Origin of the sequence: Microlunatus endophyticus (genome assembly GCF_014646195.1) — a bacterium.
Classification (GTDB): domain Bacteria; phylum Actinomycetota; class Actinomycetes; order Propionibacteriales; family Propionibacteriaceae; genus Microlunatus; species Microlunatus endophyticus.
In genome coordinates this window covers 460,953-518,623 of the sequence record NZ_BMMZ01000002.1, presented here as the reverse complement: position 1 = coordinate 518,623, position 57,671 = coordinate 460,953, and the positions used below count along the sequence as shown (strand labels likewise).

Genomic DNA, 57,671 nt, shown 5'->3' with positions numbered 1-57,671 from the left:
GCCGGCGCAGGTCCATCGCGCGGCCGCGGCGGGGGCGACGCTGTCCACCCACCTCGGCAACGGCGCCCATCCGCAGCTGCCCCGGCACCCCAACTACCTGTGGGCCCAACTCGCCGACGACCGGCTGACCGCCGGATTGATCACCGACGGGCATCACCTGGATGCCGACACGGTGACCGCCATGATCCGGGCCAAGGGTCCGGGCCGGACGCTGCTGGTCAGCGATGCGGCGGCACTGGCGCACTGCCCGCCCGGCGACTACGCCACTCCTGTCGGCGGGTCGGTGACGGTCGATCCGGACGGCGCTCTGCGGCTCACCGGGACGGCATTGAATGCCGGATCCGGCAGCTCGCTGCTGGACTGCCTGTCGTGGGCAATGGCCCAAACGCCCTTCGAGCCCGCAGATCTCCTTGCGATGGCGACCTCGATCCCCGCCGGGATCCTCGGACTGTCCGACCGGGGCGGGCTCGAGCCGGGTGCGCGTGCGGACCTGCTGGTCACCGATGCGGACCTGCGTCCGCTCCAGGTTGTGATCGCGGGGCGCACGATGGGAAATCCGCCGGGCTGCGCCTAAGGTTCTCAAGGAGGGCGCCAACGCGACAGGAGGATGTCATGACATCGGTGATCGTCGGCGGAGCTCGGACGCCGATCGGCAGGCTGCTTGGCGGGCTGCAGGGCTTGTCGGCCACCGATCTCGGCGGCATCGCGATCGCCGCCGCCCTGGAACGTTCTGGCGTCCGACCGGACCAGGTCGAGTACGTGATCATGGGCCAGGTGCTGCAGGCCGGAGCCGGCCAGCTGCCGGCCCGTCAGGCCGCAGTCAAGGGCGGCATCGGCATGTCGGTGCCGTCGCTGACCATCAACAAGGTGTGCCTGTCCGGGCTGAACGCGGTGGCCCTGGCTGACCAGCTGATCCGGGCCGGCGAGTGCGAGATCGTCGTCGCCGGTGGCATGGAGTCGATGACCAATGTCCCGCACCTGCTGCCCCGCTCGCGACGAGGTTTCAAGTACGGCGACGTCACGCTGCGTGACCACATGGACTATGACGGCCTGTGGGACGCCTTCACCGACCAGCCGATGGGCGCCCTGACCGAACAGCAGAACACCGGACCGGTCGCGGTGAGCCGCGAGGACCAGGACGCCTTCGCGGCCCGCTCGCACCAGCTGGCCGCCCGGGCGATCGCCGACGGGACGCTGGCCGAGGAGATCGTCGACGTCCCGGTTCCGCAGCGTCGCGGCGAGGACCTCGTCGTCAGCACCGACGAGGGCGTACGGCCGGATTCGACCGTTCAGACGTTGGCCCGGCTGCGGCCGGCCTTCGCGCCGGACGGGACGATCACCGCCGGATCGGCGAGCCCGATCTCCGACGGCGCGGCCGCCCTGGTGATCGCCGACAAGCAGGCGGCCGAACGGCTCGGGTTGCCGGTGCTGGCCGAGATCGGTGCCCACGGGATGGTGGCCGGACCGGACTCATCGCTGCAGCTTCAACCCGCCAACGCCATCGAGGCCGCCTGCAAGAAGGCGGGGATCGGCGTCGGCGACCTGGACCTGATCGAGATCAACGAGGCGTTCGCCGCCGTGGGTGTGGCCAGCGCCCGGGCGCTGGGACTGAGCCCGGAGGAGATCGAGCAGAAGCTCAACGTCGACGGCGGCGCGATCGCCGTCGGGCACCCGATCGGGATGTCCGGCGCGCGGCTGGTGCTGCATCTGGCCTATGCCCTCAAGCGTCGCGGCGGCGGGACGGCCGCGGCCGCCCTCTGTGGCGGTGGCGGGCAGGGTGACGCCTTGATCATCACCCGGCCCGGCGCATGAGCGCTGCGCACCCGGAATCCCACCCTGATTCCCATCCGGAGCCGTACGTCGAGGCGCTGCAGGCCCTGGTGGCGGCAGCTCGCACCGGACGCCCGCGAGCGGTGGCGCGGTTGATCAGCGCCGTGGAGAACGATTCGTACGCCCTCCGACCGCTGATGGCCGAACTGGCCTCCGACACCGGCAGGGCGCATGTGATCGGCCTGACCGGCCCGCCCGGTGTCGGCAAGTCGACGACGACGGCAGCGCTGATCGGCGCCTACCGGGCCCGCGGACTCCGGGTCGGCGTACTGGCATTCGACCCGTCCTCGCCGTTCACCGGGGGAGCCTTGCTCGGTGACCGGGTGCGGATGCAGCAGCACGCCCTCGATGACGGCGTCTTCATCCGGTCGATGGCCTCTCGCGGGCACCTCGGCGGCTTGTCGGTCGCGGCCCCCCAGGCCCTGCGGGTCTTCGATGCCGCCGGTTGTGATGTGGTCCTGCTGGAAACCGTCGGTGTCGGGCAGTCGGAGGTCGAGGTGGCCGACTCCGCGGATAGCACCGTCGTGCTGTTGTCACCGGGCATGGGCGACGGCATCCAGGCGGCGAAGGCGGGCGTGCTGGAGATCGGCGACCTGTTCGTGGTCAACAAGGCCGACCGGGACGGCACCCAGTCCCTGGTCCGGGAACTGCGCACAATGATCGCCATGACCGAGCGAGCGCCGCAGGACTGGAAGCCGCCGATCGTCCGGACCGTCGCGGCCCGCAACGAGGGCATCGACGACCTGGTCGCCACCCTCGACAAGCACCGCGCGCACACCGAGGCAGATGGCAGCTGGCAGCGGCGGCGACTCGAACGGGCCCGCTCGGAGGTCGAGTCGCTGGCGCTGGCGTTCCTGCAGCAGCGCATGCACAGCCGCCGCGGCGCAGTTCTGGACGAACTGGCGGCGGCGGTCCGCGACGGCCGGCTCGACGCGTTCAGCGCTGCCGATCAGGTGATCGGCGACATCGGCCAGAGCTGAGTCCTCGACCAGCGTTTAGCCCAGCGGTCCGGCAGTTTCTGCTCAAGGATCGGCAGATCCGCGTCGCGTCCGGCGTGGCCTGCGTGCCGCGGGTGTCCGCTGACGGTAGAACAGTGCTCAGCAGTTCGTCCCGCGAGAGGTGGGCAACCGGAGGAGTCGGGCATGAAGTGGATCAAGCGGCTTGTTGTCGCGGTCGTGGTGATCTTCGCCCTCTTCTACCTGTTCACCCGTCCGACGGACGCGGCGGACGCGGTCAAGAGCGCCTTCGGAGCGGTCGGCAACGGCCTCGACGCGGTGATGACCTTCTTCACCTCACTGACATCGTGATCCGGTCAGCCTGACCTGACGAGTTGATCCGCGAACCATGGCCGGCCTCCTGCGAACAGCGTTCGACCCGCGGGTCAGCGACCACCTGATCGCCGACGAGGGTGAGATCGTCGTCGACGAGGTGCGACGGCATCCGATGGCCTTCGTCGGCCCCGGCGTGCTCGGCCTACTCGGCGTCCTGATCATGATCTGTACGCTCTGGGTCCCGGTCGCCATCGCCTGGCTGCCCTTGGGTGTCGGGCTGGTCCTGCTGGCGATCGGCGGCTACCGGATGCTCGCCGCGCACATGGACCGCTTCGTGATCACCAATATGCGGGTCTTCCGGGTGCACGGCATCTTCTCCCAGCACACCGCGACCATGCCGATGTCGCGGATCCTTGACATCTCGGTGCACAAACCGCTGCTGGGACGGATCCTCAACTACGGCCACTTCGTCTTCGAGTCGGCCGCCGAGAACCAGGGGCTGCGCGACATCCGCTTCGTGGCTCGGCCCGACGAGCGGGATCTCACCATCCAGCGAGTCATCCAGCGTTCCGGCCTGCGGTCCAGCATGCGTCCGGTCGCCAATACTGCTGCTCCGCGCACGCCCCGGACGCCGTACGTTCCCGGTGACGATCCGGCTGCGGGTGACGGGATCGGCGACGACGACTCACTTGCCCGGACCGGTGAACAGCCCGGACAGCCGGGCGGTGACCAGGAATGGCTGGAGGGCGGCTGGTCGGCCCGAGACGCTGCCGACTATCGATCATCGGCACCACGCGGTGACCGGGACGACAGGAGCTGATCATCGACGCCGATCCGCCGAGGTCCACCGATCGACACCGGCTCGCGTTCGACCCGATCGCGGCCGCCGCGAGCAGCTGGGAGAAGCAGTGGCCCGAGCGGCACCGGATGGAGGCCGTGACCTCGTTGATGCGGGTCCACCAATTGCTGCTGACCGGGCTCGACGATCTGTTGCGGCCCCTCGACCTGACCTTCGCCCGCTTCGAGGTGCTGGTGCTGCTGTCCTTCTCCCGGCGAGGTGCGCTGCCGCTGGGCAAGATCGGTGAGCGGCTGCAGGTGCACGCCACTTCGGTCACCCCGTTGGTCAAGCGGCTCGAGGTCAGCGGCTATCTGGTACGCAACCGGCACCCGGAGGACGGCCGCGCGGTGCTGGCCGAGATCACTGCCGCCGGCCGCGCTGTCACCGAGCGGGCGAGCAGGGTGATCACCGACGCCAGGTTCGGTCTGGGATCCCTGGACGAGCGTCAGTGCCGGGAGCTGACCCGGCTGCTCGCCGGAGCCCGGGCGGCAGCTGGCGATTTCTGATCGCCCCTCGGCGGGGTGGGGAAATAGTAGGGGGTCCTAGTATTCAGGTGACTACGGAGTCAGGGCATTCACCTGGAGGTGGGATCGATGACGAACCAGCACCCGGAGCCGCCGGCCTACCCGAGCAACCCGGGCGGCCGTGAGCGGTGGCAGCAGGCCTACCAGCGTGCCGTCGCCGAGGGCAGGATCCGCGATGCGGATTTCGCGACGCTGTCCGGGCTCGAGGTCGATCCCGTCTACGGCCCGCCGGAGGACACCGATCCACCGATGGACCGGATCGGCTGGCCGGGGGAATTCCCGTTCACCCGGGGGCTGTATCCCACCGGCTATCGCGGGCGCCCGTGGACGATCCGCCAGTTCGCCGGATTCGGCAACGCCCGGCAGACCAACGAACGCTACAAGATGATCTTGGGTGCCGGTGGTGGCGGCCTGAGCGTCGCCTTCGACATGCCGACCCTGATGGGCCGGGACTCCGACGATCCGCGCAGCCTGGGTGAGGTCGGCCACTGCGGTGTCGCGATCGACTCGGTCGCCGACATGCAGGTGTTGTTCGACGGGCTCGACCTCGGCGAGGTGACCACGTCGATGACGATCTCAGGGCCGGCGGTCCCGATCTTCTGCATGTACGTCGTGGCGGCCGAGCGTCAGGGGGTTGACATCACCCGGCTGAACGGCACTCTACAAACCGATATCTACAAGGAATACATCGCGCAGAAGGAGTGGCTCTTCGCGCCCGAGCCGCATCTGCGGCTGATCGGCGACCTGATGGAGTACACCAGCGCGACCATGCCGGCGTACAAGCCACTGAGCGTCTCCGGCTACCACATCCGCGAGGCCGGATCGACTGCGGCGCAGGAACTTGCCTTCACCCTGGCCGACGGCTTCGGCTACGTCGAGCTCGGGCTGTCGCGGGGTCTTGAGGTCGACCGGTTCGCGCCGGGCCTGAGCTTCTTCTTCGATGCCCACATCGATTTCTTCGAGGAGATCGCGAAGTTCAGGGCGGCCCGGCGGATCTGGGCCCGGTGGATGCGGGACCGTTTCGGTGCCAAGACACCACGGGCGCAGTGGTTGCGGTTCCACACCCAGACCGCGGGTGTCTCACTGACCGCGCAACAGCCGTACAACAACGTCGTACGGACCGCGGTCGAGGCGATGGCGGCGGTGCTGGGTGGTACGAATTCCCTGCACACCAACGCATTGGACGAGACGCTGGCGCTGCCGACCGAGCGGGCAGCGGAGATCGCCCTGCGCACCCAGCAGGTGATCGGCGAGGAGACGGGGGTGGCCAACGTCGCCGATCCGCTCGGCGGATCCTGGTATCTGGAGGAGCTCACCGATCGGCTCGAGGCCGAGGCCGAGTCGATCTTCAGCCGGATCGAGGAGTTGGGACGGCTCGGACGGCGGTCGCCGCATCCGATCGGCCCGATCACCGCCGGGCTGCTGCGCGGGATCGAGGACGGCTGGTTCACCGGTGAGATCGCCGATGCCGCCTTCAGCTACCAGACGAAGCTGGAGAAGGGCGACAAGACGATCGTCGGAGTGAACAGCCACACCGAGAGCGTCACCGGTGATCTGGAGATCCTGCGGGTCAGTCACGAGGTCGAGACCGAACAACGGCGCGAACTCGCGGATCGCCGGAGCAGCCGCGACCAGGCGGCGGTCGACGCCGCGCTCGCGACGATGGTGCAGGTCGCCCGGACGACGGACAACTTGATCGAGCCGATGCTGGCGGCCGTACGGGCCGAGGCCACCCTGGGCGAGATCTGCGACGCGCTGCGGGCCGAGTGGGGCGAGTACTCCGAGCCGGCACGTTTCTAGCGCGCTGCTGGAACCACTCGTATCCGATCGGATCGCCAGTCGTGCGGCGCTCAGTCGTGCGGCATTCAGTCGTCCGGCGGCGCGGTCGGATCGGCCAGCGGCCAGCCGGCCGCCGCCAGCTTGGTCTGCACCCGGTCGACATCCTCCTGGCGAGGGAGTTCGTTGGTGATCTTGGTGATCTCCACGCCGATGTCGATCGGGTCGACTGCTCCGGCCTCGGAGTGGATGATCGAGCGGGCCACTTCACGTACCTCGTCGGAGGACAGCCGACGACTGAGCAGCGCGAAGAGCGGGACATAGTCGGATTCGGGAACCCCATCGGGATACCCGGCACGCAGCCAGCCCAGGATGGCCGTCAGGAACGCAGGAGCCACGTCAGGGCGCCCCGGATTCCTCGTTCTGCCCACCGGCCAGCGGCCAGCCTCCGGCGGCCAACCGTGCCGAGACCCTGCGGATCTCGTCGTGCGTCGGCTGTTCGCTCAGGATGCGCTGGATCAGCGCCTCGACTTCGTCGTGGGTGATCACGCCGTCGGCCAGGGCGGGGGAGTCCTTGTGGGTCAGCTCCTCGACGATCTCATGGACCTGCTCGTCGGTCAGTCGCCGCTTGAGAACGGCGATGACCGGGAACCGGTCAGCCGCGGGGATGCCCTCGGGATAGCCTGCGGTCAGCCAGCCGATCACTCGGCCGATGATCGACTGCTTCTTCTCCGCGCCGGTCGAATCGGCGGTCGGTTCGAGCTGTGGATCGGTCTCGGTGCTCATCCGCTGCCTCCTTTCAGGCTCCGAAGATCTGCTTACCCCAGACGATCACGACAATACCGAAGAGCGCGATCGCGATGACGACGGCGAGAATCACCAGTCCGACAGCTCTGCCGGCGGCCGAGGTCGAACCGGAGACCGTTCCGTCGGCATTGACCGTGCGTCCGGAGTTCATGGACCGCAGGCCCAGGGCGTACAGCGCCGGCAGCCCGGCACCCAGCAGGATGCCGACGGCCAGGACCTTCCACAGCGCGCTGAGGGTGTCGGTGACGATGTCCATGGTGCTCTGCCTCTCAGGCCTTGGCCGGCGTACCGGCAGCGGGTACGGGTTGGGTGGGCTCCGCCGCCGGTGCCAAGCCGCCCTCCCACTCGCTGTTGACGTTGTTGGCGCCGATGGCGTTCTTCCGCGAGCGGTGGAACATGAAGCCGGAGGCGGCGATCAGGATCGCCAGCACCACTGCCGTACCCGCGTTCGGGCCGAGGCCGTGAGCGATGCCCCAGGTGATCGCGCCGACCACGCCGGCCGCCGGCAGCGTGATCAGCCACGCCACCACCATCCGGCCGGCGACGCCCCAGCGGACCGTCGCGCCCTTCTTGCCCAGGCCGGTGCCGAGGATCGAGCCGGTTGCGACGTGCGTGGTGGACAGTGCCAGGCCGAGGTGTGAGGAAGTCAGGATGGCCGCTGCCGAGGCCGCCTCGGCCGCCATACCCTGCGGAGACTCGATCTCCACCAGGCCCTTGCCGAGCGTGCGGATGACCCGCCAGCCGCCGATGTAGGTGCCGAGAGCGATCGAGGCTGCGCACGCGATCTTGACCCACCACGGGATGGAGTCGGTGCTGGTCCAGCTGCCGTACGCGATCAGCGCAAGGGTGATCACTCCCATGGTCTTCTGGGCATCGCCGGTGCCGTGGGCCAGCGAGACCAGCGAGGCGCTGCCGATCTGGCCCCAGCGGAAGCCTCGCTCGCGGCTTTCCGGCGCGAGCCGGTCGGTGATCGCGTACACCAGTCGGGTGCCGATCGCAGACACGATGGCGGCCACCACCGGCGCGAAGATCGCCGGCAGCGCGATGGAGGTGATGACGCCCGACCACTTCACCCCGCCCCAGCCGAGTGCCGCGATCGCGGATCCCATCAGGCCGCCGAAGAGTGCGTGCGACGAGCTCGACGGCAGCCCGAAGAGCCAGGTCGCCAGATTCCACAGGATGCCGCCGCAGAGCCCCGCGAAGACGATGGTGAGGATGGGCACGCCCATCAACGACGGGATCGGAGCGCCGTTGTCGCCCTGGATGGCAATGATCTTGTTGGTGACGGTCAGCGCCACCTGGATGGACAGGAACGCGCCGACGAGGTTGAGGATCGCGGAGATGCCGACCGCGACGCGGGGCTTCAACGCACCGGTCGCGATGGACGTCGCCATCGCGTTGCCGGTGTCGTGAAACCCGTTGGTGAAGTCGAAGGCCAGTGCGACGACGACAACCACGATGAGAATGAACAAGGCTTCCACGACTGAGATTCAAGTCCCTGTCCAACGTCTGGTCGAGCGGGGAAAGACTCTCGGATGAAGTTGTCGCCAAGAGTTCAGTGCTGGTGGCCCAGAGTTTCCCGAATGTTCACTTACGGGGCAGGATTCTGTCGATCCCGCGACGGCCGGAGTTAGCCGTTGACAAGCCCAGAGCCGGACGGATCACAGCTGCGATCCGTCCGGCTCGGTGAACTCTGCGTCGTCGAGCTAGGCGATCGCCTCCGGCTCGTCGGCGGCGATGTCGGCCGACAGCGCGGCAGTCGCCTCGATCGTCTCCGCGTCAGCCGCGGAGTTCACTGCCCAGTAGTAGATCACCAGGCTGAAGATCGTGGTCGCCAGCATGTCGAAGCCGAGCGGCAACCACGGGTGCTTGAACGGCCCGAAGTCGCTGACCAGCACGATCAACCCGAGGACGACGAGATAGACCGGCAGCCAGATCGCATTGCGCCAGCCCCAGTTGACCGGGACGCTGTTGAGCTTCAGCACCCGGTTCAGGACCAGGATCGCGAAACCGATCAGGACGCAGACGCCGAGCTTCCAGTCGGTGTCCCAACCGGTCCACAGGATGATGAAGTTGGCGATCACGAAGGCGATCGGGGACAGGACGGACGCGGCCGGCAGTCGGTAGGGCCGCTCGACGTGCGGGATGCGCTTGCGGAAGGCTCCCAGTGCCAGCGGTGCACCGGCGAACATCAACACCGAGGCGCTGGTGATCAGTCCGACCAGCGACTGCCAGCTGGGGAACGGCAGGAAGGCGATCGAGCCGACGACCCAGGTGGTCAGCAGTCCGGCCCACGGAACACCGCGGCTGGTCAGCTTCTCGTAGATCGCCGGGAAGTAGCCGTTGCGGCTCATCCCGTACGCGACCCGGGAGTTCGCGGTGAAGTAGATCAGGCCGGTGCCACCAGGGGAGATGACGGCGTCGATGTAGAGGACTGTCGCCAGCCAGCCCAGGCTGGCCAGGGTGGCCACCAGTGCGAACGGGCCGGTGACGAACTGCGCCGAGGTGGCGGCCCAGCTGCTGAGCAGCTTGCTGCCCGGGATGGCGCCGATGAACACGATCTGCAGGGCGATGTAGATGATCAGCCCGATGATCACCGAGCCGATCACCGCACGCGGAATGTGCTTCTTGGGATTAGCGCTCTCACCGGCCAGCTGATCGGCCTGCTCGAAGCCCAGGAAGGCGAAGATGATGCCGCTGGTCGAGACCGCGGAGAGGATGCCTTTGACGCCACCGTTGAAGAAGGTCCGACCGCCGGCGCTGGCGAAGTTGCTGCCGTGGAAGGCGAAGATCGCCAGGATCAGGATCGTGAAGAGCGGGACGGCGACCTTCCACCAGGTGAGGGCGCTGTTGGTCCGGGCCAGGGCCCGCACGCTCAGGAAGTTGATACCGGTGAACACGCCCATCATCAGCACCGAGATCACGATGCCGACCGGAGTCAGGACCCCGGTGTCGGCGTGCATGAATCCCGAGGCGAACCGGTAGTGCTGGGCGTAGCTGATCATGGCCGTCACCTCGATGGGTGCCGTCGCGACCGATTGCAGCCAGGAGAACCAACCGAACGAGGCGCCGCCGATGCCGCCGAACGCCAGGTGCGGGAATCGGGCGGTGCCACCGCTGAAGGGGTACATGCCACCGAGTTCGGCATGCACCAGCGCCAGGATGGCCACCGCGACACCGCCGATCGCCCAGGAGATGATGGCGGCCGGACCCGCGGCGGCGAGTGCCTTCTGGGATCCGAACAGCCAGCCGGAGCCGATGATCGATCCCGTCGATACCCAGAGCAACCCGATGAACCCGACGTTCCGCCTCAGGCCTGCGCCGGACTGGCCCGACGTGCCTGATTGAGGGGATGGGTCGACGACAGTTGTCATAACTAGCTCCTAGTCGCGTTCGGCAACGCTGGTCGGAACGGCATATTGCCGAACAATCTGTCCCTTGGCAGCCGATCCACGCCGCAACGGCACGCGATCCTTACTGGACGGAGACCGTACAGAAACGCAAATCTCAGGCTGGTCCAAGAAAGCGGCTCAGAGCACCGCGTTGACCACCTCGCGAGCGGCGTCCTGGACGGCGGCAAGATGGTCCGGACCCTTGAAGGACTCGGCGTAGATCTTGTAAACGTCCTCGGTCCCGGACGGTCGCGCAGCGAACCAGGCGACCTCGGTGGTGACCTTCAGCCCGCCGATCGCAGCCCCGTTGCCGGGAGCCGTGGTCAGGACGGCAGTGATCGGGTCGCCGGCCAGCTCGGTGGCGGTGATCGCATCGGCGTCGAGGGCTCCGAGCTTGGCCTTCTGCTCGCGGTCGGCCGGTGCGTCCACCCGTGCGTACGCAGGATTGCCGTGGCGGTCGACGAGGTCGGCATAGTGCTGGCTCGGTGTCTTGCCGGTGGTCGCAAGGATCTCGCTGGCCAGCAGCGCGAGCAGGATGCCGTCCTTGTCGGTGGTCCAGGTGCTGCCGTCCCGGGACAAGAAGGAGGCGCCGGCGGATTCCTCGCCGCCGAAGCCGATCTCACCGGTCTGCAGCCCCTCGACGAACCATTTGAAGCCGACCGGGACCTCCACGAGCGTGCGTCCCAACTCCTCGGCCACCTTGTCGATCATCGAGGAGCTGACCAGCGTCTTGCCGACGCCGGCGTCGGAGCGCCAGCCGTCACGATGGGCGTACAGATAGCCGATCGCGACCGCCAGGTAGTGGTTGGGGTTCATCAGTCCGGCATCCGGTGTGACGATCCCGTGCCGGTCGGAGTCGGCGTCGTTGCCGGTGGCGATGTCGTAGGAATCCTTGCTGCTGATCAAGGAGGCCATCGCATTCGGCGACGAGCAGTCCATCCTGATCTTGCCGTCGGTGTCCAATGTCATGAAGGCCCACTGCGGGTCGACCCGAGGATTGACCACGGTCAGGTCCAGGCCGTACGTCTCGGCGATCCGGCCCCAGTATTCGACACTGGCGCCACCGAGCGGATCGGCGCCGATCCGGATACCGGCATCCTTGATCGCCGCCAGGTCGAGAGCCAGCGCCAGATCGGCGACGTAGCTGCCCAGGTAGTCGTACCGGGTGACCTGGCCGATCGCTGTCGCGAACGGGACCCGCTTGATTCCGTCGAGATCGCCGAGCAACTCGTTGGCTCGGGACGCGATCGCCTTCGTCGCGTCGGTGTCTGCCGGGCCGCCGTGCGGTGGGTTGTACTTGAAGCCGCCGTCCCGGGGCGGGTTGTGCGAGGGAGTCACGACGATGCCGTCGGCGATGTCGGTACGGGCGGCGGTGCGGTTGTGGTTGATGATCGCCCGGGATACCGCCGGGGTCGGCGTGTACTGCTCGTCCCGCTCGCAGAGCACGGTGATGTCGTGGGCCCGCAGCACCTCGATCGCGGTCTTCCAGGCGGGCAGCGACAAGGCGTGGGTGTCCTTGCCGATGAACAACGGTCCGCGGATGCCCTGGCCGGCCCGATACTCGACGATCGCCTGGGTGGTGGCGGCGATATGTGCCTCGTTGAAGGCGGTGTCCAGGCTGGCGCCCCGGTGCCCGGAGGTCCCGAAGACCACCTGCTGGTCCGGATCGGACGGGTCGGGGCGGCGATCGTAATAGGCGTCGACCACCGCGTCGACGTCGATCAGATCTTCGGGCCGGGCGGGGGTACCTGCGCGAGGATGGGCCATAGGCACATTCTGCACGGTTGTGACCTTTGGCAGGATGGGGTCATGAGCTCTACACCGACCAATTCCCGGGGTGCCGTCGATCTGTCCGGTCTTGCGGACCGGGCCAAGCAACCCGATGCCGCCCCCGGCCGAACCGGGGGATCGTCCTACGTGCTGGAGGTCACCGAACAGACCTTCGACGCCGAGGTGGTCCGGAGGTCGCTGAACTACCCGGTCATCATCGAGTTCTACACGCTGCGGGCCCAGGGTGCCGAGCAGCTGTCCGCGTCGCTGGCCGAGTTGGCAACCGAGGCCGCCGGCAAATTCCTGGTGGCCCGGATGAATGTCGACGCGGCCCCGCAGTTCGCGCAGCAGATCGGCCTGCAGCAGGTGCCGACGGTGGTGGCGGCGTTGCAGGGGCAGCTGATCCCGCTGTTCCAGGGCGTGGTCAGCAAGGAGGAGATCCGCGGGGCTCTGGACCAGGTCACCAAGGCCGCCGTCGCCAACGGCATCGTCGGGCGGGCCGAGCCGGTCGGCCAGCCGGCGGGCGAGGAGGACGACGGCGAACCCGATCCGCGCTTCGCGGCCGCGTACGAGGCGATGGAGACCGGGGACTTCGCCACGGCCGTCGAGGAATTCGACAAGCTGCTCCAGGCCAATCCGAAGGACACTGAGGCAGAGGTCGGCAAGGCCCAGGCGTCGCTGCTGCTGCGGACCGCAGAACTCGATCCTGAGGCGGCTGTGGCGGCCGCCTCCGCCCCGGATGCGCCGATCGACGCGCAGCTGACCGCCGCCGACGCGGAGCTGGCATCGGGCGACGCGGATGCCGCCTTCGCCCGGCTGATCGGCGTGATCCGCAGGACCTCCGGCGACGACCGGAATGCCGTACGGGTCCGGTTGCTGGAGCTCTTCGAGACTCTCGGCAATTCCGATCCGCGGGTCCAGAAGGCGCGCCGGGACCTGATGACCGCCCTCTTCTGATCTCTCTGTAGCACGAAGGCAGAACCACCGGAAGTTGGCGGGTTTTCGGGCCGGAAACTATCCATCTACCGGTGTGTCGCGGGTGCCTCAAGTGCTTGCCGGAGTCGCTGGTTGAACCCGGCTATGGTCTCGTCCGGTTGCGGGACGAGCGGCTCGCCGATGGTCATGGTGACGGCTCTGCGGGGTCGGCGAGGCCGGGTCTGATGGGGTGGCCAGGCCTGCCAGGTCCCGGTGATCTGGATGGGCAAGCAGGTCAGGTTCCGTCTCACGGCAAGGCTGGCGGCACCGGGGTTGAAACTGCCCGTACGGCTCGACCCGCTGCGTGATCGGGTGCCCTCGGGAAAGATCAGCACGGAGGTGCCGGCGGAGAGCAGCTCTCCGGTCAGGCCGCGTGGCGCCTTGCTCGGCCGCCCCGGACGCTCGACCGGGAAGGCGTTGAAGAACAGTCGTGGCGCGACGGGCGGCCGGCTGCGGTGGAAGAAGTGGTCGGCGGCGGCAGCGGTGGCCAGCCTGCGCGTGATGGCCGTCGGGAGGTAGCCGTGCACCAGGACCGAATCCCAGTGCGAACTGTGATTGGCGACCACGATCACCGGCTGGTCGAGCCCCGTACAGTGGTCCAGGCCGCTGATCCGGATGCGGAGGAACCATCGGCTGACCGGCCGCAGCACGGTCCAGCGCATCAGGGTGCGCAGCCCGGCCAGCCGGGGACTGCGAATGCGTCGGATCCAGTCGTCGATCATGGGCCCTGGACGACCCGGCCGTCTTCCATGGTCAGCGTCCGCTCCATGCCCAGAGCGATGATCGCCGACAGCCGGCGGAAGGACAGTGCCGTCAGATGCGGTTCGGCATCTTCGATGGTGATCAACTGCACCGACCTGATCTCGGAGGCTTGTAGCACGTACGCCTCGATCTCGGCCTCGGTCACCGCCCCACCGTCGAAGATCAACTCCTCGGCGTCGTCCCAACCCAGGTAGGGCGGCATCCAGTCGACGGCCAGCAGCCGTCCGAGCTCGATGTCGATGCCCAGCTCTTCCTTGACCTCCCGGATCGCACCCTGCCGCGGCGACTCGAACGGCTCAACGACCCCTCCCGGCAACTCCCAGTCGGTCTTGAACGCGGTGTCGCACAACAGGATCCGGCCTGCCTCGTCGTGCATCAGCACATGCGCGATCAGTCTCTTGCGGGGGAGTGCGGAATTCATCACCCCGGAGAAGCCGTCCGGCCCGTCGACCCGGTCGTCGTCCAGCCGGGAGAAGATCAACTCGTCGACCGGCTCGCCGGACGCATCCAACACTGCGCGCCGGCGGGTTCCCTCCCAACGGAACCCCGACCGCAGCAACGCTCTGCGGCCGGCATGATCATCGGCCGGCACGTCGGCCTCGATCCGGTGCAGAGCAGAGCCGGCGAAGGCCTGCGATGTCGCGGTCCGAATGGCGACGATCAGCGATTCCGGGGCCGCCTCGCCGTGTCGCTGCCAGCGCAGCACCCCGGAGCCCGGGCCGGCAGGCTCGATGGTGATCTCGGGGTCCCTCACGCGGACAGGCTAGCGATTATCCTCGGGCCGGTCCTCGCTGGCCCGTCGCGGACGCACCCCGGCGGTCGGGATCGGCGCGGACCCGGTCGCAGCCGCCGACGACCAGGGATTGTCGCCGTCGCTGCCGCGACGGTCATTCCGCGCTTCCTCCTCCGGTGTGCCTTCCTCCGGCGCGCCCTCCTCCCGTGTGCCTTCCGCCGGCGTGCCTTCCTCCCGTGTGCCTTCCGCCGGCGTGCCTTCCTCCGGCGTGTCCTGGCCCGGTGTGCCGCGACGGGCGACGGAGCCGGCGATCTCGGTCAGCACCTCGTCGGGGTCATCGACAGGGTGCTCCGGCTCGAACCGCAGCCAGATCCCGCCCAGCGGAGGGACGGTCACCGTGGCGCTGTAGTCGAATCCGTGGCTCGGCACCTCGGTGGCGATCACCTGGCCGAGATTGCCGAATTGGCCGGTGCCGTCATAGATCGCGGCATCGGTGTTGAGGATCTCCGTCCAGCGGCCCTCGGCCGGCAGGCCGATGCGCAGGTCGTAACGCGGCTCGGAGCTGAAGTTGATCACGGCGGCGACCTGTTGGGCGTCCTCGTCGTCGCCGCCCGGATCGATCCGCAGGAACGAGAAGGTGTTACCACCATGATCATCGGCGTCGATCCACCGGAAACCGGTCGGGTCGTGATCATGACGCCACAAGGCTGAGTTGGCACGATAGACCCGGTTCAGGTCCTTGACAAGCAGCTGCACGCCGCGGTGCCCCCAGCCCTCGGTCTCGTGCCAGTCCAGGCTGCGCTGCTCGCTGAACTCCCGCTTCTGGCCGAATTCCGTGCCCATGAAGAGCAGCTTCTTGCCCGGATGGGCCCACATGAATGCGTAGAAGGCTCGCATGGTCGCGAACTTGCGCCACTCGTCCTGCGGCACCCGCTCATACATCGAGCCCTTGCCGTGGACGACCTCGTCGTGGCTGATCGGCAGGACGAAGTTCTCCGAATAGGCATACGAGGACGCAAAGGTCATCTCGTTGTGGTGGTACTGGCGATAGATCGGCTCGCGCCCGTAATAACGCAGCGAGTCGTTCATCCAGCCCATGTTCCACTTGAAGCCGAAGCCGAGTCCGCCATGATCGACACTGCGGGTCACGCCGGGCCACGAGGTGGACTCCTCGGCGATCGTCACGATCCCGGGCTTGCGGCGATAGAGATCGGCGTTGACCGAACGCAGCAGGGCGACCGATTCCAGGTTCTCGTTGCCGCCGTACTTGTTGGGGATCCATTCGCCGTCAGACCTCGAGTAGTCGAGGTAGAGCATCGAGGCGACGCCGTCGACCCGCAGCCCGTCGATGTGGAATTCCTCGAGCCAGTAGTAGGCGTTGGACATCAGGAAACTGCGGACCTCGTTGCGCCCGAGGTTGAAGATGTAGGAGCCCCAGTCTGGATGCCATCCCAACCGCGGATCCTCGTGCTCGTAGAGCGCCGTGCCGTCGAATCGCTGCAGGGCCCATGGATCGGTCGCGAAGTGCCCGGGCACCCAGTCCATGATCACGCCGATCCCGGCGGCGTGCAGTTGGTCGACGAGATAACGGAACTCATCGGGTGAACCGAATCGCGAGACCGGTGCGAAATAACCCGTCACGTGGTAGCCCCAGGAACCCTCGAACGGGTGTTCGGCCAGCGGCAGGAACTCGACGTGGGTGAAGCCCTGCCAGCTGACGTATTCGACCAGTTCGCGGGCCAGCTCGAGGTAGGTCAGACCGCGACGCCAGGAGCCCAGATGCACCTCGTAGATACTCATCGGACGTTCCCATGCCTGCCGTTCGCCGCGGTACCAGAGCCACTGGTCGTCCTGCCAGGTGTACTGGCTGTTGTAGACGATCGAGGCGTTGTGCGGCGCTGCTTCGAAGAACCGGCCCATCGGATCGGTCTTCAGGCGCCAGACATCGTCGGCACCGAGGATCTCGAATTTGTAGAGCGCCCCCGTCCCCACACCCTCGACGAACAGCGCCCAGACGCCGGATCCCGGCACCAGCTCCAAGTGGTGGTCGTGACCGTCCCAGAAGTTGAAGTCGCCGACCAGTCGAACCGCCCGGGCATTGGGTGCCCACACCGAGAACCGGGTCCCGCCGGGCACTTCGACCGCCCCCAGCCGACGCCAGCACTCGGTGTCGTGGCCTTCGTGAAATCCCGACAGGTCCCAACCGGTCAGGCCCCCAGTCGAGTCAGTCAAGGCGGTCCGATCAGTCATGCTGGCTCCTCGGTATTGGCAATTGCGGCAACGGCGGTCAACGGGATCTCTACCCAGTCGGGCCGGTTCCTCGCCTCGTAGACGACCTCGTAGATCGCCTTGTCCGCGACGTAGGCCCGCAGCACGTCAACCGCTTCCGGGTCCGGATGCTCGTAGCCCGACAGAAACGCCTGCTGGCAGGCCGCGGCCCAGTCGGCCGCACGGCCGGCGGGGGAGTGCGCGGCGGCGTAGTCGAAGGACCGCAGCGCCCCGGCAAGGTCGCGCCAGACGCTGTCCGGCCGGCTCCGCTCGGCGAGCGTCTTCGCGGGCTCGCCCTCGAAGTCGATGATCTTCCAGCCCCGTGGCGTGTGCAGTGTCTGGCCGAGGTGGAAGTCTCCGTGCACGCGCTGGACCTCGAGTGTGCGGCCGGCCAAGGAGTCGAACGTCCTGCGCAGGCCCTCGGCGTACGGCGCCAGTTGCGGTGCTGCCCGGGCGGCGACGTCCAGCCGATCGTTCATGATCGCCGCGACCTCGCCGCCATCGATCGTGCTGGTCGGGAAGTTCTGTCTGAGCAGGTCGTGCACACCGGCCAGCGCGCGGCCGAGGCGGTGCGCCTCGGCGGTGAAATCCTGTCCCGCGCGCAACTCGGCCAGCGCGTACTCCCAACCGTCCCGCGCCTCGGGTAGCAACTCGGTGATCATGGCGAGGTCCGCGCCGAAGCTCACGTTCGGATCCGGGCCTGGCCAGCTGCCCTCGATCCAGCCGATCAGCCTGGCCACAGCGTCGCTCCCGGTCCGGGTCAGCACGTCGTGGGTCTCGACGTCGAGATTGCGGCCGAGCTCGATCCGCCGGAACATCTTCAGGATCGCCAGATGGGCGAACAGGATCGAGGTGTTGGACTGCTCACCGCCGAACACCCGGCTCGGCAGTCCCGGTGTCAGGTGATCGCCACCGAGCCGATGGCCGACCAGGCTCGTCGCGTCCGCCGGAGTCTTCGAGCCCGTCGGAGACGACGCGTCGAGGACCAGGCCGAGCAGCGCGTCATGGGCGGCCGGATCGTCGGTGCCGTCGACGCCGGCCAGCACGCCGTGCTCGGCGTCGGTGGTCTCGGTGATCACCGCTCCGGACTGCTGGTCGTGCGGGCGATAGCTGATCAACAACTGGTAGAAGTCATGATCAGTACTGCCCGGATAGCCGATCGCGGCGATCTCCTGACGGACCGCCGGCCATTGTCCGGGCGGGCGCAGCCAACCGAGTGGGGTGAGGCCGATCAGTTCGGCCGAGCGCCCCTTGCCGCCGAACCAGCGCGCGGCGGTGATGTGGTCCAGCAGCGGCTCCCCGCTCACGATGCGGCACCGGGGGCCGGGTCCGACGGGTCCGCCGGCTCCGGCGGCTCTGATGACAGAGTCAGGATGTGGGCCGGGTCCTCCAGGGTCAGCCGTACGAAGCTGCGTTGACCCCAGCGCCACCGCCGTCCGGTCAGCTCGTCGTGCACCCAGAACACTTCGTGATCATCGAGTCCGAGCGCCGCCATGTCCAGATACACCTCGGTCTCGACCGTCCGGTGCGGATCAAGACTGGTGACGACGATGATCACGTCGTCACCGATCTTCTTGGAATAGGCCAGCACCTGATCATGGTGCGTGGTGTGGAAGTGCAGCTTGCGCAACTGCTGCAGGGCCGGATGGTCACGGCGGATCTGGTTGAGCCGTCCTAGCAGCAGCGACAGCGACTCGCCGCCGGCATCGGCCGCGGCGAAGTCGCGAGGCCGGTACTGGTACTTCTCCGAGTCCAGATACTCCTCAGATCCCTGCCGTAGCGGCTTGCTCTCGAAGAGCTCGAAGCCCGAATAGACGCCCCAGTCGGGCGACAGTGTCGCGCCGAGCACTGCCCGGATGGTGAAGGCGGTCGCGGTACCGGTCTGCAGAAAACCCGAGAGAATGTCAGGGGTGTTGACGAAGAAGTTGGGACGCAGGAAGTGATCGGTCTCGGTGGTCAGCTCGGTGAGGTATTCGATGAGCTCCCACTTCTCGTTGCGCCAGGTGAAGTAGCTGTAGGACTGGTGGTAGCCGATCTTGCCCAGGGTGTGCATCATCGCCGGCCGGGTGAAGGCCTCGGCGAGGAAGATCACCTCCGGATGATCCCTGCGGACCTCGGCCAGCAGCCACGCCCAGAAGTTGACGGGTTTTGTGTGCGGGTTGTCGACCCGGAACACCGTGACGCCGTGACCGATCCAGAAGTTGATCAAGCGCAGGCACTCGGCGTAGATCCCCTCGGGATCGTTGTCGAAATTGATCGGGTAGATGTCCTGGTACTTCTTCGGCGGATTCTCGGCATAGGCGATCGTGCCGTCAGCGCGAGTGCTGAACCACTGCGGGTGCTCCCTGACCCAGGGATGATCAGGGGAGGCCTGCAGAGCGAAATCCAATGCGACCTCCAGCCCGAGCGATCTGGCCTTGGCGACGAAGCGGTCGAAATCGTCGAAGGTCCCCAGGTCGGGGTGGATCGCGTCGTGGCCGCCTTCGGGACCGCCGATCGCCCAGGGCGAGCCGGGATCGTACGGACCTGGCTCGAGGGTGTTGTTCGGGCCCTTCCGGAACGAGCGGCCGATCGGGTGGATCGGCGGCAGGTAGACGATGTCGAAGCCCATCCTTGCAGCGGCCTCGAGGCGTTCGTGGGAGGACTCGAAGGTGCCCGACTGCCAGGCGCCGGTCCGCGGGTCCTGGGTCGCGCCCACCGACCGTGGGAAGAATTCGTACCAGGACGAGAACAGCGTCCTCGTGCGGTCGCAGAAGATCGGAAACTCCCGCGTTGCCGACAGCAGCCGGCGGGGCTTGTGCCGGTCCATCGCCTCGGTGACGTCGGCGGCCAGAGCCAGCGTCAGTCGGTCCTCGACCTGCAACGACGATTTCATCGCCTCAGCAGCCGCCGACAGCACCGCAGCGGCGGACGGGTCGCCGGCTTCGGCAGCCGCCAGGGCGGACTCGGTGAAGAGCAGGTGGCCCTCGGTGCACACCAGTTGGACGTCGATCCCGGCCGGGATCTTGATCTTGGCGTTGTGCAGCCAGGTCTCCCACGGGTCGTCAAAGCCCTCGATCCGGAAGGTCCAGTTGCCGGCCCGGTCGAGGCGTACGTCGGCGCCCCACCGGTCGAAACCCTCGGGTGGGATCGGCTGCAAGGCCACCGTCCGTGTGCGGCCGTCGGGCCCGGTCAGGACGGCCTGCGCGCCGACTGAGTCGTGCCCTTCCCGGAAGACGGTCGCCGCCACGGTGAATACCTCACCCACCGCGGCCTTGGCCGGTAGCTCACCGTCACCGATCACCGGCGACGGCTTCAGCACCGGGATCCTCGTGATCGGCGCGACTGGGGTGGAGCCTTTCGTTCGCAAGGTCACGCGTTTACATTAGCCGCGGGACGACTCGCCAAACCCATGGCGCTTTCCCCTAGTGTTGGCGTCGTGCGCGCCATTCGACGATTCACTGTCCGCCCCGTCCTGCCTGAGCCGCTGGACGGCCTTGCGGACCTGGTGCTCAATCTCCGCTGGGTTTGGCATGCCGAGACGCGCGAGATCTTCGACAGTATCGACCCAGAGCTGTGGGCACAGACCCGCCACGATCCGGTCCGGTTGCTCGCCGAGGTGGCACCACAGCGACTGGCGGAACTCGCCGCCGACCGGAAATTCACCCGGCGCGTCGAGCTGGCCGTGGCTGAGCTGTCGGACTACCTGACCGAGGACCGGTGGTATCAGGAATACGCGGCCGGCAACGCTGACGCACCCAAGTCGATCGGCTATTTCTCCCCGGAGTTCGGGGTCACCGAGGTGCTGCCGCAGTATTCCGGCGGTCTCGGAATCCTGGCAGGTGATCATCTGAAGGCCGCCAGCGATCTCGGTGTCCCGATCATCGGCGTCGGCCTGCTCTACCGCCACGGCTATTTCGAGCAGTCGCTCAACAACTCGGGTTGGCAGCAGGAGCGGTATCCGCTGCTGGATCCCAACAGCCTGCCGCTGAGACTCCTTCATGATCACGCCGACCAGGACAAGCCGGTGGTGATCGAGCTGCCTCTTGACGGCCGGACCTTGTACGCCCAGGTCTGGGTGGCTCAGGTCGGGCGGGTCCCGCTGCTGATGTTGGACTCCGACATCGAATTCAACTCCGGCACCGATCGCGACGTCACCGACCGGCTCTACGGCGGTGGTTCCGATCACCGGCTGGCCCAGGAGATCCTGCTGGGGGTCGGTGGCGTACGGGCGATCCGGGAATTCTGCCGGGTCACCGGAACGCCGTTGCCGGAGGTCTTCCACACCAACGAGGGCCACGCCGGCTTCCTCGGCCTGGAACGGATCCGGGAATACATGACCGGAGTCGACGGCCGACCTGCACTGGACTTCGACGCGGCGCTGGAGGAGGCTCGGGCGGGGACCGTCTTCACCACGCACACCCCGGTCCCGGCCGGTATCGACCGTTTCGACCGGGAACTGATCCGGCGATACTTCGCTCACTACGAGCCGTTGCCCGTAGACCGGGTGCTGGCCTTGGGGGCGGAGGACTACCAGGACGGGGATCCGACCAAATTCAATATGGCGGTGATGGGCTTCCGTCTGGCCCAACGGGCCAACGGGGTGTCCGAACTGCACGGCGAGGTGTCCCGGGAGATGTTCCACGGTCTGTGGAAGCTCTTCGACACCGCCGAGGTCCCGATCACCTCGATCACCAACGGCGTGCATCACGAGACCTGGGTCCATCCGGCGCTACTGGAGGTGCTCGAATCGGCCCGCGGCAACGGCGACACCATTCTTGACGGCTACGACTGGGCCGGGCTCGAGCGCGTCGACCGGGCGACGATCTGGACGATGAAGCGCCGGATGCGGATCGACCTGGTCGAGATGGCACGGGAGCGGCTGACGGCCAGCGCGGTCACCCGCGGCCTGCCCAGCGACTGGACCGCCGATGTCCTCGACCCGGACATCGTGACCTTCGGCTTCGCTCGCCGGGTGCCGTCGTACAAACGGCTGACCCTGATGCTGCGGGATCCGGAGCGGCTCAAGCGGCTGCTGACCGACCCTGAGCGTCCGATCCAGATCGTCATCGCCGGCAAGTCGCATCCCGACGACGAGGGCGGCAAGCGGCTGATCCAGCAGATGGTGCAGTTCGCCGATCAGGAGGACGTACGCCATCGCATCGTCTTCCTTCCCGACTACGACATCGCGATGGCCCGGCCGCTGTATCCGGGCTGCGACGTCTGGATGAACAATCCGCTGCGTCCCTACGAGGCCTGCGGTACGTCGGGGATGAAGGCAGCACTGAACGGCGCTGCCAACCTCTCGATCCGGGACGGCTGGTGGGACGAGTGGTACGACCCGGCCTTCGGCTGGGCGATCCCGTCGGCCGAAGGGGTGGAGGATCCCAACCAGCGCGACGATCTCGAGGCGCGGGCGCTGTACGAGATCATCGAGAACGAGATCGTGGAGCGCTTCTACGACACCGACAGCCACGGCCTGCCCCAGCGCTGGATCCAGGCGATGATCGAGACCGTCGCCGGGCTTGGCCCGAAGGTGCTCGCGTCGCGGATGGTCCGCGATTACGTCCAGAAGCTCTACACTCCGGCGACCGCGTCGTCACGGCGCGTGTCGGCGACCCCGACGTCGGCCGAGGAACTCGCCGCCTGGAAGCGACGGGTCCGCGAACTCTGGCCGCAGGTCAGTGTTGATCATGTCGAGAGCCTCGGCGGTGAGACCGTCGAGGTCGGCGCCACTATCGATGTCAGCGCGCTTGTCCGGCTGGGGGAGCTCCGGCCGGAGGAGATCGAGGTGCAGATGGTAGCCGGACGGGTCGGTCCCGACGACGAGTTGCTGGACATCCAGAGCTATCCGTTCCCGGCCGGAGTCGACCAGCCCGACGGCGTCCGTCGATACCAGGGCACGGTCTCCACGCACCGGGCCGGATCGATCGGCTACACCGTACGGGTGGTGCCGCACCATCCCGATCTGGCCAGCGATGCCGAGCTGGGGCTGGCGGCACTGCCGAAGATCAGCGAGCCGTAGACCGCTGCTTCTCCACAGCCTCGGAAGTGGTTTGAAGGGTTATCCACAGATTCGAACATAGGGATGGATCGTGTCGGTGGTGCCGGATACCGTTCCTGGCATGGATTCGGCATCGGGGGAGTTGGACGAGCGCAGCGTGCTGGCTGCCGCTCGAGCTTCGATGCTGGCCGAGAAGCGTGCCGGCTGCGACCTGTTGATCGCGGCCGCCCAGTGGGCCGACCTGCACCCGTCGGACAGCCTGCTCAGCCCGGCTGAGCGGTTGGACGTCTACGGGGAGGACGCGGTCCTGTTCGGCGGGGCCGGCACCCCGGATGTGGCCGAGACCGCCGCCGGTGCATTGGGGTGTGAGATCGGGATGAGTCCCGACCAGGGCCGCAACCTGATCGCCGACGCCCTGGATGCCCGGGACCGGATGCCGCAGTTGTGGACCCAGATCCGGTTCGGCCGGGTCCGCCGCGACACCGTCCACCGAGTCACCTTCCGGACCCGGCACCTGTCGAAGCCACAGGCCGGAGACATTGAGCGGCACCTGTCCGGATCGTTGCCGCGGTTGACGCTGGGGCAACGGTTGGACAACCTGCTCGACGCCCAGATCAAACGCGTCGACCAAGAACGCCTCGAACAAGAAGCCGCAGCCGCGGTCCGGGACCGGTACGTGCGTAAAGGCCGCCCGGATGCGAACGGGATGACCTACCTGTACTTCCACACCACCGAAGCCGACGCCCGCGCCTCCTGGACGGCGATCACCACCCTGGCCAAAATCCTCAAAGCCCGCAAAGACCAACTACCCCCAGGAGTCCCGGTCCGCGGCGCCGACGCCGCTGAAGGTCGTGCCGATGGGCGGGATGGGTTGGACGAATGGCGGGCAGTCGCCGCCCAGCTGTTGCAGACCAACCCCGGACTCGCCGTCCGGATCCAGCTGGAAGCCCACCAACCCGGCCTGTTCGACCAAGCCGCCGACACCCTCACCCACCTCCAGGACCACGATGATCATCGGCCGGGATCTCAAGATCGGTGGCAGCCCGCACAGCCCGAGGTGCCGACCGCCGACGACCAGCACGAGCCGGCCACGAACAACCCCGCCACGAACAACCCCGCCACGAACAACCCCGCCACGAACAACCCCGCCACGAACAACCCCGCCACGAACAACTCGGCCACGAACAAGCCTGGGGACGAAGCCGCGGACGCCGTGCCCCACGGCAGCGCAACCGATGCCAGTGCAGCCTCTACTGATGGGGCGGATGCGGTGGCGGACGGTGTTGGGGCTGACCGGGCGCAGGATGCCGCATCGGAGGCGGTTCGTGAAGTCGTAATCGCCGAGCTGGTGACCGGGCTGATCCGACAGCTCGACTTCACCAAGCTGCAGCCGTCGGCGATCCTGCACCTCCACATCTCCGACGCATCGCTGGACGGCCCGTTCGGGCCGGCCGATCCGCAAGCCCGACTGGCCCGGGTCGAAGGCCTCGGCCCGCTGTATCTCGACACAGTCCGGCACTGGCTCGGTCAGGCCTGCACGGTCAAACTCCAACCCGTCATCGACACCGGCAGCATCACCGCGGTCGATCGGTACGAGATCCCGGCTGCGATGCGGGAGACGCTGCTCACCCTGTCCCCGGCATCCCGGTTCCCCTGGTCCAACAGCCTCAACCGGCGCAACGATCTTGACCACACCATTCCCTACCTGCCAGCGGACCGTGGCGGGCCACCCGGACAGACCAGCCCCGACAACCTCGCCCCGCTGACCCGGCGCGAACACCGGCACAAAACCTTCGGACACATCAACGTGCGTCAACCCGACCCCGACACCCGGGTCTGGAAAACCAGCTACGGACGCGTCCTGATCGTCAACCCGGGCGGCACCTACGACCTCGGCACCGGCAACCTCGCCCGCACACTCTGGGACGCCCTCAACCGGACGGAGAGTGTGATGGAGAACCGGATTCGACGCGCACTCGATCTGATCGCCTGAGCCTGCCGGCGAAGCGAGGCCCAAGCCCGACGGCCCTCAGTCGAAGTGGTGCCGGTTCGCTCGCACCCAATCGGCGAAGGTGTGGGGTTCGCGACCGAGAATCTCCTGCACTGCAGGAAGAATCTCGGTTTCGGCCGCATTGGGATTCGCGCTGAGCTCGAGCGCGGCATCGGCCAGCGCCTCCGGCAGCGGCATCTGCGACCGGGCGGCCGTGCGATCGATCTCGACCACCTGCAGGTCGCGGTCGAGCACCTCGCCGAGGATCTCGACCCGTCTGCGCGTCGTGATCAACTCGGCTCCGGTCAGCCCGTACGCAGCACCCAGATAGCGGCCACTCGGGTCCAGCAGGACGGCCCGCGCCACGGCAGCGATGTCGTACGGGTCGATCATCAATGTCGCGACGTCCGGAAACGGTGCGTAGATCGTTCCCGATCCGACCATCTTCCGCCATGCCAGGGTGTTGGAGGTGAACTGCCCGGGACGCAGGATCGTGGATTCCGGCAGCAGCCGGCGGAGATCGAGCTCGGCGGCTTCCTGCCACGCTCCGATCGGAAAGCCCGGCCTGGTCTGCACGGTGAGGGCCGACAGATAGACCACCCGGCGCACGCCGGCATCGGCCAGCGCCCGGAGCGCGCCGGAGTCCTTTCCGGCGGTCATCACGAACGCGGCGTCGGCATCCTGTGCTGCGGCTGCGATCGTGTCCGGCCGATCGGCATCGCCGAAGACGACCTCGACACCATCCGGAAGCCCGGCATCCGCGGGCCGGCGACTGACGGCGCGCACCGCCACATCGGCATCGGCCAGCTGCTTCACCAGCGCGCCACCCACATTGCCGGTCGCACCTGAGACCAGAATTCGCATGATCAACTCCTATTTATCGAGTAAGCACTCAATAAAAGATAGGATGCGGTCGTCCCGAGGGCAAGGCCTAAGACCGACGATCTGGGAGGGGCCGATGACGAGTGAGCAGCGGCGTGGCCGGGGCAGGCCGCGTACGGGCGTCCGGGAATCGGTCGTCGGCGCTGCGGCCGCGTTGCTGGCCGAGGTCGGCGTCGCAGGATTCACCACCAAAGCCGTCGCGGAACGCGCCGGGGTCGCGGAGTCCAGTATCTTCTACCACTTCGGCGATCGTGGTGGCCTGCTCCGGGAGATCATCTTCGCCGAGGTGGGGCAGTACCAGGTCATGGTCGAGGAGTTGATCAGCCAGGACGTCGGGCCCGAGCCGGGGATCAGGCGACTGCTGGAATTCCTCGAGGCCTACTACCAACGAATCCTGCCTGGCCTGATCGCCTCCCAGGCCGATCAGCACCTGTTCGCGGCCTTCGGTGAGCATCGCGGACAGCAGGGACCGCACCTGGCCGTCGTGCCCGTACGGGATTACCTGGCCGCCCAGCAGTCCGCCGGCCGGATCCGGGATGCCGATCTTGGAACGGTCGCACTCCTGATCGTCGGTGCGGCATTCCAGCGGGCTCTGGCCACACGATTCGGCGGGGAGCGTTCGCTGCCGTCCCCGGCCGAGATCGCGAGCCAGGTGCTTACGCTTCTGGTTGCAGGATGACGATCGTCCGCCCGGGAATGGTCAACAGGCTGTCGCCCGGCACCGGCTCATCGGGCAGCTCACCCTCCGTACCGGTGTGGGCCAGGACCTTGTAGCTGCTGCCCCAAGCACCGCCGGGAAGTTGCACCTCGACCGGATCCGCTCCGGCGTGGAACCAGATCAGCAGAGCATCATCGGCAGCGTTGTCGTCGGCACCCTCGGCACCCTCGGCATCGTCGGATGCGTTGTCGGCGATGTACATCCCGAGCGTCCGCCGGCTCTGGTCCTGCCACTCGTTGACGGTCATCTCGCCTTGCAGATCGTGCGGATAGCCCGCGAACCAGGCGAGATTCTTGCGCCCGGTCGGCTCGCCGTCCTTGCCGATCACCTCGTCGCCATGCCGGAACTTGTCCGAGCGCAGCACCGGATGATCGCGCCGCAGCCGCAAGACGGTCCGGGTCAGGTCGCGCAGGTCGCTCCACGTCTCGGCATCACCCCAGTTCACCCAGGAGATCGGCCCGTCCTGGCAGTAGGCGTTGTTGTTGCCGTCCTGCGTCCGGCCGATCTCGTCGGCTGCAGTGATCATCGGCACTCCCGCGGCCAGCACCGTGGTGATCAACAGGTTCTTGGCCTGCCGGTGACGTAACGCGTTGACACCCGGGTCGCTGGTCTCACCCTCGAATCCGCAGTTCCAGGACCGATTGTCGTCCGAACCGTCCCGGTTGCCCTCGCCGTTGGCCTGGTTGTGTTTCAGGTCGTAGGTGACCAGGTCGCGGAGGGTGAAGCCGTCGTGGGCGGTGACGAAGTTGACGCTGGCTGCGGCGGTCCGGCCGTCATGATCGAAAAGGTCAGGTGATCCGACCAGCCGGGCGGCGAGCTCCTGGACGTCGGAATTGCCGCGCCAGTAGTCGCGGACGAGGCCGCGGAACCGGTCGTTCCACTCACTCCAGCGGGGGCCGAAGCGGCCGACTTGATAGCCGTACGGACCGACGTCCCAGGGCTCGGCGATCATCTTGATATCAGCCAGGACCGGGTCCTGGGCGATCGCGGTCTTGAGCGGATGATCCTGGGTGACGTTGTGATGGCCGTCCCGCAACAGCGTGGTGGCCAGGTCGAAGCGGAAGCCGTCCACGCCCATCTCGGTCACCCAGTAGCGCAATGAGTCCATGATCATCCGGACCACGCCCGGATTGCTGGTGTCGACGGAGTTGCCGGTACCGGTGACGTCGTAGTCGTTGCGTTGGTCCTGGGTCAGCCGGTAGTAGCCCGCGTGATCGATGCCCCGGAAGCACAGGGTCGGTCCCTCGTGCCCGCCCTCGCCGGTGTGGTTGAAGACCACGTCGAGGATCACCTCGATGCCGGCCTGATGGAAGGCCGTCACCATCTCCTTGAATTCACGGACCTGCTGACCCATTGTCCCGACCGAGCAGTAGAAGGCGTGCGGGGCGAAGAAGCCGAGGGTGTTGTAGCCCCAGAAATTGGTCAGCCCGCGGCCGATCAGGAACGGCTCCGACACGAAGTGGTGCACAGGGAGCAACTCGATCGCGGTGATGCCGAGATCCTGCAGATCCTCGATCACGGCCGGGTAGGCCAGGCCGGCGAACGTGCCGCGCAGGTGCTCGGGGACCTGCGGGTGCAGTTGGGTGTAGCCCTTGACGTGGGTCTCGTAGATCACCGATTCCGCCAGCGGACGCCGCCGGGCGATCGGCTCCGGCGCCGGGGTGTCCTCGACCACGACGCTCAGCGGCACGGCCTGGAAGGAGTCGGTCGGGTCCGGGGTGAAATCGGACTCGGTGGTGTGGTCGGAGATCGGGCCGGCATAGTCGACGCCGCCGGTGATCGCACGCGCGTACGGGTCGAGCAGCAGCTTGGCCGGGTTGAAACGGCGGCCGTCCTCGGGCGCCCACTCACCATGCACCCGGAAGCCGTAGCGCTGCTCGGCGACGACACCCGGGACGTGCACCCGCCAGACGCCGTCCGCGCCGAGTTCCATGTCGTGGTTGTGCTGCGTACGGTCCTCGTCGACCAGCGCCAACTCAACTCGGGTGGCACGTGGTGCCCACAGCCCGAAGGTCGCGCCGTCGGCGTCCAGTTGTGCTCCGAGGACGGCTTCTTCGGTCGGTGTCGGCAGGTCGATCTGGGTCATAGGAGATCCGTTCTGTTGCGAAAGCCGGTTCAGGATAGCCGCCGGCACAACCGCGCGCCGGGGATCCGACCCAGAAGTACCCCAGGATTCGGCAACCGCTCGCAGCCGACGCCCGGACGACTCTGCCGTCGATACAGTGCATCCATGTGTGATCTCGTACGGCTCGAGGTGTCCGACGGCGTCGCTACGTTGCGGATCGACCGCCCGCGGCAGTTGAACGCGCTGAATGTCGAGATCCGGGCCCGGATCGCTGCCGCGGCGGGCGAGGCGGACCGTGCCGACGACGTCGCGGCGGTGGTGCTGACCGGCGGCGAGAAGGTGTTCGCTGCGGGTGCTGACGTCAAGGAGATGGCGGCAATGAGCTATGCCGACATGAACGCCCAGTCGGCTCGCATCGTCGAATGCTTCAGCGCCGTCGCCAAGATCAGCAAGCCGGTCGTGGCCGCGATCAACGGCTACGCGCTCGGCGGCGGTTGCGAGTTGGCCCTGTGCGCCGACGTCCGGTTCGCGGCCGAGGACGCGACCTTCGGCCAGCCGGAGATCAAACTCGGTGTCATCCCCGGCGGTGGCGGCACCCAGCGGCTGGCCAGGCTGATCGGCCCGTCCAGGGCCAAGGAGATCATCTTCAGCGGCCGGTTCGTCCGCGCCGACGAGGCACTGCGGATCGGATTGGTTGACCGGGTGCTGCCGGCCGAGGAGGTCTATCCGGCGGCGGTCGAGTGGGCCCGGCAGTTCGTCGGGGGACCGCGGCTCGCGCTGGCGGCGGCCAAACAGGCCGTCGATCTCGGGGCCGGTGTGGACCTGGCCACCGGCCTGGAGATCGAGCGCCAGCTCTTCGCCGGCCTGTTCGCCACCGAGGACCGGGCGACAGGCATGACCTCGTTCGTGGAGGACGGACCGGGGAAGGCCCGGTTCGCCGGGCGCTGACAACAGCAGGGAGATCCGGTGATTCGCAGACTGATCGTCATCGTCGGAGCGGTGTTCGCACCCGTCGGCATCATCTTGCTGGTCGTCTGCGCCGTCACCACGACCAGTTCGGTGCACTTCCGCGCCACCGCGACCAGCACGACCGGCACGGTGGTCGACGTCGCGAGCCAGCTGAGCTGCAGTAACTCCGGCGGCGGCTGCACCACCGATTACTACCCGGTGGTCCGCTTCACTGCGACTGACGGCCGGCAGATCACCTTCCGGTCGCACACCGGGACCAACTCCCGGCCGGCGATCGGCAAGCAGGTGACAGTGCTCTACCAGGCCGGCCATCCCGAGGATGCCCGGCTCAGCGGCTTTGTCTCGCAGTGGCTGGCGCCGTTGATCACCGGAGTGCTCGGCATCGTCTTCACCGGCGTCGGGCTGCTGCTGATCACGGTGTACGTCCGCCGGCGTCGGATCGACTCCTGGTTGGAGGCCAACGGGACCCGGGTCGAGGCCGAGGTGATCAGGATCGCTCGCAATCCGCAGGTCGAGATCAACCGGGTCAATCCGTGGCAGGTCTTCGCCGACTGGGTCGACCCGACGACCGGGCAGCACCACACCTTCGCCAGCGAGAACTTCATGCAGGATCCGGCACAGGCCTACCCGGGTCTGAAGACCGTACAGGTGTTGATCGATCCGTCCCGGCCCGACGACCGCTACCGGATGATCCTGCAACCGGCGGGGATCATAGGCTGACCCCGTGCAGCCTGCCGATCTCGACCTGATCAACTCCGTTTCTGCTCCCTCGCTCCATCCCGACGGTTCGGTCTCCGTCGCCGCCGTGACCCGGCCGGACCTGGGTGCCGACAGCTATGTCGGGCAGCTCTGGACCGTCCCGGTCGACGGTGCCGCTCCGCGCCGGCTGACCCGCGGCTATCGCGACACCGCGCCGCAATACTCCCCGGACGGCGGCCTGATCGGCTTCCTGCGCGCCGCACCGGGCAAGCCGCCGCAGGTGTACGTCGTCACCGCGACCGGTGGCGAACCGGTCCAGGTCACCGACCGCAAGCTCGGCGTCTCGCAGTTCGCCTGGTCGCCCGACGGCAGCCGGATCGCCTTCACCAGCAGGGATCCCGAGCAGGGGCGCTACGGAACCATCGACGGTCTGGACGCCGGCGCCGAGCCGCCACGCCGGATCACGACGCTGAAGTACTCCCAGAACGGACTCGGCTACGACATCGATCGCCGCGCGCACGTCTTCGTCGTCGAGGTGCCGGATCCTGCCGCCGAGCCGGTCGTCCAACCCGTCCCGTCGGTCGACGGCAAGCCGGATCCGGTACCCGACGTCCCGCCCGCGACCAAGATCACCAGCGCCGACACCGACCACCAGCTGGTGGACTTCTCCCCGGATGGCTCATCGCTGGCGGTGATCGCCGCGGTGCACCCCGGGCGCGATCTTGATCGGCGGACCGACCTGCTGCTGATCGGCGTGACCGATGCCGGAGCAGGGCCGGAGGAGCCGAGGAATCTGACCGGAGCGTACGGACCGTACGCGATCGGCTCGGCCGCCTTCGCACCGGACGGGAAGATCTTCTTCGTCGCCGGTGATCTTGGTCCCGAGGGCCTGGACTTCATCGGCCGCAGCCATGCGCTGTATGCGATCGACCATCCGACCGACCATGCGACCGACCCCGACGCGGCACCCGTCCGGGTGACGGACCCCGCGACGTACGACCTGGGTGGCGAGATCGTGCCGCGCACGGACGGCTCGGTCCTGGTAGTCGAGAGCCGCAAGGGCACCCAGCAACTGCTGAGCGTCGCGCCGACCGGTGAGGTCGAGGCGCTGACCGACGGTTCGGTCGACATCAGCGGATTCGACGCGACCGACACGACGATGGTCGTCAGCTACAGCCACCCGACCAGCTTCGGTGATATTGGTGTGGTGGCCGACGATGGCATCACGGATCTGACCGATTTCTCGGCAGCAATCCGGGAGCGGGGACTGGTGACGCCGACCGAGCTGACGATCACCGGCCGCGACGGCTACCCGGTGCACGGTTGGCTGGCAGTGCCGGACGGCGAAGGCCCATTCCCGGTGCTGTTGATGATCCACGGCGGCCCGTTCGCCGCCTACGGGGTCGGCGCCTTCGACGAGACCCAGATCCTGGCCGGAGCCGGCTACGCCGTCGCCTACTGCAATCCGCGGGGGTCGCGCAGTTACGGCGAAGACCACGGCCGGGCCATCCGGCGGTCGATGGGCACCGTCGACCTGGCCGACGTACTGGACTTCCTGGACGAGGCGATCGCTTCCGACGAACGATTGGACGGCGACCGGACGGGCATCCTGGGCGGTTCGTACGGCGGCTATCTGACCGCCTGGACGATCGCCCACGATCATCGGTGGAGCGGCGCGATCGTCGAGCGCGGCTTCCTGGATCCCGAGCTCTTCGCCGGCACCAGTGACATCGGCTCGTTCTTCGGTCAGGAGTACGTCGGCACCGATCCCGAGCAGATCGCCGCCCAGAGCCCGCAGGCCCACGTCGCCGACGTCACGACTCCGACGCTGGTCCTGCACTCCGAACAGGATCTGCGCTGTCCGCTCAGCCAGGCCGAGCGCTACTACGCGAGCCTGAAGTGGCAGGGCGTCGAGACCGAACTGGTCGTCTTCCCGGGCGAGAACCACGAGCTCAGTCGCGCGGGCCGGCCCCGGCATCGCCGGCAGCGCTTCGAGATCGTCCTGGACTGGTGGAGTCGCACCCTGCCGGGGTGATCGGCCGCTACCCGGCGGCACTCCGAGATTTCCGGGGCATCGGCTAGAGTTCTGCGCGAAAGTTGCCGTACACGGATCGAAAGTTTCGATCCGTCTCGCCGTGGAGATGACGATGCACAGCTGGAACGACCCCGGACGGAGTATCGCCGAGCGGGTGGACGCGTTGCTCGCCGAACTGACCACCGAGGAGAAGATCGGCCAGCTGGGCAGTTTCTGGCCGCGGGACGAGCCGTCGGATCCCGTCGCCGCCCATGCCGTGATCTCCGAAACCCCGGCCGACCCCGTCGACACCGCCGACGAGGTCGCTCCGATGCAGTCGGTCTTCGATGCCTCCCGGCGCGGCTTCGAGCACACCGCGCGCCATGGCCTCGGCCAGCTCACGCGCGTCTTCGGCACCGCGCCGATCGATCCCGTGGACGGCATGGCCAAGCTCGCCGACCTGCAGCAAAGGGTGATCAAGCAGTCCCGGTTGGGCATCCCCGCCGTCGCCCACGAGGAGTCGCTGACCGGGTTCACCAGCTACGGAGCCACGGTCTATCCGACCGCGATGGCCTGGGGTGCGACCTTCGACCCGCAGCTGATCGAGCAGATGGCCGCGGCCATCGGCTCCGATCTCGCCGCTGTAGGTGTCCATCAGTCGCTTGCCCCGCTGCTGGACGTCGTCCGCGACTATCGCTGGGGCCGGGTCGAGGAGACGATCGGCGAGGATCCCTATCTGGTCGGCACCCTGGGCACCGCCTATGTGCGGGGAATCCAGTCCGCCGGGGTGATCGCGACTCTGAAACATTTCTGTGGCTACTCGGCCTCCCGTGCCGGCCGCAATCACGCTCCGGTGCCGATGGGGCGCCGGGAGTTCGAGGACCTGCTACTGCCGAGTTTCGAGATGGCGGTCCGGCTCGGCGGTGTCCGGTCGGTGATGAATTCCTATTCCGACGTGGACGGGATCCCGGTCGCGGCCGACCGCGACCTGCTGACCGGGACGTTGCGGGAGCGCTGGGGCTTCGACGGCACGGTCGTCTCGGACTACTGGTCGATCCCGTTCCTGCAGACCATGCATCGGGTCGCGACGGATCTGCGCGGGGCCGGGGCACTGGCGCTCTCGGCAGGCATGGACGTCGAGCTGCCCGAGACGAGCGCCTTCTACCAGCTCGGTGAGGCCCTCGAGGCCGGATTGATCACTGCCGACGAGCTGGACACCGCAGTCCGCCGGGTGCTCACCCACAAGGCCGAGCTGGGCTTGCTGGACCACGGCTGGACGCCGGCCGAGCCGGAGACGGTCGATCTGGACAGCCCGCGCAACCGGGATCTCGCCCGCCGCGTCGCGGAGCGCTCGGTGACTCTGCTCGCCAACTCGGGCGTGCTGCCGTACGAGCAGTCCGCGGGCAGGAAGATCGCGGTCATCGGTCCGTGTGCCGCCGACATCCGCACCTTCTTCGGCTGCTACTCCTTCCCCAACCACGTGTTGTCCCGGGCAGGCTCGGACGAGATCGGGCTGCCGGGCGACGATCTGGCCACCGCCCTGCGACGGGAGTTCGCCGATGCCGAGGTCACGGTCGCTGCCGGCGTCCCGGTCCTCGAGCCGGACGATTCCGGCCTGGCCGCTGCGGTCGAACTGGCCGCAGCCAGTGATCTCGTCGTGCTGGCCATCGGCGACCGGGCCGGGATGTTCGGCAAGGGCACGTCCGGGGAGGGCTGCGACTCGGTCGATCTGCGGTTGCCCGGGCTGCAGCACCAGCTCGCGGCGGCGGTCCTGGACACCGGCACACCGGTGGTGCTGATGATCATCTCCGGCCGGCCGTATGCCCTGGGTGGCCTGGCCGAACGCAGTGCCGCCGTGATCCAGTCGTTCATGCCCGGTATCGAGGGCGGCGCCGCTCTGGCAGGCGTCCTCTCAGGCAGAATCAATCCGGCGGGCAGGCTGCCGATCGGGATCCCCGGTCACCCGGGCGGCCAGCCCGGCACCTACATCGCGCCGCCGCTCGGCTGGTACAGCGACGGCGTTTCCAACCTCGACCCGCGGCCGCTGTATCCCTTCGGCCACGGCATCTCCTACACCACTTTCGAACTGGATGATCTTGGTCTGAGCAGTGCCGAGATCGACAACCTCGGCACTGTGGACGTGTCGGCGACCGTGACGAACACAGGGGACCGGTCCGGATCCGAGGTGGTGCAGCTCTATGCCGGCGATCCGGTGGCCCGGGTCACCCGCCCGCTGAAGCAGCTGATCGGCTTCGCCCGGGTTGATCTTGAGCCGGGAGAGCGCCGGCGGGTGACCTTCAGCGTGCACTGCGACCGCTTCAGCTTCACCGGACCGGACTACCGCCGGATCGTCGAGCCCGGCGAGATCGAGCTGTCGGTCGGACGCTCCTGCGAGGACCGCCCGCTGCAGGCGTCGGTGACGATCACCGGTGGCGTACGGATCGTCGGCGAGGGCCGGGTGCTGGATACCCCGGTACGGGTGACAACTGCCTGACTCCGCCGGGACGACCTGCCAGACTGGCTCCGGGCGCCCGCGTGCCTGAGCTTGGTTACTGGTGAGTAATATAGGCTCGAGTCAACGGAGAAGAAGCGAGGGACATGAAGATCGTCACGCTGGTCAAGTACGTACCCGACGCAACCGGTGATCGAGGTTTCGCCGATGACGGCACGGTCGACCGCGAGGCGACCGACGGCCTGCTCTCGGAGCTGGACGAGTACGCGGTCGAACAGGCTCTGCAGCTCGCCGACTCCCAGGATTCGGGAGGCGACGTCGAGGTGGTCGCGTTGACCCTCGGACCGGACGACGCCGCGGACGCGATCAAGCGGGCACTGCAGATGGGCGCCACGTCCGGCGTGCACATCAACGACGAGTCGGTGCACGGCTCCGACGCCCTGGCGACCAGCGCGATCCTGGCCGCCGCGATCCGCAAACTCGAACCGGACCTGGTGGTCGCCGGCATGGCCTCCACCGACGGCACCATGGGCGTGGTCCCGGCGATGCTCAGCGAACGCCTCGGCTGGCCGGCCGCCACTCTGGGCGCGACGCTGTCCCTGGCCGGGACCACGGCGACCATTCGCCGCGACGGCGACACCGCGAGCCAGACGATCGAGGTGGCCTTGCCGGCGATCGTCAGCGTCACCGACCAGTCCGGCGAGCCGCGCTACCCGTCCATGAAGGGCATCCTGGCGGCCAAGAAGAAGCCGGTCGACGACTGGGAGATCGATGATCTCGATCTCGACGCCGAAGTCAACGGACAGGTCGGCCTGGCCAACGCTTGGTCGACCGTCAAGGACACCACGCCGCGGCCGCCCAAGGAGGCCGGCCGGCAGGTGACCGACGAGGACGGGTCGGGCGCCGCAGCGCTGACCGAGTTCCTGGTTTCCGGTAAGTACATCTGACCGGTCGCCGGCAAGTACATCTGAGAGGAATGACGAATATGGCACAGGTGCTGGTTGTGGTCGAGTCCGTCGAGGGCGCAGTCACCAAGCCGTCGCTGGAACTTCTCACGCTGGCCCGGCGGCTCGGTGACCCGGTGGCCGTTGTGCTGGGTGCGGGTGATGTGGCGCCGACGCTCGGGCAGTACGGTGCCGGCTCCGTGCTGACCGCCGATGACCCGGCCTTCGGCGAATTCCTGGTTGCGCCCAAGGCGGACGCCGTCGCGGCCGCGGTCGAAAAGGTGCAGCCCGCCGCGGTCCTGCTCACCTCGTCCCCGGAAGGCAAGGAGATCGCTGCCCGGCTGGCCGTGCGTCTCGGCTCCGGCCTGATCACCGACGCCGTGGACGTACAACCCGGCGATGGCGGGCCGGGCGATGGTCCGCTGGTCACCCAGTCGGTTTTCGCCGGCAACTGGACCGTACGCTCCCAGGTCACCCACGGCACTCCGGTGATCACGGTCAAAGCCAACGCGACCAGCCCGGAAGCGGCGCCGGTCGAGCCGACCACCGAGCCGCTGGGCTTCACCGTCTCCGAGGCTTCGAAAGGCGCCCGGATCGTCAAGACCGAGCCGAAGGCGGTCAGCGGCCGTCCGGAGCTCACCGAGGCCGGCATCGTCGTCTCCGGGGGCCGGGGCACCGGAGGCAACTTCGGGCCGGTCGAGGAGCTGGCCGACGCGCTCGGTGCAGCCGTCGGCGCCTCCCGCGCCGCCGTCGACTCCGGCTGGTACCCGCACGCCTACCAGGTCGGCCAGACCGGCAAGACGGTCTCGCCGCAGCTCTACATCGCGGCCGGCATCTCCGGAGCGATCCAGCACCGAGCCGGCATGCAGACCTCGAAGGCGATCGTCGCGGTCAACAAAGATCCTGAGGCGCCGATCTTCGCGCTGGCCGATCTCGGCGTCGTCGGCGATCTGCACGCCGTGCTGCCTGCGGTGACCGAGGCCGTCAGGCAGCACAAGCAGTGACCATCACCATGATCACCAGCATGATCACCAGCATGATCAGCGGGGTCTGATCACGTCGCGCAGCTATCTCGATCATGCCGCCACGACCCCGCTGCGCGCCGAGGCGATCGCTGCGATCACAGCAGAGCTGACCCGGGTCGGCAATCCCTCGTCGCTGCACACGTCGGGGCGCGAGGCCCGCCGGGTGGTGGAGGAGTCGAGGGAATCTGTGGCGTCCTGCCTGGGCGCCGATCCGGCAGAGGTGATCTTCACTTCTGGTGCCACCGAGGCCGACAACCTGGCGATCAAGGGCGCCTTCCGGGCCCACCCGGACGCCCCGGTGTTGATCACCTCGACCGTCGAACACCATGCAGTGCTGGAGTCGGTCGAGTCGGTGGCGAGTGACGGAGCGACGGTCGTCCTGATCGCGGTCGATCACGACGGCCGGGTCGACCTTGATCAACTGCGGGCGGCACTGGCCGGGCATGCCGAGCAGATCGCGCTGGTATCGATCATGTACGCCAACAACGAGACCGGCGTGCTCGCTCCGGTCGCCGAGATCACTGCCGCCGCCCGGACCGCCGGGGTGCCGGTGCATTCCGACGCCGTCCAGGCAGTCGGGCACACCGTGATCGACTTCGCCGGCTCCGGGCTCGATGCACTGTCGCTGTCGGCGCACAAGTTCGGGGGACCGGTAGGGGCCGGGGCGTTGCTGGCACGCCGCGACTTCCGGCTCTCCCCGGTCCAGCACGGCGGCGGTCAGGAACGTGACGTCAGGTCGGGCACCCTGGACGTCGCCGGCATCGCGGGAATGGCGGCTGCCCTGCGAGCGGCCGTCGATGAGCTCACGCGCGAGTCGGACCGGATCCGTACGCTGCGCAACCGGCTGATCGATACCGTTCTGACGACCATCGACGGCACCGAGCTGAACGGGATCCGCGATCCGGCAGGATCGCTGCCCGGCATTGCGAACCTGTCCTTCGGCGGCTGCTCGGCCGACAACCTGCTGATGCTGCTGGACCAGCACGGCATCGACAGTTCCACCGGGTCGGCGTGCACCGCCGGCGTCTCCGAGCCCAGCCACGTGCTGGAAGCGATGGGCCGGACCAGGATCCAGGCCCGGTCGTCGCTGCGGTTCTCCCTCGGCCACACCAGCACCGACGTCGACGTCGACCGGCTGCTGGCGGTGCTTCCGGGGGCGGTCGAATTGGCCCGGCGTGCCGGCTGAGGAGACAATGGTCGAGGTTCGACGAGAAAGGACGCGATCGTGAAGGTGCTGGCTGCAATGTCCGGCGGTGTGGATTCGGCGGTTGCCGCTGCCCGCGCGGTCGAGGCCGGGCACGACGTGACTGGTGTCCATCTCGCGCTGTCGAAGAATCCGCTGTCCTTCCGCTCCGGCGCTCGTGGCTGCTGCTCCAAGGAGGACGCCCACGACGCGCGCCGGGCCGCCGATGTGCTCGGCATTCCCTTTTACGTCTGGGATCTCTCGGACCAGTTCGCCGAGGACGTGGTCGACGATTTCGTCGCCGAGTACGCCGCCGGCCGGACGCCCAACCCGTGTGTGCGATGCAACGAGAAGATCAAGTTCGCCGCCGTTCTGGACCGCGGGATCGCGCTCGGTTTCGACGCGGTCTGCACCGGGCACTATGCGCGGCTGGTCCGTGATGATCATGGTGTCGCGCTGCATCGAGCGGTGGACGACAGCAAGGACCAGTCCTACGTCCTGGGCGTGTTGAGCCAGGCCCAGCTGCAGCGGTCCTACTTCCCGCTGGGCGGTTCGCTGAAGAGCGAGGTCCGGGCCGAGGCCGAGCGTCGCGGCCTGTCGGTCGCCGACAAGCCGGACAGCCACGACATCTGCTTCATCGCCGACGGCGACACCGCGGGCTTCCTGGACAAGCAGCTCGGCAGCCGTCCGGGCGCGATCGTCGATCAGGACGGCCACCAGCTGGGCGAGCACGACGGCAGCCATCACTTCACCATCGGCCAGCGCAAGGGTCTGCGGATCGGCACTCCCGCCGACGACGGCAAGCCGCGCTACGTGCTGGACATCTCCCCGGTCGACAACACCGTCACCGTCGGCTCCCGGGAGGATCTCGACGTACGGGAACTGGACGCGATCCGGCCGACCTGGACCGAGGGCGTACGCGATGGGTCCTGGGTCGCGCAGGTGCAGGTCCGGGCCCACGGCTCGATGGTGCCGGCGACCGTGACGGCGGGTGCCGACCGGGTCGGCGTCGTGCTGGACGAGCCGCTGACCGGGGTAGCACCGGGCCAGGCGGTCGTCTATTACGACGGTACGCGAGTGCTGGGCAGCGCCACGATCTCGGCCGCACGGGCCTGAGCCGGCCGTCGGATCCTGATGGCAGACGAGTTCGCGCCGATCCGCAGTACCGGCATCGGCTCCTGGCCCGGCACCGACCTGATCGAGGCGCTCAAGATCAGCTTCGACGAGGCGCCGGAGCTGCCCTTCCTGCCGGAGCTGCCGGCGCGCGGCGTCGGCTCGCAGATCATCGGCCGGGGGATAGCAGTGCTGTCCGGCCTGGGCGCCGACCTGCAACCGGCCGGCTGGCGACTGACCGATGCGCCCGGCCGCGATCAACTCCGGGCCAGGGCCACGCTGCGCGATGATCGTGATCAACTCGAGGAGGTTGCCCAGGACTACCGAGGTCCGTTCAAGATCGCCATTGCCGGGCCGTGGACGATGGCGGCCTCGGTCGAGCGGCCCCGCGGCGACCGACTGCTCGCTGATCACGGCGCGCGGCGGGAGCTGACCCAGTCGCTGGCCGAGGGAATCGCCGAACTGGTCGATGATCTGCAGCGGCGACTGCCGGCCCTGGACCTGGTCGTACAGCTGGACGAGCCCGCCCTGCCGGCGGTCCTGGCCGGCGACATCGCCACCGCGAGCGGCTTCTCCAAGCACCGCAAGGTCGATGTTCCGGAGGTCAGCGACTCGCTGCAGTCTGTGGCGGAGGCGGTCTCGGCCGCCCTGCGGCCGGCGGAGCAGTCGACTCTCCCGCGGGTGTGGCTGCACAGTTGTGCCCGCGGCGTACCGGTGCAGCTGGTCCACAAGGCCGGCTTCGGCGGAGTCCTGGTAGACCTTGATCAACTCGGCACCGCCGACTGGGATGCGATCGGCCAGGCGATGACCGACGGCCTGTGGCTGGGTGCGGGTGCGCTGTCCACCAGCCCGGCGACAGGACCGGCTGCCGGCCGGCAGTGGTCAGCGGATCGGGTCGGCGAGCGGGTGCTGCGCGCGGTCCGGACCCTCGGACTGGAACCGGACGTCGCCGGTCGGATGATCATCACCCCGGCCTGCGGGCTGGCCCGCTTCGACCGGGCATCGGCGGTGGGCGCCCTACGCGCCGTCCGCAAGGCGGCCGACATCGTCACCGACCAGCTGGCCGACTGACGGTCAGCGGTAGGCGTCGGCCTGGAGGGTGAAGAGTTCGGCGTACCTGCCACCGGCCGCCATCAGCTCGACGTGGCTGCCGAGCTCGCTGATCCGGCCGCCGGCGACGACCACGATCAGATCAGCCATCCGGACCGTCGAGAACCGGTGCGACACCAGCACGGTGACCGCACCGGTCTCGGCCGCCAACCTGCGGGCGCTGGCGCCGTACTCCTCGTAGATCGCCTGTTCGGCCTCCGGATCCAGCGCCGCGGTCGGTTCGTCCAGCAACATCAGCAGCGGCCTGGTCCGCATGAACGCGCGGGCCAGCGCCAGCCGCTGCCACTGGCCGCCCGACAATCCGACACCGCCGGTGAACTGACGGCCGAGTTGGGTGTCCAGGCCGTCGATCAGGCCGGTGATCACCGGACCGGCCTGGCCGGCGCCGACGGCGGTGCTGATCAGCTGCCGGTCCTCGCGCAGGTCAAGATCACCGACGCCGACCGAGTCGGCCGCCAGGAATTCCAGCCGGGCGAAGTCCTGGAAGCCGGCCGAGATCCGCTTGCGCCATGCCAGCGGGTCGATCGTCGACAACGGCACGCCGTCGATCAGCACCTGGCCTTCGGTCGGGTCGTACAACCGGGCCAGCAGCTTGACCAGGGTCGACTTGCCTGCGCCGTTCTCACCGACGAAGGCGATCGTGGTGCCGGCCGGCAGGAACAGGTCGACGCCGTCGAGAGCCTTCACCTCGGTGTCCATCGCCGACGGGTAGCCGAAGGACACACCCGAGAAGCGGATGCCGTCGGTGAGCGCGTCGGGCGGCTCGGCCTGGCTCGCCTGCCAGTCGTGCGAGGCCTCGTAGTCGCGCAGCCACTGGTACCGGCCGAAGGAGTCCAGCGCGCCGATCACCATCCGTACGTTGTTGGTCATCGCCTGTGCGGTGGTGTTGATCTGCGGGCCGACCAGCAGCAGCAGCGTCACATCGCCGATCGTGGCCGCGCCCGCCCGGGCCCGGGCCAGCAGCCAGATCAGGCCGATCGCGTAACCGACGCCGTAGATCACCCAGCCGCCGGACACCAGCCTGGCGAAGCGGCTGGTGATCCGGCTGTAGCGGTTGTGGCGCAGGCTGATGATGTCGGCCGCGACGGTCACCAGGGTCCGGCCCAGGCCGAAGCTTCGCACCTCGACGCCGGTCGGCGGCTCGGTCAGGGCATCGGTGATCTTGGTGCCGAGCCGGCGCAGATGCTCCTGCTCGCGGATCAGCTTGCGCTGCTGCTGCCAGCCGCGGGCCTGAACGCCGGCCACGGCCAGGGCGAGCACCAACAGCAGCAACAGCACCGGTGAAACCGACCAGAGCATCGCCACCACGGTGATCGTCCCGGTGACGCCGCCGACGACCGACAGCATCCGGTAGACGCCGGCGAGCTGGTTGCGGTCCTGTTCGATCAATGCGATCCGGTCGGCCAGCCGGCGGTCCTCGTGGTGGCCGATCGACGGGATGCCGGCGGTCAGCCGCAGCAGGTCGTCATGGACATACCAGTAGACCTTCTCGTCCAGGGTGTCGCCCATCGGGCCGGCGAAACTCCCGGAGACTGCGGTGACCAGCAGGCAGACGCCGAGCAGCACCACTCCCGACATCACCGAGGTGTGCTGGCTGATGCCGTCGACGACCAGCTTGATCGCATAGACCTGCAGCGGACTCAGCACCGAGGACAGCACCACGCTGATGCACATCAGCAGCGACAGACCCGGTGAGGCCTTGAATGCGGTGGTCATCCACAACTTGATCGTGCTGACCGCTGCCGCCAGCTGTTCGATCATTCGCCCGCCTCCGTCGCTGCCCGTACCTCGGCCTCCGCCTCGGCGTACCGGCTGGCCTGCATCGTGAACATCGCGCGATAGCGGCCGTCGGGCACCGCCATCAGCTCGTCGTGGCTGCCGCGCTCGGTGATCCGGCCGCCGTCCAGCACGTAGATCAACGGCACCGGCCGGACCACGGAGAACCGGTGCGAGATGATCAAGGAGGTGACCGACCGGGCCAGGTCGAGGTAGCCGCCGACCAGCCGTGCCTCGGACTCGACGTCCAGGGCCGCGGCCGGCTCGTCCAGCACCAGCACCTGGGCGCCGGCGGCGACCGCACGAAGCGCACGAGCCAGCCCGATCCGCTGCCACTCGCCGCCCGACAGGTCGGTCCCGTCCGGCATCGTCTTGTCCAGCGAGGTGGACCAGCCCTTCGGCAGCCGGTGGATCAGGTCGGTGATTCCGGCGCGCTCGGCCACCGCGTCCAGAGTGGTGGTGTCCGGCAGCGGGTCGGGATCCAGCCGGCCGGCCCAGACCCGGCCGGATCCGAGCTCGACGTTGTCGCCCGCCGGCAGCGGCAGCCGGAGGAATTCCTGGGTGATCGGCGCGACCCGACGCTGCCAGTCGCGCCGCTCGTCGACCTCCAGCGAGGCAAGATCGACTCCGTCGACCAGCACCTGACCGCGGGTCGGCAGATAGCCGGCGGCGAGCAGTTTGACCAGCGTCGACTTGCCTGCGCCGTTGACTCCGACCAGGGCCACCGGCTCCCCGGCCGGCAATTCGAGGTTCAGTCCGTCCAGGATCAGCCGGTCGCTGCCGGGATAGTGGAAGCTCACCTCGTCGAAGACGATCGCCGGCGGAGCGGGCCGTGCCGTGGCTCCGACGGTGGCGGCGCCGCTGTCAGTGGCACGGTCCTTGATCACGACCGGTGCCCCGTCGCCGGAGGTGATCGGCGCTGCCGTACGGCCGGCGTCGGCGAGGTACTGACGTGCCGGTGCGAGTTGCTCCAGCCAGCCGTAGGTCGTCCCGGCCCGCTGCAGCTGGCCGATCATCCACAGATCGGTCTCGGCCATCGCCATGATCAACGGGATCGCGGTGGCGATGGTCGTCAGGTCGATTCGGCCGCTGACCGCCAGCCAGGCGGCGTACGCGATGGTGCCCAGGGTGGTGATCACCCGGATGACACCGAGCACCACACTGGTGCCGGCGTCCTTCCACCGCCGTGCCCAGTAGGGCCGGTAGCCCTCCATCGCGAAGTCGATCATGCGGGCCCGCAGGTAGTCCGCGAGCCCGAAGATCCGGATCTCCTTGGCTGCCTTGCCCATGCCCTGCTCGAATGCGTACGCCGCGTGCTTGAGTCCTTCGGCCTGGCCGGACCAGACGTCCATCTGGGTGGTGATCACCCGCCGCAGGTACTCGGCGTTGATGGCGATCACGATCACGATCGGGATCGGCGCCCACCAGGTCAGCACGATCCCGAGAGTGATCGCCGTGCCGATCAGGGCCGGGAACTGGCGGGTGGCGACTGCGGTGAGGATCTGATAGCCCATCGAGATCTCCCACTCCCGGGATCTGATCTTCTGCACCAGATCGGCGGTGCGCGGATCCTCCAGTGAGGTGAGATCGGGGTCGTGGGACAGCGCCCAGCCGATCCGCAGCAGGATCTCGCGGCGGATCGGACCGTCGGCCAGCTCGATCCCGGTCTGGCCCAGAACGCCGGTCACATTGCTGATCGCCAGAGCGGCCAGCAGCCCGACCAGGATGCCGACGTACGGCCCGGTCCAGCCGTGGTGGATCAGCCCCGGCACACCACCGATGGCCCGCCCGGTCAGCACCGGCAGGATGATTGCGGTCCCCGCACCGACGAGCGCGGCGATCAGTGAGATGACGGTCGCTCTTTTCGCGACTTGCAGCCCCAGCCTCAGAATCCCGAACATGGACCTCCGTCGTCGGTGAGCCGGATCGAATCCACCCCGAACCCGGGCAGCCTAGCCTTGACGCCGGACAGTTTCCGGTGATTTGTTTCGGCCCTCGGCGGCCTCGCCCGGGGGTGTACGCGTCACCGGGGCGATGTCAGGACCGGCGACTAGATTGCCGTTGTGACCGAGACCCCCGAGCTCCCCGACGAGACGGCCACGACGGCCGGCCGCCAGCCGACCGCCGAAGCACGACAGCGGCACGCCGAGCTGAGCGAGATCGTCGATGACGCACGCTGGCGCTACTACATCCTGGACGCGCCGACCGTGTCCGATGCCGAGTTCGACCAGCGGTTGCGCGAGCTGGCCGATCTCGAGGAGGAGTTCCCGTCGCTGCGGACGCCCGATTCCCCGACCCAGAAGGTCGGCCCGCCACCGGGATCGACGTTCGCTCCGGTGGAGCACCTGCAGCGTTTGCTCAGCCTGGACAACGCCTTCAGCTCCGACGAACTGGACCGCTGGGCCCAGCGGGCGATCCGCGAGCTGGGCCAGCAGCAGATCGAGCGGTCCGGTTTCCTCTGCGAGCTCAAGATCGACGGGCTGGCCATCGATCTGACCTACGAGCAGGGCCGCCTGGTCAAGGGCGCGACCCGCGGCGACGGTCGAGTCGGTGAGGACGTCACCGACAACGTCCGGACCATCAGTGCGATCCCGGCCCGGCTCGCGGGAGACCGGATCCCCGACCTGCTCGAGGTCCGTGGCGAGATCTTCCTGTCGGTCGAGGACTTCACCAAGCTGAATGAATCGCTGGTCGCCGACGGCAAGCCGCCGTTCGCCAACCCGCGCAACTCGGCGGCCGGATCATTGCGGCAGAAGGATCCGCGGGTGACCGCAAGCCGCAACCTCGGCTTCATCGCCCACGGACTCGGTGTCGTCGAGGGCTACCGGCAGCTCGACCGGCTGTCCGAGGCGTACGAGGCGATGTCCGGCTGGGGCATCCCGGTCAGCTCGCACACCAAGCTGTGCAAGACCCTGGACGAGGTCTGGGCCTACATCGGCTACTACGGCGAGCACCGGCACTCGGTCGAGCACGAGCTGGACGGCGTGGTGATCAAGCTCGACGAGCGCGGCGTCCAGGACCAGCTCGGCTCCACCTCCCGCGCGCCGCGCTGGGCGATCGCGTACAAATACCCGCCCGAGGAGGTCAACACCAAACTGCTCGACATCCTGGTCAATGTCGGACGCACTGGCCGGGTCACTCCGTACGGGGCGATGGAGCCGGTCGTCGTCGCCGGGTCGACGGTCGGATTCGCGACGTTGCACAACGCCTCCGAGGTCAAGCGCAAGGGTGTGCTGATCGGCGACACCGTCGTGCTGCGCAAGGCCGGTGACGTGATACCCGAGATCGTCGGCCCGGTGGTGGATCTGCGCTCTGGGCACGAACGCGAGTTCGTGATGCCGACCCACTGCCCGTCCTGTGGCACCGAGCTGCGACCCGAGCAGGAGGGCGACGCAGACATCCGCTGTCCCAACAGCCGGTCCTGCCCGGCCCAGCTGCGCGAGCGCCTGTTCCATCTGGCTGGACGCTCGGCACTGGACATCGAGGTGCTGGGGGAGTCGGCGGCGCACGCGCTGTTGGAGTCGGGGCTGATCACCGACGAGGGTGATCTGTTCGACCTGGACGAGGACGCCTTGCTGCCAACGGAATTCTTTCGCACCAAGTCGGGACGGCTGTCGGCCAACGGCGCGAAGTTGATCACCAATCTGCAGGATGCCAAACAGCGTCCGCTGGACCGCTTCCTGGTGGCGCTGTCGATTCGCCACCTCGGTCCGGGGGTCGCACCCGATCTTGCCGCGGCCTTCGGCGACATCGACAGGATCGCCGAGGCGTCGGTCGAGCAGCTGACCGAGGTGGAGGGCGTCGGGCCGACGCTGGCGCAGGCGATCGTGGACTGGTTCGCGGTCGACTGGCACCGCGAGATCGTGGCCAAATGGCAGGCCGCCGGTGCGCAGATGAAGGCCGAGGAACGCGAGTTGGGCCAGCAGACCCTGGCCGGGCTCACCTTCGTCGTCACCGGCACGTTGCCGGGTTACAGCCGGGACAGCGCGGCCGAGGCGATCACCAGCCGCGGCGGCAAGGTGTCGGGCTCAGTGTCGAAGAAGACGTCCTACGTCGTGGTCGGCGAGTCGCCGGGATCGAAATACGACAAGGCGGTCGGCTTGAAGGTGCCGATCCTGGACGCCGACGGATTCGAGGTTCTGCTGAACGCCGGACCGGATCAAGCGGCGGAGGTCGCCCGGGTCGGCGAGTGAGGGAGACGCCGGCACCGGACAACTCGGTGGCCGCTCGGCGACGTCCATGACAGGGTGTTGCGATGCCGTACGAGCCGATGTCCGACCAGGCCCTCAACTGGGTTCTCGAGCAGTGGGCAAGGCCGCGCTTCGGTGACGGAGCGATCATCGAGTCCGTCGAGCGGCTCGTGGGCGGGATCACAGCCGCGATGGATCGGATCGTCGCCCGGTCTGCTGACGGAGGCCGGCATCGGGCAGTGCTGCGTCGCTGGATCGGCCACCGGGTGCACGTCGAGGATCACCTCGACGCGGAGACCGGTGCGCTTCAGGCGCTGGCCGGGCACCGGATCGGCGCTCCGGAGCTGATCTCGGTCGATCGGTCGGGACGGCTGGCCGGTGTGCCGAGCGTGCTCATGACCGAGGTCGGCGGCCGGGTGGAGCTGGCGCCCGCGGACCTGGACTCCTGGGTGCGCAGGCTGGCGCGGGTCCAGGCGTCGATCCACGAGCTGCCGCCCACCCTCGCAGGTGCGCGCGAGGGGTGGTTCGATCCGGGCGTTGATCTCGGCTGGATCACCGACACCGGTCTGCGACGTGCGGCGCTCCAGGCGGCCGACGGCCCGATGGATGGTCAGCGGGTCTTCGTGCACGGCGACTATCAGCACTTCAACGTGTTGTGGACTGACGGCCGGGTCACCGGGGTGGTGGACTGGACGATGGCCGGCGTGGGCCCGCGCGGCATCGACGTCGGACACTGCATGCTGAATCTCGCCGGCTTGTTCTCCGCTGCGACGGCCGAGAACTACCTCCAGTGCTATCAGCGTGCGGCCGGGGTGAGGGTCGACCCGCGGGCAGTTCTGCGCGCGCTGCTGATCTGGAGCCCGGAGTGGCTGGACTTCATTCCTGTTCAGGTTGCCGGTCGTGCTGCGGTCGACCTGGCCGGGATGTCCGGTCGGGTCGCGGAGGCGGTCCGCCGCACTCTGCTCAGCTTCTGATCCTCGGCTGGCTACAGTTGCCGTGTGTCGAGCAACCAGCCCAACCCGTCAGCGCCGTCGCAATCGAACTGGCAGCAATCGGACTGGCATTGGGACAAGTCCGGCCAGCCGGTGCCGGACGGTCAGCCAGGGGCGGCATCCGAACCGCGGCCGAGCCGCTGGGCCCGCTTCAAGCGGTGGGCCTTCTCCAATCTCAACCTGAACGGCCGTACGCCGCCGAGGGTGCAGCCGGCGATTGGCGAGTGGGGCCCGGCGCAGGTGCCGACGACCAAACAGAAGCGGCGGATGCGGATCTATGTCGGCATCGCGCTGCCGCTGGCGATGCTGGCCTGCTTCCTGCTCGGCTGGTACGTCTACTTCCAGATGACCGGCTGTTACGGCTTCGGCTTCGGCTGTCGGACGACGTGATCGCTCACGCCAAGCGGGCGAGATGGCGGAGCCGGGCGACCTCTGAGTCCAGGTAGGTCGGGCCGCCGAGCCGGCCGATCACGATCGCCTGGCCCTCGCCCAGCGGGCTGACCACTCCGACTGAATCGCCGTAACCGGGCAGCCAGTCGCCGGGCAGATCCAACCGGTGGGTCTCGTCGAAGGGCGCCAGTTCCTTGAGGTGGTCGGTGTCCAAGTCCGGTGCCATCGGAGTGCTGTAGGTGGCCACGGCCCGACCGTCGGCGAGCACCGACACCAGCACCGCCCACTGGGAGCGGAAGACCGCGGGCGCCGAGGAGACCAGGGTCTCGGCCGCATGCTCCGGATCGGTGGTCATCCGCTCCAGGGTCTCCAGATCCGACTGCAGTCCGCCGCCTTCGGGATACCGGGAGATCCACTCGACCGTGACACCACCGAGTCCCTGACAGACGCTGATCAATGCGTCCGGGAGACCGTCCGGGGGCAACCCGACGACAAAGTCGTCGATCGCCGCACCCTCGTGCTTCTCGACGATCTCAACGGCGAGGATGTCGGCGCCGACCGAACCCATAGCGGTCGCCACCGCCCCCAGGGATCCCGGGACATCCGGCAACGAAACCCTCATCAAGAACACGGGCCCATCCTGTCTCACGCCGGTGTCCGGCATGTTTCACTCGTCTTGCGATCCGGTACCGGCGCCAGACGCCGGGACGGATCCGATCGGTTCGATCAGGATGGTGGCGGCGGCAGCGTTGCCGGTCGATTAGCCTCACTACCGTGCCACGATTCAGCCCGTTCCACGCATTGAGGTATGCCCGAGACCCCATCGAATCCGTGATCGCCCCGCCGTACGACGTCTTGTCGCCGCAGCAGGCGGACCGATTCCGGGCCGCGCATCCACACAACATCACCCGGGTCGATGTACCCACCGGAGATGATCGCTACCAGCGCGCGGGTGAACTCTTCCGCCGCTGGGTCGCGGATGGCGTCCTGATCGCAGATCCGGAACCTTCTCTGAGCATCTACCGGATGCAGTTCACCGACGCTGCCGGCCGCGACCGGTCGATCGCCGGGGTTCTGGGCGGTCTCGAGGTCGTCGATCCTGCGACGGGTTCAGCCCACCACAGCGGCGGGGTGCTGCCGCACGAGCGGACGACACCCAAGGCGTCCACCGATCGGCTGGACCTGACCCGGGCGACCGGCGCGAACCTGTCCCCGGTCTGGGGCCTGTCGCTGGCTGCCGGTCTGACCGACCTGCTGGCGGCGCCGGGTGAGGTGCTGGCCGACGTGGTCGACGACGATCCGCAGGCCGGAACCGTCCGGCACGTGATCGAGCGGGTCCGCGACCCCGAGCGGATCGCCGCGATCACGGCGTTGATCGGCACCGACGACGTCCTGATCGCCGACGGTCACCACCGCTACGGCGTGGCCCGGATCCACCGTGACGAGATCCGCGCCGCCACCGGGCGCGACGACACTCCGGCCGAGGACACTCTCGCCTTCATCAGCGAGTTGGTGGCCGACCAGCTCAGCGTTGCTGCCATCCACCGGCTCTACAGCGGGCGGAGCTTCGACGAACTCAGCCGGGCACTGGAGCGATTCTTCGATCCGGCACCGATCGAGCCGCCCGATGCGAGCACCCTGGCCCGGATGGAGGCGGAGGAGTTCCTGGTGCTGGTCGGACCGCAGCAGACCTGGTCGCTGAAGCCGAAGGCCGGCGCCTTCGACGGGATCCGGGCTCTGGACGGCCTGTGGCTGGAGACCGCACTCGCTGAACTCGACGTCGCGGTGGATTACCAGCACGGCGTGGATGAGGTCCGCGCGGCCGTCGCCGCGGGAGACGCGGCGGCGGGCGTGCTGATCCGCCCGGTCAGCGTGTCCGAGATCGAGCGGACCGCCCGAGAAGGAGTGCTGATGCCGCCCAAGTCCACCTTCTTCACCCCGAAGCTCAAGACCGGCTTCGTGATCCGGCCACTGACCTGACCGGTCGGCCGGACCTATCGGGTTCGAGAGCGCCGGGCTCGCGCCCTAGGATGATTCAGCGCCCGCAGACGGGCGCTGCACGCACGAAGTGAACAGATGAGCAGGGAGTGGACGTGGCATTGAGTCGCGAGGAGGTGGCGGCACTCGGCCGGCTGGCCCGGATCGAGTTGAGCACCGAGGAGTTGGAGCATCTGGCTCCGCAGCTCGATCAGATCCTGGAGCATGTCGCCCGGGTCAGCGAGGTCGCCGCAGCCGACATCCAGCCCACCTCCCATCCACTGCCGTTGAGCAATGTCTTCCGGGCCGACGAGGTGCGGGAATGCCTGACCGCCGAACAGGCACTGTCCGGCGCGCCGGCGGTCGAGGACGGACGCTTCCGGGTGCCGCGGATCCTGGGGGAGAGCGCATGAGTCCTTCGACAGGCTCAGGACCCGAGTTGATCAGGAGCACCGCTGCCGATCTCGCCGCCAAGATCGCCGCGCAGGAGGTCAGCGCGGTCGAGGTCACCCAGGCCCATCTGGACCGGATCGCGGCTGTCGATCCGGCGGTTCACGCCTTCCTGCATGTCGACGGCGAACGGGCACTGGCCCAGGCCGCCGCAGTCGATGCCAGGATCACCGCAGGTGAGCAGGTCGGACCGCTGGCCGGCGTCCCGCTCGCGCTGAAGGACGTGCTCACCTACTCAGGCGCCCCGACCACCTGCGGGTCCAAGTTCCTGCAGGGCTGGGTCCCGCCGTACGACGCGACCGTCACCAAGCGGCTGCTGGACGCCGGCATCGTGATCCTCGGCAAGACCAACATGGACGAGTTCGCGATGGGGTCCTCGACCGAGAACTCGGCCTACGGCCCGACCCACAACCCGTGGGATCTGGACCGGATCCCCGGCGGTTCGGGCGGCGGCTCGTCGGCCTCGCTGGCCGCCTTCGAGGCGCCGCTGGCGATCGGCACCGACACCGGTGGCTCTATCCGGCAGCCGGCTGCGGTGACCGGCACCGTCGGCGTCAAGCCGACCTACGGCGGCACTTCCCGCTACGGGCTGGTCGCGCTGGCGTCCAGTCTCGACCAGCCGGGGCCCTGCGCGCGTACGGTCCTGGACGCGGCCCTGCTGCACGAGGTGATCGCCGGCTACGACCCGTACGACTCGACCTCGATCGACGCCCCTGTTCCTGCGGTCGTCGAGGCGGCCCGGTCGGGCGACGTCAGCGGGATGAAGATCGGCGTGGTCACCGAGTTCTCCGGTGAGGGCTACGCACCGGGGGTCGAGCAGCGCTTCCGGGAGGCCGTCGGGCAGCTCGAGAAGCTCGGCGCCGAGATCGTCGAGGTGTCCTGCCCGAGCTTCACCTATGCGATGCCGGCCTACTACCTGATCCTGCCGAGCGAGGCATCCTCCAACCTGGCCAAGTTCGACTCGATGCGTTACGGCATGCGGGTCGGTGACAACGGGTCGGCCAGTGCCGAGGAAGTGATGGCCGCGACCCGTGAGGCCGGCTTCGGTGCGGAGGTCAAGCGCCGGATCATGATCGGCACCTATGCCTTGTCCAGCGGCTATTACGACGCCTATTACGGTCAGGCGCAGAAGGTCCGGACCTTGATCATCAACGATTTCAACAAGGCGTACGAACAGGTCGACGTGCTGGTCTCGCCGACCACCCCGACGACCGCCTTCAAGCTGGGCGAGAAGATCGACGACCCGCTGGCGATGTACCTCAACGACCTGTGCACCATCCCGAGCAACCTGGCCGGCAACGCGAGTGCGTCGTTCCCGGTCGGGCTGGCGCCGGAGGATGGGCTGCCGGTCGGTCTACAGGTGATCGCGCCGCCGCTGGCCGATGATCGGCTGTACCGGGTCGGTGCGGCACTGGAGCGGGCACTGACCTCCGACTGGGGCGGTTCGTTGCTCTCCACGATTCCGGAACTGGAGGCGGCCCGATGAGCACCGCGGCATTGATGAAGTACGAGGACGCGCTGGCCAAGTACGATCCGGTGCTCGGCCTCGAGGTGCATGTCGAGTTGAACACCAGGACCAAGATGTTCTGCGGCTGCATCAACGAATTCGGCGGCGAGCCCAACACCCACACCTGCCCCGTCTGCCTCGGGCTGCCCGGCTCGCTGCCGGTGGTGAACGAGAAGGCTGTCGAGTCGGCGATCCGGATCGGGCTGGCGCTGAACTGCAAGATTGCCGAGTGGTGCCGGTTCGCGCGGAAGAACTACTTCTATCCCGACGTGCCGAAGAACTACCAGATCTCCCAGTACGACGAGCCGATCGCCTACGACGGCCACGTCGACGTCGAGGTGGACGGTCAGACGTACCGGATCGAGATCGAACGGGCCCATATGGAGGAGGACGCCGGCAAATCGCTGCACATCGGTGGTGCGACCGGCCGGATCCAGGGTGCCGATCATTCGGCCATGGACTACAACCGCGCCGGCACACCGCTGATCGAGATCGTCACCAAGCCGATCGAGGGCACCGGCGACAAGGCGCCGCAGGTGGCCCGGGCCTACGTCGCGATGCTGCGTGACCTGGTCAAGGCGCTGGATGTCTCCGATGCCCGGATGGAGCAGGGGTCGGTGCGTTGCGACGCCAACGTCAGCCTGCGGCCGATCGGCCGCGAGGAGTACGGGCTGCGAACCGAGACCAAGAATGTCAACTCGCTGCGCAGCATCGAGCGGGCACTGACCTACGAGATCACCAGGCAGGCGGCGCTGCTGGATGCCGGCGAGAAGGTGCATCAGGAGACGCGGCACTTCCACGAACTGGACGGCAGCACGTCGTCGGGCCGGAGCAAGGAACAGGCCGAGGACTACCGGTACTTCCCCGAACCTGATCTTGTCCCGGTGGCACCGAGCCGGGAGTGGGTTGAGCAGCTGCGTACGACGCTGCCGGAGCCGCCGGCCCAACGTCGCAAGCGGTTGCTGGCCGACTGGGGCTTTTCCGACCTGGAGATGCGGGATGTCGTCAGTGCCGGCGCGGTCGATCTGATCGAGGAGACCGTGGCCGCCGGCGCACCCGCGCAGGCTGCCCGCAAGTGGTGGATGGGTGAATTGTCGCGCAAGGCCAACGACGCCGGCGTCGAGCTGGAGTCGGTCGGCATGACTCCGGCCCAGGTCGCCGAGTTGCAGGGTCTGGTCGACGGCAAGACGATCAACGACAAGCTGGCCCGGCAGGTGATCGAGCACGTGCTCGCCGGTCAGGGCGGTCCGGCCGAGGTAGTCGAGGCTCGCGGGCTGGCCGTCGTCTCCGACGACGGCGCGCTGTCCGAGGCCGTCGATGCCGCGATCGCCGCCAACCCGGACGTCGCGGACAAGATCAGGGATGGCAAGCTGGCTGCGGCCGGTGCGTTGATCGGAGCGGTGATGAAGCAGATGAGAGGTCAGGCTGACGCCGGCCGGGTCCGGGAGTTGATCTTGGAGAAGCTCGGCTAACCCCGACCCGCCGAGGAGTCACTAAGTCCCTCATTTCTGCGGCGTGTCGGGCGTTCTCGGTTGCTCACTGGCTTCCTCGAAGCGGTGATCATGGGAGGTGGTGATCATGGGAGGTGGTGATCATGGTCGGGCCACTGGAAGGCGTACGCGTACTCGAGCTGCCGGCGATCGGGCCGGTTCCGTTCCTGGGCATGTTCCTTGCCGATCTTGGTGCGTCGGTGATCAAGATCGATCGGCTGCCGGGGACAGGGACCGGACTGGAATTCGCTCCGGGTGCGCTGGACCGCGGCCGGCGTTCGATCGGACTCGATCTTCGCCGGCCGGGTGGTGCCGACCTGGCACTCAGGATCATCGAGCGGTCCGACGTGCTGATCGAGGGCTTCCGGCCTGGCGTCGCGGAGCGGCTGGGCATCGGCCCCGAAGCAGCTCTGGCACGCAATCCGGCGCTGGTCTACGGCCGCATGACCGGCTGGGGACAGGACGGTCCGCTGAGCCGAACCGCCGGTCACGACATCACCTATCTGGCGATCAGCGGCGCCCTGCACGGGATCGGCGAACACGATCGCGCGCCCGTCCCGCCGGTGAACTATCTGGCTGACTTCGCTGGTGGATCATTGGTGCTTGCCGGCGGGATCCTGGCGGCGCTGGTCCACGCCCGGGCCACTGGCGAGGGCCAGGTGATCGACGCGGCGATGACCGAGGGCGCGGCGTACCTGAGCACCATGACCCGGCAGTTCCTGGGTAGCGGTGACTGGACCGACGAACGTGAGCGCAACCTCTTGGACGGCGGCGCGCCGAACTACCGCTGCTACCGGTGCGAGGACGGGCGCTACGTGGCGGTCGGGGCCTTGGAGCCGAAATTCTGGGCCGAGTTGATGCGGGTCCTCGGCGCTGAGCCCGACGAAGTGCCGAGTCCGTACGTCACCGAGCAGTGGTCGGCGTGTGCCGACTGGCTGGCAGGGCGGTTCGCGACCCGGTCCCGGGACGAATGGGCGGAGATCTTCGCCGACACAGATGCCTGCGTCGCCCCGGTCCTGAGCCTGACCGAGGCACCGCAGCATCCGCACAACCGAGCCCGGCAGAGCTTCGTCACGCTTGACGACTGTCAGGTTGCCGGTCCGGTGCCGCGCTTGTCTCGTACGACGACCTCCGCCGGTGCGATCCCAGGGACAGGCGCCGACACCGACGCCGTTCTCGACGAGCTCGGGGTCGGCGCCGACGAGCGACAGCGGCTGCGGTCCGTCGGCGTCATCGGCTGACTTGCCGCGGGCGGCCGCTTGATCGGCGACGCGCCGCAAATATGAGGGAATATGTGACCCCTCGGCGATGGGTCAGAGGGCCAGATCGCTGCCCAGCAGGGCGTCGACCGCATCCTGCTCACCGACCAGCTTCACGTCTGCGGCCGAGGTGCGGCCGTTGGCGAAAAGCACCAGTTCACTCGGCTTGCCGACGGCGGTGACGATCGGCGCGCCGGTCTGGGCCCGTACGGTTTCGGGCTCGGTGTCCGGATCGGCAGCAGTGACCGGCACCCGCTCCAGAACGACGCCGACCTTGGCCCGGCGGAAGAATGCCCGGCCCATCAGCTTGAGCCGTCGCCACATCAGGTCCTCGATCTCGGGACCGAGATCGCGCGGACCGAGCGGCTGGTCACCGGCCCGCCGGACGTCCTCGTGGTGGACGAAGTACTCAGTGCCGTTGGCGGGCTCGTCGACGCCCGGCAACGCGAAGATCGAGAATCGGGCCGGACCGTTGCGGATCCGAGTCACCAGTTCGGGAAAGGACCACCGGGCCTTGGTCTCGGCCATCCGGCGCTCGGTCAGACCGGACAGCGGCTTGACCGCGATGCCGGGCGCGCCGACCGGATCGGTCTCGCGGATCCACAGATGCGCGGCCAGGTCGTGGGTCGTCCATCCTGTGCACAAGGTCGGAGCATCCGGGCCGACCTCGACGAGCAGGTCGCAGAGTGCGACGCGTTCGTCCTTGGCAAAGGTCATAGGCGCGATGCTAGGGCACCGGTCGCCGCGGTCCTCAACCGCCTGCCGGGCGGTGGTTGGATTCCGGCTGGCCCGGCAGGGGAGAATGGCCGGGTGACGTCAATCGGTTCCTCATCTGGCGGTTCCTCATCTGGTTCCTCATCACCCAGCACGCTGGACCCAGAGATCGCCGATCTGCTGAAGCGGGACGGCGCGGGTCTGGTCACCGCGGTGATTCAACAGCACGACAGCGGCGAGGTGCTGATGGTCGGCTGGATGGACGACGAGGCGCTGAGTCGGACCCTGGCGACCGGGCGGACTACCTTCTGGTCCCGCAGCCGCAAGGAGTATTGGGTCAAGGGCGAGACCAGCGGCAACCGGCAGTGGGTCCGCGAGGTCCGGCTGGACTGCGACGGCGACACATTGTTGATCAAGGTCGACCAGGAGGGCCCGGCCTGTCACACCGGCACGCGCAGCTGTTTCGACGACCGGGTGCTGCCCGCGACGGCCGGGGTTGCGCGATGAGCGAGGCGGATGGCTCGACGACCGGACGACACGCCGCAAGCATTGAGGAATACGCGACCCCTCGCGTGGTGCCGGATCTGGAGGGATTCCGCGCCTACGCAGCCGACCGCCGGGTGGTGCCGGTCTACCGCCGGCTGCTGGCCGACGCCGAGACCGCGGTCGGTCTCTACGTGAAGCTGGCCGGCAACCGGGTCGGCAGTTATCTGCTGGAGTCGGCCGAGCACAACGGCGTCTGGGCCCGGTATTCCTTCATCGGCGTCAATTCGGTGGCGACCCTGTCCGAACGCGACGGTGTGGCGTACTGGACCGGCAATCCGCCGGCCGGACTGCCCACCGGAGGTGATCCGGTCCAGGCGCTGCAGGAGACCTTGCGGCTGCTGCACACCGCCCGGATCGACGGGTTGCCGTCCTTCACCTCCGGGATGGTGGGCTACCTGTCCTACGACGTGATCCGCCGGGTCGAGCTGCTGCCGGACACCAACCACGACGACCTGCACATCCCCGAACTCGGCTTCATGCTGGCCAGCGATCTCGCCGTCCTCGATCACGAGACCGGCGAGGTCTGGCTGATCGCCAATGCGATCAACTACGACGGAACCGACGAGCGGGTGGACGAGGCGTACTCCGATGCCGTCCGACGGGTCGAAGACATGACCGCGGCCGTCGGCCTTCCCACGCCGCCCACCGCGGCGGCGGCCGACCTGGGTCACCAGCTGCCGGTGCGCCGGCAGCGCAGCGGCGAGGAGTACCAGGACGCGGTCCGCGCCGCTGTGCAGGAGATCGAGGCGGGAGAGGCGTTTCAGATCGTCGTCAGCCAGCGCTTCGAGGTGGACACCACCGCGGACGCCCTCGACGTCTACCGGGTACTGCGGCTGTCCAACCCGTCCCCGTACATGTACCTGCTGCGGATGGACGGGTTCGACATCGTCGGCTCTAGTCCGGAGGCGCTGGTCACGGTCAAGGGCCGTACCGCGCTGACGCACCCGATCGCCGGGTCCAAACCGCGCGGCGCCGATGATCGCGAAGATCAACTCCTGGAGGCCGAGCTGCGCTCGGACGAGAAGGAACGGGCCGAGCACCTGATGCTGGTCGACCTCGGTCGCAATGATCTTGGTCGGGTCTGCCGGCCGGGCACGGTCGAGGTGATCGAATTCGCCGAGGTACGGCGCTACAGCCACATCATGCATCTGGAGTCGACGGTCGTCGGCGAGATCGCCGAGGACCGTAGTGCCCTGGATGTGATCCTGGCGGCCTTCCCGGCCGGCACGCTGTCCGGGGCGCCCAAGGTGCGGGCGATGGAGATCATCGACAAGCTCGAGGTGTCCCGGCGCGGGCTCTACGGAGGAGTGGTCGGCTACCTCGACTTCGCCGGCGACGGCGACGCCGCGATCGCGATCCGGACCGCGGTGCTGCGCGACGGCACCGCCTACATCCAGGCCGGCGGCGGCATCGTCGCCGACTCGGTTCCGGCCTTGGAGGACCAGGAGTCGCAGAACAAGGCGGCCGCGGTGATCAGGGCGCTGTCGATCGCCGAGACGTTCGTCCCGGTCCGCACCACCGTCGGCCCGTCGGCGTGAGCGCCCGCACCCGTACGGTCGCGTTCGCCCTGCTGGTGCTGGGCGCGATCGCCGTCGTCGCGATGGCCACCGTTCCGTGGTATTACGTCGATTCCCGGACGCGGTTCAGCGGGACCGCGATCACCGGGGGAGTCGCCGAGGTGCTCGGCGTCGCCGTCCTCGCCGGATCGCTGTTGATGCTGACCCTACGAGCCACCGGGCGCCGGATCGTCGCCGTCGTCGTCGGTGTGATCAGCATCCTGGCGGTGATCTTCCTGCCCTGGCAGCGCCCCGATTCCGACGAGGTGTTCACCGAGCTCCGCAAGACCAGCCTGGCCTCCAGCTATCAGTTGCACGCGACCGGAGGCAGCATCGGCTACGTGGTCAGCTGGCTCGCCGTGCTGGCCGGTACCGTGCTCGTCGTCCGCTACGCCAACCGCTGGCCGCAACGGGCTGCGCGCTTCGAACGGACGCCGACCCGACAGGGGATGCCCCTCGGACCGGACGGAGAGCCCGATGCGGCGGAGATCTGGAAGGCGATCGACGCCGGCCAGGATCCGACCCAGAGCCAGGAGCAGGACCCGGGACCGCGTGCCTGAGTGGCAGGCCGCCACCCCGATTGGTGCTGTGATCACCGCTGGGGCCACAATGACGATAGGAAAGTGACCATTAGGAACAGCGGCCCAGCCGAACAGGGGCTCGGGCGAGTGTTGACAGATGGGGTGCAGGCGATGGCGGATCAGATCGAACAGGCCGAAGCGGTGGCGGTG

General features: G+C 68.1%; 49 protein-coding genes (2 of these 49 cut by a window edge). 32 read left to right on the top strand and 17 right to left on the bottom strand.

The window, feature by feature from the left end; all coding sequences use genetic code 11:
* From IEY07_RS06040 to icmA, 7 genes are all read left to right on the top strand, one after another.
* Window positions 1-574, top strand: partial view of an N-acetylglucosamine-6-phosphate deacetylase gene (locus tag IEY07_RS06040; RefSeq protein WP_229669750.1) — the 3' end only. It extends 578 nt beyond the left edge of the window; 574 of the gene's 1,152 nt are visible here — the last part of the coding sequence; the start codon falls outside the window, past its left edge; its stop codon occupies window positions 572-574.
* A 38-nt stretch (window positions 575-612) separates the two neighbouring features.
* Entirely contained in the window at window positions 613-1,812 is a 1,200-nt protein-coding gene (locus IEY07_RS06035; RefSeq protein WP_188894252.1) for an acetyl-CoA C-acetyltransferase, read from the top strand.
* Window positions 1,809-2,810: a methylmalonyl Co-A mutase-associated GTPase MeaB gene (gene meaB / locus IEY07_RS06030; protein WP_188894251.1), complete on the top strand. Its 1,002-nt coding sequence runs from the start codon at window positions 1,809-1,811 to the stop codon at window positions 2,808-2,810. Before IEY07_RS06035 ends, meaB begins: the two co-directional genes overlap by 4 nt.
* A 162-nt stretch (window positions 2,811-2,972) precedes the next feature.
* The gene (locus IEY07_RS06025) at window positions 2,973-3,137 is read left to right on the top strand and encodes a hypothetical protein (protein WP_188894250.1); all 165 of its coding nucleotides are present in this window, start codon (window positions 2,973-2,975) and stop codon (window positions 3,135-3,137) included.
* Between the two features lie 37 nt (window positions 3,138-3,174).
* Window positions 3,175-3,921 (top strand): PH domain-containing protein, encoded by a 747-nt coding sequence (locus tag IEY07_RS06020; RefSeq protein ID WP_188894249.1) that lies wholly within the window; start codon window positions 3,175-3,177, stop codon window positions 3,919-3,921.
* Between the two features lie 107 nt (window positions 3,922-4,028).
* Window positions 4,029-4,445, top strand: a complete 417-nt coding sequence (locus IEY07_RS06015) for a MarR family transcriptional regulator (protein ID WP_188894248.1) — start codon at window positions 4,029-4,031, stop codon at window positions 4,443-4,445.
* Window positions 4,446-4,532: 87 nt separating this feature from the next.
* Window positions 4,533-6,263, top strand: a complete 1,731-nt coding sequence (gene icmA / locus IEY07_RS06010) for a coenzyme B12-dependent isobutyryl-CoA mutase large subunit (protein ID WP_188894247.1) — start codon at window positions 4,533-4,535, stop codon at window positions 6,261-6,263.
* Between the two features lie 65 nt (window positions 6,264-6,328).
* On the opposite strand, the gene IEY07_RS06005 is transcribed toward icmA, so the two are convergent.
* The 6 genes from IEY07_RS06005 to pgm all read right to left on the bottom strand — a co-directional run bounded on the left by IEY07_RS06005 (window position 6,329) and on the right by pgm (window position 12,205).
* Window positions 6,329-6,637, bottom strand: a complete 309-nt coding sequence (locus IEY07_RS06005; RefSeq protein ID WP_188894246.1) for a DUF3349 domain-containing protein — start codon at window positions 6,635-6,637, stop codon at window positions 6,329-6,331.
* Between the two features lies 1 nt (window position 6,638).
* Window positions 6,639-7,025, bottom strand: coding sequence for a DUF3349 domain-containing protein (locus IEY07_RS06000; RefSeq protein WP_188894245.1), 387 nt, complete (start codon window positions 7,023-7,025; stop codon window positions 6,639-6,641).
* Window positions 7,026-7,038: 13 nt separating this feature from the next.
* On the bottom strand, window positions 7,039-7,302 hold the full coding sequence (locus IEY07_RS05995; RefSeq protein WP_188894244.1) for a hypothetical protein: 264 nt from the start codon (window positions 7,300-7,302) through the stop codon (window positions 7,039-7,041).
* A gap of 13 nt (window positions 7,303-7,315) precedes the next feature.
* Entirely contained in the window at window positions 7,316-8,527 is a 1,212-nt protein-coding gene (locus IEY07_RS05990; RefSeq protein WP_229669749.1) for an inorganic phosphate transporter, read from the bottom strand.
* Window positions 8,528-8,752: 225 nt separating this feature from the next.
* Window positions 8,753-10,420 (bottom strand): APC family permease, encoded by a 1,668-nt coding sequence (locus IEY07_RS05985; protein WP_188894243.1) that lies wholly within the window; start codon window positions 10,418-10,420, stop codon window positions 8,753-8,755.
* Between the two features lie 156 nt (window positions 10,421-10,576).
* A complete protein-coding gene (gene pgm / locus IEY07_RS05980; RefSeq protein WP_188894242.1) occupies window positions 10,577-12,205 on the bottom strand; it encodes a phosphoglucomutase (alpha-D-glucose-1,6-bisphosphate-dependent) in 1,629 nt (542 codons plus the stop codon).
* Window positions 12,206-12,247: 42 nt separating this feature from the next.
* Between pgm and IEY07_RS05975 the strand changes: the two genes are divergently transcribed.
* Complete coding sequence (locus IEY07_RS05975) at window positions 12,248-13,165, top strand: tetratricopeptide repeat protein (RefSeq protein WP_188894241.1); 918 nt, start codon at window positions 12,248-12,250, stop codon at window positions 13,163-13,165.
* 65 nt (window positions 13,166-13,230) lie between these two features.
* On the opposite strand, the gene IEY07_RS05970 is transcribed toward IEY07_RS05975, so the two are convergent.
* Genes IEY07_RS05970 through IEY07_RS05950 form a run of 5 tightly spaced genes read right to left on the bottom strand, consistent with a single transcriptional unit; the run spans window position 13,231 to window position 20,301 of the window.
* Complete coding sequence (locus tag IEY07_RS05970) at window positions 13,231-13,905, bottom strand: lysophospholipid acyltransferase family protein (protein ID WP_188894240.1); 675 nt, start codon at window positions 13,903-13,905, stop codon at window positions 13,231-13,233.
* The gene (locus IEY07_RS24025; protein ID WP_229669748.1) at window positions 13,902-14,699 is read right to left on the bottom strand and encodes an NUDIX hydrolase; all 798 of its coding nucleotides are present in this window, start codon (window positions 14,697-14,699) and stop codon (window positions 13,902-13,904) included. The genes IEY07_RS05970 and IEY07_RS24025 overlap by 4 nt, the downstream gene beginning before the upstream one ends.
* Before the next feature lie 9 nt (window positions 14,700-14,708).
* A complete protein-coding gene (gene glgB, locus IEY07_RS05960) occupies window positions 14,709-16,928 on the bottom strand; it encodes a 1,4-alpha-glucan branching protein GlgB (RefSeq protein WP_229669747.1) in 2,220 nt (739 codons plus the stop codon).
* Window positions 16,925-18,253: a phosphotransferase gene (locus IEY07_RS05955; protein ID WP_188894239.1), complete on the bottom strand. Its 1,329-nt coding sequence runs from the start codon at window positions 18,251-18,253 to the stop codon at window positions 16,925-16,927. Before IEY07_RS05955 ends, glgB begins: the two co-directional genes overlap by 4 nt.
* Window positions 18,250-20,301, bottom strand: a complete 2,052-nt coding sequence (locus IEY07_RS05950; RefSeq protein ID WP_188894238.1) for an alpha-1,4-glucan--maltose-1-phosphate maltosyltransferase — start codon at window positions 20,299-20,301, stop codon at window positions 18,250-18,252. Before IEY07_RS05950 ends, IEY07_RS05955 begins: the two co-directional genes overlap by 4 nt.
* 63 nt (window positions 20,302-20,364) lie before the next feature.
* On the opposite strand from IEY07_RS05950, the gene glgP reads away from it, so the two are divergent.
* Together glgP and IEY07_RS05940 are read left to right on the top strand one after the other, a co-directional pair.
* Window positions 20,365-22,950 (top strand): alpha-glucan family phosphorylase, encoded by a 2,586-nt coding sequence (gene glgP / locus IEY07_RS05945; RefSeq protein ID WP_188894237.1) that lies wholly within the window; start codon window positions 20,365-20,367, stop codon window positions 22,948-22,950.
* Window positions 22,951-23,050: 100 nt separating this feature from the next.
* Window positions 23,051-24,922, top strand: a complete 1,872-nt coding sequence (locus IEY07_RS05940; protein ID WP_188894236.1) for an HNH endonuclease signature motif containing protein — start codon at window positions 23,051-23,053, stop codon at window positions 24,920-24,922.
* 36 nt (window positions 24,923-24,958) lie between these two features.
* On the opposite strand, the gene IEY07_RS05935 is transcribed toward IEY07_RS05940, so the two are convergent.
* Complete coding sequence (locus tag IEY07_RS05935; RefSeq protein WP_188894235.1) at window positions 24,959-25,783, bottom strand: NAD(P)H-binding protein; 825 nt, start codon at window positions 25,781-25,783, stop codon at window positions 24,959-24,961.
* A gap of 94 nt (window positions 25,784-25,877) precedes the next feature.
* On the opposite strand from IEY07_RS05935, the gene IEY07_RS05930 reads away from it, so the two are divergent.
* Window positions 25,878-26,480 carry a TetR/AcrR family transcriptional regulator gene (locus tag IEY07_RS05930; RefSeq protein WP_188894234.1) on the top strand — a complete coding sequence of 201 codons (603 nt, stop codon included), beginning with the start codon at window positions 25,878-25,880 and terminating at the stop codon, window positions 26,478-26,480.
* Here IEY07_RS05930 and glgX read toward each other — a convergent pair.
* Window positions 26,458-28,605 carry a glycogen debranching protein GlgX gene (gene glgX, locus IEY07_RS05925; protein ID WP_188894233.1) on the bottom strand — a complete coding sequence of 716 codons (2,148 nt, stop codon included), beginning with the start codon at window positions 28,603-28,605 and terminating at the stop codon, window positions 26,458-26,460. The two genes, IEY07_RS05930 and glgX, sit on opposite strands and share 23 nt — an antisense overlap.
* A gap of 144 nt (window positions 28,606-28,749) precedes the next feature.
* Here glgX and IEY07_RS05920 point away from each other — a divergent pair, with 144 nt between their 5' ends.
* The 9 genes from IEY07_RS05920 to IEY07_RS05880 all read left to right on the top strand — a co-directional run bounded on the left by IEY07_RS05920 (window position 28,750) and on the right by IEY07_RS05880 (window position 40,054).
* Entirely contained in the window at window positions 28,750-29,532 is a 783-nt protein-coding gene (locus IEY07_RS05920; RefSeq protein ID WP_188894232.1) for an enoyl-CoA hydratase/isomerase family protein, read from the top strand.
* Between the two features lie 18 nt (window positions 29,533-29,550).
* On the top strand, window positions 29,551-30,273 hold the full coding sequence (locus IEY07_RS05915) for a DUF3592 domain-containing protein (protein ID WP_188894231.1): 723 nt from the start codon (window positions 29,551-29,553) through the stop codon (window positions 30,271-30,273).
* A gap of 4 nt (window positions 30,274-30,277) precedes the next feature.
* Window positions 30,278-32,287 carry a S9 family peptidase gene (locus tag IEY07_RS05910; protein WP_188894230.1) on the top strand — a complete coding sequence of 670 codons (2,010 nt, stop codon included), beginning with the start codon at window positions 30,278-30,280 and terminating at the stop codon, window positions 32,285-32,287.
* A 112-nt stretch (window positions 32,288-32,399) separates the two neighbouring features.
* Entirely contained in the window at window positions 32,400-34,760 is a 2,361-nt protein-coding gene (locus tag IEY07_RS05905; RefSeq protein WP_229669746.1) for a beta-glucosidase family protein, read from the top strand.
* A 104-nt stretch (window positions 34,761-34,864) separates the two neighbouring features.
* Complete coding sequence (locus IEY07_RS05900; protein ID WP_188894229.1) at window positions 34,865-35,665, top strand: electron transfer flavoprotein subunit beta/FixA family protein; 801 nt, start codon at window positions 34,865-34,867, stop codon at window positions 35,663-35,665.
* Between the two features lie 38 nt (window positions 35,666-35,703).
* Window positions 35,704-36,666: an electron transfer flavoprotein subunit alpha/FixB family protein gene (locus tag IEY07_RS05895; protein ID WP_188894228.1), complete on the top strand. Its 963-nt coding sequence runs from the start codon at window positions 35,704-35,706 to the stop codon at window positions 36,664-36,666.
* Between the two features lie 46 nt (window positions 36,667-36,712).
* Window positions 36,713-37,873, top strand: coding sequence for a cysteine desulfurase family protein (locus tag IEY07_RS05890; protein WP_308422921.1), 1,161 nt, complete (start codon window positions 36,713-36,715; stop codon window positions 37,871-37,873).
* Between the two features lie 39 nt (window positions 37,874-37,912).
* Window positions 37,913-38,986 (top strand): tRNA 2-thiouridine(34) synthase MnmA, encoded by a 1,074-nt coding sequence (mnmA, locus tag IEY07_RS05885; RefSeq protein WP_229669745.1) that lies wholly within the window; start codon window positions 37,913-37,915, stop codon window positions 38,984-38,986.
* Between the two features lie 18 nt (window positions 38,987-39,004).
* On the top strand, window positions 39,005-40,054 hold the full coding sequence (locus IEY07_RS05880; protein WP_229669744.1) for a uroporphyrinogen decarboxylase/cobalamine-independent methonine synthase family protein: 1,050 nt from the start codon (window positions 39,005-39,007) through the stop codon (window positions 40,052-40,054).
* A gap of 3 nt (window positions 40,055-40,057) precedes the next feature.
* On the opposite strand, the gene IEY07_RS05875 is transcribed toward IEY07_RS05880, so the two are convergent.
* Together IEY07_RS05875 and IEY07_RS05870 are read right to left on the bottom strand one after the other, a co-directional pair.
* On the bottom strand, window positions 40,058-41,854 hold the full coding sequence (locus IEY07_RS05875; protein WP_188894227.1) for an ABC transporter ATP-binding protein: 1,797 nt from the start codon (window positions 41,852-41,854) through the stop codon (window positions 40,058-40,060).
* A complete protein-coding gene (locus tag IEY07_RS05870; protein ID WP_188894226.1) occupies window positions 41,851-43,770 on the bottom strand; it encodes an ATP-binding cassette domain-containing protein in 1,920 nt (639 codons plus the stop codon). The genes IEY07_RS05875 and IEY07_RS05870 overlap by 4 nt, the downstream gene beginning before the upstream one ends.
* A gap of 162 nt (window positions 43,771-43,932) precedes the next feature.
* Between IEY07_RS05870 and ligA the strand changes: the two genes are divergently transcribed.
* The 3 genes from ligA (at window position 43,933) to IEY07_RS05855 (ending at window position 47,441) form a co-directional block, all read left to right on the top strand.
* Entirely contained in the window at window positions 43,933-46,062 is a 2,130-nt protein-coding gene (gene ligA / locus IEY07_RS05865) for an NAD-dependent DNA ligase LigA (RefSeq protein WP_188894225.1), read from the top strand.
* A gap of 62 nt (window positions 46,063-46,124) precedes the next feature.
* On the top strand, window positions 46,125-47,033 hold the full coding sequence (locus tag IEY07_RS05860; RefSeq protein ID WP_188894224.1) for an aminoglycoside phosphotransferase family protein: 909 nt from the start codon (window positions 46,125-46,127) through the stop codon (window positions 47,031-47,033).
* A 24-nt stretch (window positions 47,034-47,057) separates the two neighbouring features.
* Complete coding sequence (locus IEY07_RS05855; RefSeq protein WP_188894223.1) at window positions 47,058-47,441, top strand: hypothetical protein; 384 nt, start codon at window positions 47,058-47,060, stop codon at window positions 47,439-47,441.
* Between the two features lie 4 nt (window positions 47,442-47,445).
* Here the strand turns inward: IEY07_RS05855 and IEY07_RS05850 are convergent, their stop codons facing one another.
* Window positions 47,446-48,063, bottom strand: coding sequence for an ACT domain-containing protein (locus tag IEY07_RS05850; RefSeq protein WP_229669801.1), 618 nt, complete (start codon window positions 48,061-48,063; stop codon window positions 47,446-47,448).
* 152 nt (window positions 48,064-48,215) lie between these two features.
* On the opposite strand from IEY07_RS05850, the gene IEY07_RS05845 reads away from it, so the two are divergent.
* The 5 genes from IEY07_RS05845 (at window position 48,216) to IEY07_RS05825 (ending at window position 54,106) form a co-directional block, all read left to right on the top strand.
* Window positions 48,216-49,421 (top strand): DUF1015 family protein, encoded by a 1,206-nt coding sequence (locus IEY07_RS05845; RefSeq protein ID WP_188894221.1) that lies wholly within the window; start codon window positions 48,216-48,218, stop codon window positions 49,419-49,421.
* Between the two features lie 113 nt (window positions 49,422-49,534).
* The gene (gene gatC, locus IEY07_RS05840; RefSeq protein ID WP_188894220.1) at window positions 49,535-49,831 is read left to right on the top strand and encodes an Asp-tRNA(Asn)/Glu-tRNA(Gln) amidotransferase subunit GatC; all 297 of its coding nucleotides are present in this window, start codon (window positions 49,535-49,537) and stop codon (window positions 49,829-49,831) included.
* Window positions 49,828-51,354 (top strand): Asp-tRNA(Asn)/Glu-tRNA(Gln) amidotransferase subunit GatA, encoded by a 1,527-nt coding sequence (gene gatA / locus IEY07_RS05835; protein WP_188894219.1) that lies wholly within the window; start codon window positions 49,828-49,830, stop codon window positions 51,352-51,354. The genes gatC and gatA overlap by 4 nt, the downstream gene beginning before the upstream one ends.
* The gene (gene gatB / locus IEY07_RS05830; RefSeq protein WP_188894218.1) at window positions 51,351-52,847 is read left to right on the top strand and encodes an Asp-tRNA(Asn)/Glu-tRNA(Gln) amidotransferase subunit GatB; all 1,497 of its coding nucleotides are present in this window, start codon (window positions 51,351-51,353) and stop codon (window positions 52,845-52,847) included. The genes gatA and gatB overlap by 4 nt, the downstream gene beginning before the upstream one ends.
* Window positions 52,848-52,969: 122 nt before the next feature.
* The gene (locus tag IEY07_RS05825) at window positions 52,970-54,106 is read left to right on the top strand and encodes a CaiB/BaiF CoA transferase family protein (protein ID WP_188894217.1); all 1,137 of its coding nucleotides are present in this window, start codon (window positions 52,970-52,972) and stop codon (window positions 54,104-54,106) included.
* A gap of 72 nt (window positions 54,107-54,178) precedes the next feature.
* On the opposite strand, the gene IEY07_RS05820 is transcribed toward IEY07_RS05825, so the two are convergent.
* Window positions 54,179-54,841, bottom strand: a complete 663-nt coding sequence (locus IEY07_RS05820) for a TIGR03085 family metal-binding protein (protein ID WP_188894216.1) — start codon at window positions 54,839-54,841, stop codon at window positions 54,179-54,181.
* Between the two features lie 93 nt (window positions 54,842-54,934).
* On the opposite strand from IEY07_RS05820, the gene hisI reads away from it, so the two are divergent.
* The 4 genes from hisI to IEY07_RS05800 all read left to right on the top strand — a co-directional run.
* The gene (gene hisI / locus IEY07_RS05815) at window positions 54,935-55,345 is read left to right on the top strand and encodes a phosphoribosyl-AMP cyclohydrolase (protein WP_229669743.1); all 411 of its coding nucleotides are present in this window, start codon (window positions 54,935-54,937) and stop codon (window positions 55,343-55,345) included.
* Window positions 55,342-56,922 carry an anthranilate synthase component I gene (locus IEY07_RS05810; protein ID WP_188894215.1) on the top strand — a complete coding sequence of 527 codons (1,581 nt, stop codon included), beginning with the start codon at window positions 55,342-55,344 and terminating at the stop codon, window positions 56,920-56,922. Before hisI ends, IEY07_RS05810 begins: the two co-directional genes overlap by 4 nt.
* On the top strand, window positions 56,919-57,500 hold the full coding sequence (locus IEY07_RS05805) for a Trp biosynthesis-associated membrane protein (protein ID WP_188894214.1): 582 nt from the start codon (window positions 56,919-56,921) through the stop codon (window positions 57,498-57,500). The genes IEY07_RS05810 and IEY07_RS05805 overlap by 4 nt, the downstream gene beginning before the upstream one ends.
* 132 nt (window positions 57,501-57,632) lie before the next feature.
* A protein-coding gene (locus IEY07_RS05800; RefSeq protein ID WP_188894213.1) for an HGxxPAAW family protein crosses the window boundary here: on the top strand, window positions 57,633-57,671 show its beginning. The gene runs 261 nt beyond the window's last position; the window shows 39 of its 300 coding nt (coding positions 1-39); it begins with the start codon at window positions 57,633-57,635; its stop codon lies beyond the right edge, outside the window.

Excerpts from the sequence above, each read along its gene's own strand:
- IEY07_RS06035 (WP_188894252.1), top strand. The coding sequence starts at position 613 with ATGACATCGGTGATCGTCGGCGGAGCTCGGACGCCGATCGGCAGGCTG.
- meaB (WP_188894251.1), top strand. The coding sequence starts at position 1,809 with ATGAGCGCTGCGCACCCGGAATCCCACCCTGATTCCCATCCGGAGCCG.
- IEY07_RS06025 (WP_188894250.1), top strand. The coding sequence starts at position 2,973 with ATGAAGTGGATCAAGCGGCTTGTTGTCGCGGTCGTGGTGATCTTCGCC.
- IEY07_RS06020 (WP_188894249.1), top strand. The coding sequence starts at position 3,175 with ATGGCCGGCCTCCTGCGAACAGCGTTCGACCCGCGGGTCAGCGACCAC.
- IEY07_RS06015 (WP_188894248.1), top strand. The coding sequence starts at position 4,029 with ATGGAGGCCGTGACCTCGTTGATGCGGGTCCACCAATTGCTGCTGACC.
- icmA (WP_188894247.1), top strand. The coding sequence starts at position 4,533 with ATGACGAACCAGCACCCGGAGCCGCCGGCCTACCCGAGCAACCCGGGC.
- IEY07_RS06000 (WP_188894245.1), bottom strand. The coding sequence starts at position 7,025 with ATGAGCACCGAGACCGATCCACAGCTCGAACCGACCGCCGATTCGACC.
- IEY07_RS05995 (WP_188894244.1), bottom strand. The coding sequence starts at position 7,302 with ATGGACATCGTCACCGACACCCTCAGCGCGCTGTGGAAGGTCCTGGCC.
- IEY07_RS05985 (WP_188894243.1), bottom strand. The coding sequence starts at position 10,420 with ATGACAACTGTCGTCGACCCATCCCCTCAATCAGGCACGTCGGGCCAG.
- pgm (WP_188894242.1), bottom strand. The coding sequence starts at position 12,205 with ATGGCCCATCCTCGCGCAGGTACCCCCGCCCGGCCCGAAGATCTGATC.
- IEY07_RS05975 (WP_188894241.1), top strand. The coding sequence starts at position 12,248 with ATGAGCTCTACACCGACCAATTCCCGGGGTGCCGTCGATCTGTCCGGT.
- IEY07_RS05970 (WP_188894240.1), bottom strand. The coding sequence starts at position 13,905 with ATGATCGACGACTGGATCCGACGCATTCGCAGTCCCCGGCTGGCCGGG.
- glgB (WP_229669747.1), bottom strand. The coding sequence starts at position 16,928 with ATGACTGATCGGACCGCCTTGACTGACTCGACTGGGGGCCTGACCGGT.
- IEY07_RS05940 (WP_188894236.1), top strand. The coding sequence starts at position 23,051 with ATGGATTCGGCATCGGGGGAGTTGGACGAGCGCAGCGTGCTGGCTGCC.
- IEY07_RS05935 (WP_188894235.1), bottom strand. The coding sequence starts at position 25,783 with ATGCGAATTCTGGTCTCAGGTGCGACCGGCAATGTGGGTGGCGCGCTG.
- IEY07_RS05930 (WP_188894234.1), top strand. The coding sequence starts at position 25,878 with ATGACGAGTGAGCAGCGGCGTGGCCGGGGCAGGCCGCGTACGGGCGTC.
- glgX (WP_188894233.1), bottom strand. The coding sequence starts at position 28,605 with ATGACCCAGATCGACCTGCCGACACCGACCGAAGAAGCCGTCCTCGGA.
- IEY07_RS05920 (WP_188894232.1), top strand. The coding sequence starts at position 28,750 with ATGTGTGATCTCGTACGGCTCGAGGTGTCCGACGGCGTCGCTACGTTG.
- IEY07_RS05905 (WP_229669746.1), top strand. The coding sequence starts at position 32,400 with ATGCACAGCTGGAACGACCCCGGACGGAGTATCGCCGAGCGGGTGGAC.
- IEY07_RS05900 (WP_188894229.1), top strand. The coding sequence starts at position 34,865 with ATGAAGATCGTCACGCTGGTCAAGTACGTACCCGACGCAACCGGTGAT.
- IEY07_RS05895 (WP_188894228.1), top strand. The coding sequence starts at position 35,704 with ATGGCACAGGTGCTGGTTGTGGTCGAGTCCGTCGAGGGCGCAGTCACC.
- IEY07_RS05880 (WP_229669744.1), top strand. The coding sequence starts at position 39,005 with ATGGCAGACGAGTTCGCGCCGATCCGCAGTACCGGCATCGGCTCCTGG.
- IEY07_RS05875 (WP_188894227.1), bottom strand. The coding sequence starts at position 41,854 with ATGATCGAACAGCTGGCGGCAGCGGTCAGCACGATCAAGTTGTGGATG.
- IEY07_RS05870 (WP_188894226.1), bottom strand. The coding sequence starts at position 43,770 with ATGTTCGGGATTCTGAGGCTGGGGCTGCAAGTCGCGAAAAGAGCGACC.
- IEY07_RS05860 (WP_188894224.1), top strand. The coding sequence starts at position 46,125 with ATGCCGTACGAGCCGATGTCCGACCAGGCCCTCAACTGGGTTCTCGAG.
- IEY07_RS05850 (WP_229669801.1), bottom strand. The coding sequence starts at position 48,063 with ATGAGGGTTTCGTTGCCGGATGTCCCGGGATCCCTGGGGGCGGTGGCG.
- gatA (WP_188894219.1), top strand. The coding sequence starts at position 49,828 with ATGAGTCCTTCGACAGGCTCAGGACCCGAGTTGATCAGGAGCACCGCT.
- gatB (WP_188894218.1), top strand. The coding sequence starts at position 51,351 with ATGAGCACCGCGGCATTGATGAAGTACGAGGACGCGCTGGCCAAGTAC.
- IEY07_RS05825 (WP_188894217.1), top strand. The coding sequence starts at position 52,970 with ATGGTCGGGCCACTGGAAGGCGTACGCGTACTCGAGCTGCCGGCGATC.
- IEY07_RS05820 (WP_188894216.1), bottom strand. The coding sequence starts at position 54,841 with ATGACCTTTGCCAAGGACGAACGCGTCGCACTCTGCGACCTGCTCGTC.
- IEY07_RS05810 (WP_188894215.1), top strand. The coding sequence starts at position 55,342 with ATGAGCGAGGCGGATGGCTCGACGACCGGACGACACGCCGCAAGCATT.